The sequence below is a fragment of the Streptomyces sp. NPDC002588 genome (genome assembly GCF_040295925.1).
Taxonomy (GTDB): Bacteria; Actinomycetota; Actinomycetes; order Streptomycetales; family Streptomycetaceae; genus Streptomyces.
This window is the reverse complement of sequence record NZ_JBEOWF010000004.1, coordinates 1-57671: the sequence shown is the minus strand read 5'-3', so window position 1 is coordinate 57671 and position 57671 is coordinate 1. Positions and strand designations below refer to the sequence as shown.

The following is a 57671-nucleotide window of genomic DNA, read 5'->3' as shown; positions in this document are numbered from 1 at the left end:
AGGCGAGCGTCGGGGGCATGAGACCTTCAGGTCGGGGAGGAGACCGAGGGAGTGATCCTTTGGCCACGGCGTATGAACGGCCTGGGTCGATTCTGCCTCACCGGAGTGACCCCGTGCGCCCCGTTCAGCCCCTGAGGTCGACCAGCAGCGGCGGCCCGTGCTCGCCGTCGACGCTCGTCAGGGACAGCACCGCATGCCCCGGCGGCACCTCGTGCGCCAGCTGGGACGCCGACCACCGCTCCCGCTCCACCTGGCGCACGGTCACCGCGTCCGTGGTCACCGCCTTGCCCGTGACCAGCTTGCGCAGGGCGTGGATGGCGCGGGTCATCGGCTGGTCGGCGAAGACGGTGTGCTTGGCGACCTCCGTGGTCTCCACCCACTCGGTGCCCCAGGTCTGCGCGAACCGGCTGCCGTCCCAGGTGGTGATCCCGGAGAACGCCATCCGGCAGCCCACGGCCCCGTACAGCGGGCCGTGCAGCGCCTCCGGCACGTCCGCGACCGTGCGCAGGGCGAGCACCACCCCGGCGTTCTGCGAGCGCAGCCGCTGGATCCGGCGCATCGAGCCGGCGGTCACCGTGCCCGTCGCGTCGTCCAGCACCAGACAGGCGAAGTGGTCGCGCCGCCCCTCCCGGACGACCGTGTGGAACTGGGCGAGGACCAGCCGGGTGATCAGCCGGGCCGCCTCCTCGTGGCCCCGCTCGGGCAGGTCGACGCGGACCCGCAGCGGATGGTGGGCGACGGCGCGCAGCGAGAACGCCCGGTGCGAGTCGCCGCCCACGCCGAAGAACCCGTCGAACACCGGCCGGTTCAGCAGCGCGAGCCGGTCGGCGAGGACGCGGCCGGGGTCGCCCGGCGTGCCCGTCTGCCGGATCCGCGCCTCCAGCTCGCGGCGCATGACCTCGTCCCCGGCCACCGCCGCCCGCAGCGCGCCCAGCGCCTCCGGCTCACCCTCGAGCAGTTCCCGCAGCTCGGGCAGGGCCGGGAAGCGGTCGTGCGCGGCCCGGTAGGGGCCGAGGAGCTGGGCGAGCGCGGTGGCCGCGCCCTGCGCGCTCACCGTGTCGAGGTCGCCGGCGAGCGCCTCGGCGAGGATCGCGGCCGCCTCGTCGGGGTCCTCGGACTCGGCGTAGGGATCCAGGTCGTACACCGAGGACGGGTCGCCGATCCGGACGACCACGTCGAAGGAGGAGTCGGCGCCGAGCGGGGGGCCGCCGGGCGAGGACACCGCGACGACCGCGCAGCCGCCGGTCAGCGCCTGCAGGGCGAGCGCCTCCGTGAGCGGTTCGAGCAGCGTGCGGGTCTTGCCCGAGCCGGACGGGCCGACCGCGAGCAGCGAGGTGGCGAGGAGGTCCGGGCCGAGCGCGGCGCCCGCGTCGTGATGGGTGAGCGGGGTGCGCTCGGCGGCCACCCAGCGGCCGATGCGCACCTGCCCGGTGAGCAGGTCGTGCCGGGCGGTGCGCCGGGGCAGGTCGCGGGCGCCGGAGGGGTGGGTCCAGGCGGCGGCGCCCTGGCGCAGCACGGTCTCCCGGAAGTCGGGCAGGCCCACCGTCCACGCCCGGCGCACCCGGGCGCAGTCCACGTCGTTCATCCGTTCGGCGGCCACCTCCGCGGTCAGCAGCTCGGCGGCCTCGTACTGCCCGGCCTCCCGCAGCTCGGGCCACTCGGCGGGCGGCCGCGCGGCGGCGGGGGCGGCGGCGGCCGGGACCTTGCGGGCGGTGAGTCGCTCCTTCGTGTACCCCCACCAGTCGCCGGCCTTGGCGAAGGGCCACACCACCAGCGCGGTGACCACCGCGTACAGCGAGTCCGTGAACAGGACGGAGGCGAACAGCTCGTAGCTGCCGGAGATCAGGACGATCAGTGAGAACAGCGGGTCGACGACCGGCAGCGCGTCCCAGCCGACCCCGAAGGCGTCGGGGAAGACGAAGCTCAGGGCGGCCAGCGCGCACAGCAGGGCGAGCAGGGCGCGGGCGGGCTGCGGACGCCGGCCGACGAAGTGCCGCAGGGCGTCCGGCCAGCTGCCCAGCCGGCCCATGGCGTAGAGGAGGACCGCGAAGAAGACGCCGTCGTAGACCACCCGGGCCTCGGCGCCCTCCATGGTCTTAGGGGAGGCGATCGTGCCGCCCCACCACCAGCCGTCGGGGGTGAACAGCCGCAGCAGCGTGAACTGGTACGGCAGGCTGCCGCGCCGCCACAGCGACCACAGCACGAGCGCCACCACCAGCGGTACCAGCATCCCGACCACCGTGACCGGCGCGAGCCGCCCGTCCGGCCGGGCCCCCTTCGGCAGCCGGTAGCCGAAGCGCCAGATCCCGGGCTTCGCGGCGGGCCGGGGTTCGTTGAGCCAGCTGCCCACGGCCGACACGGGCGGGGCCGCGGGCCGTGGCGGCAGCTTCGGCGGCCCCGCCGGACGCGGCACAGGATCCGCATGCGTACCCCGCACGTCGTGCGTCCCGTCGCTGTCCATCGCCCTTGCCCCCTGACCAGCCGTTCCGTCCCACCGTCAGCGGTCAATCTAACCCGCCCGCAAGGGGAGTTCACCGCTTACGCGGCGGGCCTGCGAGGACCGGTCCGCGGACCGCTATGTCCACGGCGGACAAGCGGCCCGACGGACACCGCCCACATGGAGCATGCCGACCCTCCGTTCCCCGTCCTAGCCTGCGAGAAAAGAAGGAAAGCGTCCGCAGAACGCCGGAAAAGACCCAGGAGCCCGTCATGACCGCCCTTCCGCAGGAGCGCCGGATCGTCACCGCCATCCCCGGCCCGAAGTCGCAGGAGCTGCAGGCCCGCCGCACCGCCGCGGTCGCGCAGGGCGTGGGCTCCGTGCTGCCGGTGTTCACCGCGCGGGCGGGCGGCGGCATCATCGAGGACGTCGACGGCAACCGGCTGATCGACTTCGGCTCCGGCATCGCCGTGACCTCGGTCGGCGCCTCCGCGGAGGCCGTCGTCCGCCGGGCCTCCGCGCAGCTCGCCGACTTCACCCACACCTGTTTCATGGTCACCCCCTACGAGGGCTATGTGGAGGTCGCCGAGGCCCTCGCCGAGCTCACTCCGGGTGACCACGCCAAGAAGTCCGCGCTGTTCAACAGCGGCGCGGAGGCCGTCGAGAACGCGGTGAAGATCGCCCGCGCGTACACCAGGCGCCAGGCTGTCGTCGTCTTCGACCACGGCTACCACGGCCGTACGAACCTCACAATGGCGCTGACCTCGAAGAACATGCCGTACAAGCACGGCTTCGGGCCGTTCGCGCCCGAGGTCTACCGCATGCCCCTCGCCTACGGCTACCGCTGGCCGACCGGCCCGCAGAACGCCGGCCCGGAGGCCGCCGCGCAGGCCATCGACCAGATCACCAAGCAGGTCGGCCCGGACAACGTGGCCGCGATCATCATCGAGCCGGTGCTCGGCGAGGGCGGCTTCATCGAGCCGGCCAAGGGCTTCCTGCCCGCCCTGAGCAAGTTCGCCGCCGACCACGGCATCGTCTTCGTCGCCGACGAGATCCAGTCCGGCTTCTGCCGCACCGGCCAGTGGTTCGCCTGCGAGGACGAGGGCATCGTCCCGGACCTGATCACCACCGCCAAGGGCATCGCGGGCGGACTTCCGCTGGCCGCCGTCACCGGCCGTGCCGAGATCATGGACGCCGCCCACGCGGGCGGTCTGGGCGGTACCTACGGCGGCAACCCGGTGGCCTGCGCCGGCGCGCTCGGCTCGATCGAGACGATGAAGGAGCTCGACCTCAACGCGAGGGCGAAGAGCATCGAGGCGGTCATGAAGGCCCGGCTCACCGCCATGGCGGAGAAGTTCGAGGTCATCGGTGACGTGCGGGGCCGCGGCGCGATGATCGCCATCGAGCTGGTCAAGGACCGTACGACGAAGGAGCCGAACCCGGAGGCGACCGCCGCGCTCGCGAAGGCCTGCCACCAGGAGGGCCTGCTGGTCCTGACCTGTGGCACCTACGGCAACGTGCTGCGGTTCCTGCCGCCGCTGGTGATCGGCGAGGACCTGCTGAACGAGGGGCTCGACATCATCGAGCAGGCCTTCACAGGCATCTGACACACAGGTCTCTCCTACCTGAGGCAGGCCGTGTGAAGAAGGTGTGCGAGGTGCATGGCGGGACGCGATTCCGTCTGTCGCGCCGTCCGCGGCTGCCGTAGGTTCTTTCCAGATGAGAGATACACCCACCCACAGGGGACTGTGGGTGATCCCAGGCCGGGGCCTCCCCAGCTTCGACCTGGTCGTGCTTCGCGCACACAACCGGAACCCCAGGGATCCGGATCTCCTCACCGATCGGACGGTCGCCCGCCCCAAACCCCCCGGGGCGGCCGGCGTTCCGATCCGGACGGCCACCCCGGAACCACCCCCCCTGTTCCGGGGTGGCCGACCTCCTTGCTCGGCCTCGTGAATTTTCTTACTCGGCGTACAACCCCGGACCTGTGTCCGGGGTCTTTCTTTGTGCCCGAGCACCGGCGTGGCCGGAAATCAACCGAGGGAACGCAAGAGGAAGTTGAACTCTTTGTGAACTCGGTGAGAAAAGGGTAAGAATGGTGACAAGTTGTCATGAACCGTTCCTGGGGGGGAATTGGTGTCAAATCCAACCGTCACCGTCGTCATCGGCGCGTACAACGCGATGCCGTATCTGACCCGCTGTCTCGAGTCGGTCGTCCAGCAGGAGCCGGGCGCCCACACCTTCGAGTGCCTGGCCGTGGACGACGGCTCCACCGACGGCACCGGCGAGGAACTCGACCGCTTCGCCGCAGCGCATCCCGACCTGGTGCGCGTCGTCCACCAGCCCAATTCCGGCGGTCCGAGCGGGCCGCGCAACCGGGCGATCGGCCTGGCCCGGGGCCGCTACGTCTTCTTCCTCGACGCCGACGACCACCTCGGCCCCGGCGCCCTGCGCCGGATGACCGACATGGCCGAACGCAACGATTCCGACGTGGTGCTCGGCAAGTACGTCGGCGTGGACTGCGTCGTACCCCGGTCCATGTTCGACGCCAACCAGGAGGTCGTCGATCTGGCCACCTCCCGCGTCTGGTACGCCCTGACCCCGCACAAGCTCTTCCGTCGCTCGTTCCTGTTGGAGCGGAAGCTGCGCTTCGACGAGGACATCCGGGTCGGCGAGGACCGCCTCTTCGTCACCAAGGCCTACCTGCAGGCCTCCGTGATCTCCGTCGTCGCCGACGAGGACTGCTACTACAAGGTGGGCCGCGACGACAACGGCAACATCACCAGCAACTACACCGACGTGATGAAACGATTCGAGGTCGCCCGGCGCATCATGACCGCGATCGGTGAGCTCAGCGAACCCGGTCCCGTGCGCCAGGCCGCCTTGTCGCGGACGTTCCGCGGCGGCCTGCTGGACTCCTTCTCCTGGCGTTTCCCGCGGCTGACGGAGGACGAACAGCTCAAGGCCATGGCGATCGCCAAGAAGTACGTGGACGCCTGGCTCACTCCGGAGCTGGAGGCCGGGCTGAGCGCCCCGCTCCGCGTCTTCGCCCACTGCGCACGGCACGGACTGCGCCGCGAGCTGGTCGCCGTCATCGACTTCCTGACGGCGGAGCGCGACGGGCACCGGCCCCCGCACGACATCGTGGTGGACGCCGGCCGTGCCTACGCCGCCTACCCGTACTTCCGCGACGAGCGGGCCGGCATCCCCGACTCCTGCTACGACGTCACCGACGACCTGCGCCAGGACGACCGGCTGGACGCGGTGGAGTGGCGGCGGGCCGGGCGGCGCGGCGTGCTGCGACTGCGCGGACACGGTCTCATCGAGGGGGTTCCCCTGCGGGATCCGGCCACCGAGGTGGTGCTGATAGCCCGCTCCGGCGGCCGCGAGGTACGGGTCCCCGTGGCGCCGGCCGCCGCGCCGGGGCTGCCGAAGGGCGCTGGCTTCACCGCCGACATCGACATCACCAGGGCCCCGTACGGCGAACCGCTGACACCGGGGGTGTGGGACGTCTACCTCGACGTCCGCACCCGTGGCCTGAGCACCCGGCGCCGATACGGCGCCCGCAAGGCGGAGGGCATGGCCCCGGCCGTCGGAGGCGGCAGCGGGGGTCTGGAGGTCAAGCCGTACTTCACCGCGTACGGCAACCTCAGCCTGGAGATCACCTCCGTGGCGGAGGAACGGCGCCCGCGGGGCCTCGAGCGGCGCGTCCGCAGGAGGCTCAAGGGACTCGGCCGAAGGGTGACGTCGCGGCGGCTGCGCAGGATGGCCCGCCTCCGGTCCTCGTCCGCCGCGTCCCGCCGCCGCGGCAGCCGCGGCCCGCACGCCTGACCCGGCCGCCGGCCGTCCGCCCCGTCCGGTCGTGTCGCCCGGACGGGGGCGTCCGGTGCCGGGGAGCGGGCCGGGCCTGAGAGGCTGTGTCCCATGTCGACCAGCCCCGACCAGCGGTCCGAGCAGAGCAGCGAGAGCGGGCCGGGAGAGGGGGGACCCCTCGCGCCTGCCGTCCCCGGCGAGGCGCGGCCGCGGCCCCTTCCCCTCCCTCTTTCCTTCCTTTTCGGGCTGCCCGCGCTGCTCTTCGCGCTGATCACCTGGCAGGTCGCCGTCGACGGCCCCCTGCTGCGGCTGGACGACCGCCTCAGCCGCGCCCTGGTCCACCCCGACCGGCTCTCCGAGCTGCTGTCCGACCTGGGTGATGTGCAGGTCGCGGTGCCCGTGCTGGTGGTGGTCGCGGTGTTCGTGGCGCTCCGGGGCCAGGCGGCGTCCCGGCCGCGCTGGTGGCTGCCGCCCGTCGCCGCGTTCCTGCTGATGACACTGGTGCCGATGATCGTCGTACCCCTGAAGGAGTGGACCGACCGGCCCGGTACGCCCGTCGTGCCGCCCGCCACCGGCTACTACCCCTCAGGACACACCGCGACGGCGGCCGTCGCCTACGGCTCCGCCGCGCTGGTCCTGCTGCCGTGGCTCGGCACGGTCCTCGCCCGGCGGCTGGCCGTGGCCGCGGCGGGGGTCCTCGTCCTCGCCGTGTCGTACGGGCTGGTCCGGCGCGGCTACCACTGGCCGCTGGACGTGGCGGCCAGCTGGTGTCTGTGCGCCGTGCTGCTCGGCGGGCTGCGGCTGTTCCTGCGCAGAGCCGGCGCCGACCGCGCCGAATCGTAGTACCGGGGGCGTCCACCCGTACGACTCGGACAAACGTCCCCGTGCCGTCCCGCACCTACCGTGGACCACACAAGCCCCGCTCCGATTCGGAAGGCCGGTAAGCCCGACATGACCTCCACTCACGCCTTCTGGCTCGCCGGCCGCCAGGCCGCCGGCGAGGACAGCTTCGATGTCACCTCCCCGTGGGACGGGCGCCTCGTCGGCAAGGTCGGTGTGCCGACGGACGCGCAGGTCGAGGAGGCCGTGGCCGCCGCCTACGCGGTGCGCGAGGAGTTCGCCGCGACCCCGGCCCACGTCCGGGCCGCCGCCCTCGACCACGTCAGCAAGCGGCTCGCCGAGCGCACCGAGGAGATCGCCCGGCTGATCTCCGCCGAGAACGGCAAGCCGGTCAAGTGGGCGCGCGGCGAGGTCGGCCGGGCCGTCTCCGTCTTCCGTCTCGCCGCCGAGGAGGCCAGGCGGTTCAACGGCGGCGAGGTCCAGCGGCTCGACACCGACGCGGGCGGCCAGGGCCGCCTGGCGCTGACCCGTCGCTTCCCGAAGGGGGTCGTCCTCGGCATCGCGCCGTTCAACTTCCCGCTGAACCTGTGCGCCCACAAGATCGCTCCGGCGATCGCGGCGGGCGCGCCGATCATCCTCAAGCCGGCCCCCGCCACCCCGCTGTCCGGACTGATCATCGGCGACCTGCTGGCCGAGACGGACCTGCCGGCCGGTTCCTGGTCGATCCTGCCGGTCGCCAACGACCGCATGCCCGCCCTGGTCCAGGACGAGCGGCTGCCGGTCATCTCCTTCACCGGCTCCGAGAAGGTCGGCTACGCGATCATGGACTCGGTGCCGCGCAAGCACTGCACCCTGGAGCTGGGCGGCAACGGCGCGGCCGTCGTCCTGGGCGACTACGCGTCCGACGCCGACCTCGACTGGGCCGCCACCCGCATCGCCACCTTCTCCAACTACCAGGGCGGCCAGTCCTGCATCTCGGTGCAGCGGGTGATCGCGGACGCCTCGGTGTACGACCGTCTCCTGCCACGCATCGTCGCGGCCGTGGAGGCCCAGGTCACCGGCGATCCGTCCGACGACGAGACCGATGTCGGCCCGCTGGTCAGCGAGGACGCGGCCAAGCGGGTCGAGACCTGGGTGGACGAGGCCGTCGCGGCCGGGGCGCGGCTCCTCGCCGGCGGCAAGCGTGACGGCGCCTCCTACGCGCCGACCGTCCTCACCGGCGTACCGGCCGACACCAAGATCGCCTGCGAGGAGGTCTTCGGACCGGTCCTCACCGTGCAGCGCACGGAGGGCGAGGCCGAGGCCTTCGCGGCCGTCAACTCCTCCAAGTACGGCCTCCAGGCGGGCGTGTTCACCCATGACGTCCAGGTCGCCTTCCGCGCCCACCGCGCGCTGGAGGTCGGCGGCGTGGTCATCGGCGACGTGCCGTCCTACCGCGCCGACCAGATGCCGTACGGCGGCGCCAAGCAGTCGGGGGTCGGCCGGGAGGGCGTGAAGTTCGCGATGGACGACTACACGTACGAGCGGGTGCTGGTCCTGACCGGCCTCGCGCTCTAGTTGATGGTGACCATTTTCATCCAGCCTCCGAAGGGGCCCGGCACCGATGCCTTCCGGTGCCGGGCCCCTTCTCCGTGCGGCTTCTTCCGGACCCTCAACCGGAGAAGCCGACGTGCGCGAGCCGCAGCGGACCGCGCAGTCCGATGCGCAGATCGTGGACGCCGGCGGCGGTGAAAGGCGCGGCGACCTCGACGTAGTCGTACGGCCCTGCCGTGGGCGAGCCGACCGTCAGGGTGGCCGTGACCGGGCCGCCGCCCAGGGACAGTTCGACCGCGCCCGCGCCGGCCACCCGCACCGTCACACCTGTGGTGCCGGAGCCGAAGTCGCAGGCCCGGTAGACCAGTTCGCCCGAGTTCCCGGCGACGGGCGTCACCGCGTCGCCCGACACCTTCGTCCGGTCGACGATCTCCGTACCGCTCTGCTCGTCGTAGTCGGCCGGGGCCAGCCCGCTCCGGTGGGCCGGGCGCGCCACAGCCGGGCCGCCGTCGAGCACGACGGTCCCGCGCAGCCGGATGTCCTCGCTCGACCCGCCGATCAGCAGGTCGTACGGCCCCGGCTCCAGCCACCAGCCGCCCCGCGCCACGTCCCAGAACGCGAACGCGGACAGCGGAACCTCGAAGACGACGGCCGCCGTCTCGCCCGGTGCGAGTCCGAAGCGGCGGTGGTCGAGCAGCTCGCGGCGCGGACGCGTGACGGAGGGGTCCACGGCACGGGTGTAGAGCTGGACGACCTCGTCGGCGGCCGTGTCCCCGGTGTTGGTGACCGTGCAGGAGATCCGCGCCCGCTCGGCGCCGGTCTCCACCGTCAGGCCGGCGTACGAGAAGGAGGTGTACGACAGGCCGTGGCCGAAGGGGAACAGGGGCCGGCCCTCGAAGTACAGGTACGTCTGGCGGGCGCCGATCACGTCGTAGTCGAGCAGGTCGGGCAGATCGGCGTCGTCGGCGTACCAGGTCTGCGGGAGGCGCCCGGCCGGGGAGACGTCGCCGGCGAGGACGCGCGCGAGGGCCGTGCCCGCCGCCTGCCCGCCGTGGGCCGTCCACAGCACCGCGCCGAGCCGGCCCGGCTCGATCGCGTACGGGTACGCCGACACCAGCGCCAGCACCGTGCGCCGGCCCGAGGCCCGGGCCGCCGACAGGATCCGCTCCTGGTGGGCGGGCAGCCGCAGGGTCGTACGGTCCTCGGTCTCCCGGCCGTTGATGTGCGGGTCGTTGCCCGCCACGACCACGACCACGTCCGCCTCGGCCGTGACCCGGGCCACCGCGTCCTCGGCGCGTTCGACGACGATCGGCTGGAACACATCGGGTGCCTCGGGACCCTCCTCGGCAACCTTGACGCCGTCGGCGGCGACACAGACGGGACGCCCCGTTCCCAGGTGCCGTAGGAGGTGACCGTTCTGATGGGGTTCCAGGCGGAACGTCTCCTGGACCACCCAGCCGCCCGGCTGATCGGCCGAGGCGCGCAGGAAGCCGTCCTCGGCGACGGAGAGATAGCGGCCGTCCGGGGCGCGGAGGGTGAGCACTCCCTCGCCCCAGTCGACGAGCGCGAGCTCGGTGCCGGTGCTGTCCGTGGTCAGCGGCGGCAGGTCGGTGCGGCCCGCGAGCAGCGCCGGGTCGAGGGCGCCGGCGGCGCCGCGCGTCTCGTCGGGCGCCTCGGGGGCGGGCGGGACCTTCACGAAGGCTCCCGAGGACGTCTTCAGCAGGACGCGGTCCACCCCCTCCGCGAACTCCACCCGGTCCGCGCCGAACCGCTCGTACAGCCCCTCCAGGGGAGTGGAGCGATGGATCAGGGTGCCGCTGTACCAGTCGAGCTTGCACTCGTCGGCGAGCAGACCCACCACCGCGACGCGGGTGTCGGCGGCCAGCGGCAGCACTCCGTCGTTGCGCAGCAGCACGATCGCCTGCTCGGCGGCCTCCCCGGCGAGCACCCGGTGGGCCGGGGTGTCGAACTCGCCGGTGCCCGCGTGCGGGTCGTAGAGCGGGTCGAACTCGCCGAGACGGAAGCGGACCGAGAGCTGTCGGCGGACCGCCGCGTCGATGTCCGCCTCGGTCAGCAGACCCTGTTCCAAGGCGCCCTCGACCCGGGCGGTGATCTTCGAGCCGTCCGTGCCGTGGTCGGTGAAGCTGTCGACGCCGGCCTGGAGCGCGGCCGCCGTCGCCTCCTCGTGCGTGTCGAAGTAGTGCTCGGAGTCGACCAGGTTGGAGGGCGCCCCCGCGTCCGAACAGACCAGCAGCTCGTCCTCCGTCCAGGCCCGCAGGTGCTCGCGCAGATACGGGGAGACGTGGTTGGGGCGGCCGTTGACCAGGTTGTAGGCGGGCATCACCCCGGCCACCGCGCCCGCCTCGACGGTCTCGCGGAAGGCCCGCAGGTCGTACTCGTGCAGCACACGCGGCCGGACCGACGACGACGTGACGTCCCGGCCGGTCTCGTTGTTGTGCGCCAGCCAGTGCTTGAGGACGGGCGCGGTGCGCCAGTACGTCGGATGCTCGCCGCGCAGGCCCTGCGTGTACGCCGTGGCGATGGCGGAGGTCAGCTTCGGGTCCTCCGAGTAGCCCTCCTCGTTACGGCCCCACAGCGGGTGCCGCAACAGGTTCACCGTCGGCGACCAGACGTTCAGCCCCACCCGCTCGTCGCGGGCGTGCATCGCCCGGACCTCCTTGGACACCGCCTCGCCGACCCGCCGCACGAGCTCCGGGTTCCAGGTCGCGCCCAGCCCCACGGCCTGCGGGAACACCGTCGCCGGACCCATCCACGCGACGCCGTGCAGAGCCTCCTGGCCGGTGCGGAACGCGGCGATGCCGAGCCGCTCGACGGCCGGGGCGAACTGGTGCAGGAAGGAGACCTTCTCGTCCAGGGTCAGGCGCGACAGCAGATCGTCGATGCGCTTCGCGATCGGCAGATGCGGATCGCGGAAAGGCGGCGTGTGCGGCGTGGGTGCGGTCACGTGGGGATCCCTTTGCGATGGAGCGGGGGAACGCTTTCGAAGCGCTTCGATGCTCATTCGACGCGGGGGTGGGTGTCAAGGGAAGCTCACGGTTATTTCAAGCAGGGCATAAGAACAGGTCACCCCCCATACCTCGGAGGAATCTTGGAAGCGGCCCTTGTGCACCCCCGGGTGTTCACTTAACCTCGCAGCAACATCGAAGCGCTTCGACTGAGATCGACCGGAAAGTGTCGTGACACGGGTCCCTGACACGGGTCGGAGGGTCGGGGGATCGCTTCAGCTCAGCCAGTTCCACTCGAGACACCGCAGCCGACGGCCACCGCCGGGTGTCCTGGTGCGCCATGAAGGGTTGACGCAATGACGCCGAACGCCGCTTCCGCCTCCTCGGGCTCCTCCGGCCCCAGCCGGAGAAGCTTCCTCGCCTCCACGGCGGTCGCCACCGCAGCGGTGGCGGGAGGGATGCCGCTGCTCGCCGCCTGCGGCGGCACGGACAGCGGTTCGCGCGACGGCACCACCTCGGGCAAGGACGCCAAGAAGATCCTGCCGGCGTTCGTCGCCTCCAACGTGGTGACGCCCGACATCCCGTCGAAGAACGGCTCCCCGATCGGCTTCACCAGCAAGCTGAATCTGGCGACGCTGAAGACCTCGGTGCCGAAGAAGCTGGGCAAGGGCGGCAAGGTCACGATCATGTCGCCGTTCTGGGGCTCCCCGCCCAAGTCAGACAACGCCTACTACACGGGGATGAACGACCTCATCGGCGTCGACGTCGTCTGGCAGAACCAGGACGGCAACACCTACGACCAGAAGCTCGGCGCGGTCCTCGCCTCCAGCGACGTACCGGACGTGGTGGTCGTCCCGGGCTGGAACATGACCGGACGGATACCCAGCGCGATCATCAGCAAGTTCGCCGACCTGGGCCCCTACCTGTCCGGCGACGCCGTCAAGGAGTACCCGAACCTCGCCGCGATCCCCACCGACGCCTGGCAGCGCTCCATCTTCGGCGGCAAGCTGCGCGGCCTGCCGATGCCCCAGTCGTACGTGACCGGCATCGTGCCCCTCTACCGCAAGGACATCTTCGACAAGGAGGGGTACGAGACACCCCGCTCGGCGGACGAGTTCCTGGCCCTGGCCAAGGAGATCACCAACGCCAAGGCCAAGCGGTGGGCCTGCCTGGACATGAAGTGGACCGCCTGGCAGATGTTCGGCGTGCTCTCCGGCAGCGAGAAGCCGCTCGGCTGGAACCTCGTCGACGGCAAGCTCGTCAACCGCGTCGAGACCGACGAATACCTCGAGGCGCTGGAGTGGACCCGCAAGCTCTTCGCCGCCGGAGTGGTGCACCCCGACGGCAAGCTGGGCAAGACGGCCCCCGACCCCGGCCCCAAGTTCGCGGCGGGCGAGTTCCTGATCTACTCCAACAACATCAGCCAGTGGTGGAGCCGCACCGCCGAACAGGCCACCCAGAACCCCGAGTTCAAGATCTGGGGCATGGACGTCTACGGCCACGACGGCGGCGACCCGACCCTGTGGGCCGAACAGCCGGCCGGGATCTTCGCCTTCGTCAACAAGAAGGCGTCCGAGTCGGTCGTCCGTGACGTGCTGGCCGTCGCCAACGTCACCGCCGCGCCGTACGGCACCAAGGAGTACATGATGACCAACTACGGTGTGGAGGGCACCCACTACACCGTCAAGGACGGCGTCCCGGTCAAGACCGACCAGGGCAACAACGAGGTGCTGAACGCGTACGTCATGGTCGCGAGCCCCGCCGCCACCCTTGCGCACCCCGACTTCCCGGAGGTCGCCAAGGCGCAGGTCGAGTGGCAGCAGCGGATGGGCTCCTTCACCAAGAAGTCCTCCTTCTACGGCATGCAGATCACCGAGCCGGCCCGCTGGACCAACCTCTCCGACAATTTCGAGCAGCTCGAGGACGACATCACCCGGGGCCGCAAGAAGATCAGCGACATGCAGCAGGCCGTGTCCGACTGGAAGAGCAAGGGCGGCGACAAGCTGCGCGACTGGTACCAGAAGCTGCTCGACGACAACGGCACGGCGGCGAGCTGACCGGCGGCGAGGCAAGGAGAACGGCCGTGTCCCACAGCACGGTGCCTCGCAGCGGGGCGGAGACGACAGCCGAGCCGGCGAAGACCCCGGTGGCGTCCGGCGGCGCCACCGGCTCCCGGGAGGAGAAGCCCGCCGGGAAGGTGGGCCTGCGGATCCGGTTCAGACGGGACCGGGTCCTGCTCCTCATGACCCTGCCGGCCGTCGTGCTGCTCCTGGTCTTCAACTACCTGCCGATCCTGGGCAACATCGTCGCGTTCCAGGACTACGACCCGTACATCAGCGACAACGGCATCGTCTCGATGCTGCACAGCCCCTGGGTGGGCCTGGAGAACTTCCAGCGCATCTTCGCGGACTCGGCGTTCTGGGGCGCGGTGCGGAACACGCTGGTCCTGTTCTTCCTCCAGCTGCTGCTGTACTTCCCGATCCCCATCGCGCTCGCCCTGGTGATCAACAGCGTGGTCAGACCGAGGGTGCGGGCACTCTCCCAGGCGATCCTGTACCTGCCGCACTTCTTTTCCTGGGTGCTGGTCATCGCGGTCTTCCAGCAGTTGTTCGGCGGCGCGGGCATCCTGTCGCAGCTCCTGCGCCAGCACGGCTACGACGGCCTCGACATCATGACCGACCCGGGAACCTTCAAGTTCCTGGTGACCGCGGAGAGCGTGTGGAAGGACGCCGGCTGGGGGATCATCGTCTTCCTCGCCGCGCTGTCCTCCGTCCCCACGGACCTGTACGAGGCCGCGGCGATGGACGGGGCCGGGCGCCTGCGCCGCATGTGGCATGTGACGCTTCCCGCCCTGCGGCCGGTGATCGCGCTCCTGCTGGTGCTGCGGGTCGGGGACGCGCTGACGGTCGGCTTCGAACAGATCCTGCTGCAACGCGACGCCGTGGGACCCGGCGCGGCGGAGGTCCTCGACACCTTCGTCTGGTGGAACGGCGTGCGCAACCAGGACTTCGGATACGCGGCCGCCGCCGGTCTGATCAAGGGCGTCGTCAGCCTCGGGCTGGTCCTCGCCGCGAACAAGGTGGCCCATCTGATGGGCGAGCAGGGGGTGTACAAGAAGTGAGTACGGTCCTCGACAAGGTGGCGCCCGAAAGGCCCGGCCGCTGGTCGGCTCCTCCCCGGTCGGCCTGGGAGGAGGAGCCCGGCAAGGCCGGTCTCGCCGGCAAGGGTCTCGTCCTCTCCCTGGCCTGCCTCGGCATCCTCTTCCCCATCTGGATCGTCGTCGTCACCAGCCTCTCCTCGCGGCGGACCATCGACCGGGCGGGCGGTCTGGTGATGATCCCCAAGGGCATCACCTTCGTCGCCTACAAGGAGTTGCTGAGCGGCGGACAGGTGACGCGGGCGGCGGTGATCAGCGTGCTGATCACCCTCGTCGGCACGCTCTTCTCGATGAGCGTGTCCGTCCTGTGCGCCTACGGCCTCTCCCGCACGGGTTCGCTCGGGCACCGCTGGATCCTGCTGGTCCTGCTGGCGACGATGTTCTTCAGCGCGGGCCTGATCCCGACCTACCTGCTGGTGCAGTCGCTCGGCCTGACGGACACGTACCTCGCCCTGATCCTCCCCAGCGCGATCAGCGTGTTCAACATCCTGGTGCTGCGCGGCTTCTTCATGGACATCTCGCAGGAACTGACAGACAGCGCGCGGATCGACGGGGCGGGCGACTTCCGGATCCTGTGGCAGATCGTGATGCCCCTGTCGAGGGCGGTGCTCGCCGTCATCACGCTGTTCTACGCCGTCGGCTACTGGAGCGCATGGTTCAACGCGTCGCTGTACCTCAACGACCAGGACATGATGCCGCTGCAGAACGTCATGATCCAACTGGTCCAGAAGCAGGAGGCCCCGGTCGGCCTGGGCCAGGCCATCAAGACGGGCCAACTGTCGGGCCTGGCGGTGCAGATGGCGGTCATGGTGATGGCGTTGCTGCCGGTGGCCGTGCTGTCCCCGTTCGTCCAGAAGCACTTCAAGAAGGGGATGCTGACGGGGGCGGTGAAGGGGTAGCCGACGCCCATTCCCCTCCGTAGCTGCGGGCAGTCGTGCCTCCCCCAGTGCCTCAAGGGCCTGGGGGGACCCCCAGGGCAGCACGGGTGGGCGCAGCGGCACCCGCCGGCGCGGCGAGCGATACCCCACCCCCCCCGCCCAGCCCCCCCACGTCCACTTTCCACGACCCCCGAGGTACCCCATGCACGTCACCCGCCGCACCGTCCTCGCCGGCACCGCGGCAGCCGCCGCGCTCACCGCCCTCCCCGCCGCGCAGGCAACCGCAGCCACCGCCGACGGCACCCCCGCCTACCGCTGGCGCAACGCCGTCATCGGCGGCACCGGCTTCGTCACCGGCGTCCTCTTCCACCCCGCCGTCCGCGGCCTCGCCTACGCCCGCACCGACATCGGCGGCGCCTACCGCTGGGACGACAGAGCCGCGAGATGGACCCCCCTCACCGACCACCTCGGCTGGGACGACTGGAATCTCCTCGGCGTGGAGGCCCTCGCCGTCGACCCCGCGCACCCGGACCGCCTCTACCTGGCCCTCGGCACCTACGCCCAGTCCTGGGCCGGCAACGGCGCGGTCCTGCGCTCCGAGGACCGCGGCGCCACCTGGGCCCGCACCGACCTCACCGTGAAGCTCGGCGGCAACGAGGACGGCCGGGGCACGGGCGAGCGCCTCCTCGTCGACCCGAGGGACAGCGACACGCTGTGGCTGGGGACGCGGCACGACGGGCTCCTCAAGTCGACCGACCGGGGCGCCACCTGGGCGGCCGCCGACGGCTTCCCGGGCACCCCCACCGCATCCGGCCAGGGCGTCACGCTCCTCGTCGCCGCCGGCCGCACCCTCTACGCCGGCTGGGGAGACTCCGACGGCACGGCGGGATCCCCGAACCTCTACCGGACCACCGACGGCACCACCTGGGAAGCCGTACCCGGGCAGCCCACCGGCGCCTCCGCCAAGGTCCCGGTCCGCGCGGCCCACGACCGCCACACGCGCGAGCTGTACGTGACGTACGCCGACGCACCCGGTCCCAACGGGCAGTCCGACGGCAGTGTGCACCGGCTGGCTACCACCAGCGGCAAGTGGACCGACGTGACCCCGGTCCGGCCCGCCGGCGGTGACACCTTCGGCTACGGCGGCGTCGCCGTGGACGCCTGCCGCCCCGGCACCGTCGTCGTCTCCACCAACAACCGCTGGTCGGCGGTCGACACCCTGTACCGGACCACGAACGGCGGCCGCACCTGGACGTCGCTGAAGGACTCGGCGGTCCTCGACGTGTCCGAGACCCCGTTCCTCACCTTCGGCGGCGACCAGCCCAAGTTCGGCTGGTGGATCCAGGCCGTCGCCGTCGACCCGTACGACTCGCAGCACGTCGTGTACGGCACCGGCGCCACCCTCTACGGCACCCGCGACCTGAAGCACTGGGCGCCGCAGATCCGCGGCCTGGAGGAGACCTCCGTACGTCAGCTGATCTCGCCCCCGACCGGGCAGGCGCACCTGATCAGCGGACTCGGGGACGTCGGCGTGATGTACCACGAGCGGTTCACGGCCTCGCCGTCCCGCGGCATGGCGACGAACCCGGTGTTCGGGACGGCGACGGGTCTCGCCCAGGCGGCGGCCAGACCGTCGTACGTCGTGCGCACCGGCTGGGGCGACCACGGCAACGGCGCCTACTCCCACGACGGCGGCAAGAGCTGGGCGCCCTTCGCGGCGCAGCCCGCCCTCGCCAAGGACGCCCCGGGGCCGATCGCCGTCAACACCGACGGCAGTGTGCTGCTGTGGACCTTCGTGCACTGGGACGGCACCAAGTACCCCGCCCAGCGCTCCACGGACAACGGCGCGACCTGGTCCGAGGTCGCCTCCTTCCCCAAGGGCGCCACCCCGCTCGCCGACCCGGCCGACCCGACCCGCTTCTACGCGTACGACACCGACACCGGAACCCTGTACGCCAGCACCGACGGTGGTCTCACCTTCACCGGCCGCGCGAGCGGACTGCCCGCCGGCGACAGCCAGTTCCAGCTGGCCGCGGCCCCGGGACGCTCCGGCGACCTGTGGCTGAGCACCAAGTGGAACGGCCTGTACCGGTCCACCGACGGCGGGGCGACCTTCACCAAGCTGACCAGTTGCTGGGCGTCGTACACCCTCGCCTTCGGCAGGGCCGCCGACGGCGCCGACTACCCGGCGGTCTACCAGGTCGGCTCGACGGAGGCGATCACCGCCGTGTACCGCTCCGACGACGGTGCGAAGAGCTGGGTGCGGATCAACGACGACCGGCACCAGTGGGGCTGGATCGGCGCGACCATCGCCGCCGACCCGCGCCGCTACGGCCGCGTCTACATCGCCACCAACGGCCGGGGCATCCAGTACGGGGAGCCTGTGTAATGCCGAACCTGGGGGACGCCACCCGCGGCCGCATCCTGTTCGGCGGCGACTACAACCCCGAACAGTGGCCCGAGGAGACCTGGCACGAGGACGTCCGGCTGATGCGCGACGCCGGCGTCAACTCCGTCACCCTCGGCGTCTTCTCCTGGTCGAAACTCGAACCCCGGCCCGGGGCACGGGAGTTCGGCTGGCTGGACCGGCTGATGGACCTGATGCACCAGAACGGCATCGGGGTGGTCCTCGCCACCCCCACCTCCTCCCCGCCACCCTGGCTCGGCCGTCTCCACCCCGACTCCCTGCCCCGCACCGAGGACGGCCGGATCGAGTGGTGGGGCGGCCGCCAGCACTTCTCCCACTCCAGCTCCGCCTACCGCAGCCACGCCGCCGTCATCACCGAGGAACTGGCCGGCCGTTACGCCGGGCACCCCGCCCTCACCATGTGGCACATCAACAACGAGTACTGCACGGCCGACCACGGGGACGAGGCGGCCGCCCGCTTCCGACGCTGGCTGCGCGCGAGGTACGGCACCCTCGACGCCCTCAACTCCGCCTGGGGAACCGCGTTCTGGAGCCAGGGCTACGACAGCTGGGACACCGTCCTCCCGCCACGCACCCCGCACTACCTGCGCAACCCCACCCAGCTGCTGGACTTCCGGCGCTTCACCTCCGACATGCTCCTGGAGTGCTACACCGCCGAGCGGGACATCGTCGCCCGGCACACCCCGCACATCCCGGTCACCACCAACTTCATGCCACTGTTCTTCGGCCAGGACGCCTGGCGCTGGGCCGAGGAGGAGGACGTCGTCTCCGTCGACCTCTACCCCGATCCGCGCGACCCCCTCGGCCCCCAGCACGGCGCTCTGGTCCAGGACCTGACCCGCTCCCAGGCGCGCGGCCCCTGGATGCTGATGGAGCAGGCCGCCGGTCCCGTCAACTGGCGCGGCGTGAACCACGCCAAGCCCCGTGGACTCAATCGCCTCTGGTCCCTCCAGGCCGTCGCCCGCGGCGCGGACGCCGTCTGCTACTTCCAGTGGCGCCAGTCCCGCCAGGGCGCCGAGAAGTTCCACTCCGGGATGGTCGGCCACGCGGGAGAGCGGGGGCGTACCTTCCAGGAGGTCAAGCAACTGGGTGCCGAACTCGTCGCCATCGGCGGTGAAGTGACGGGCACTCATATCCAGGCGGACATCGCGGTCCTGCACGACTGGCACGCCTGGTGGGCCGGCGCCCAGGACGGCCGCCCCTCCGCGCACGTCGACCACCCGGCCGTGCTCCACTCCTGGCACCGCGCCCTCTGGGAAGCCCACCTCACCACCGACTTCGCGCACCCGGAGCACGACCTCACCCGCTACGGACTGGTCGTCGTCCCGCAGTTGTACGCGATGACGGACGCCGCGATCGACAACCTCGTCGCCTACGTGAGCGCGGGCGGCACCCTCGTCTCCGGCTTCCTCACCGGCATCGCCGACGAGGACGACCGCGTCCGCCCCGGCGGCATGGATCCGCGCCTGCGCGAGCTGTTCGGCATCGACGTGCTGCACGAGTGGTGGCCGCTGGAGGCGGGGGAGACCGTCGAGGCCGACGGCCTGCGCGGGACCCTCTGGTCGGAGGAGATCGAGCCGGCCGAGGGGGCCACGGTCGAGGCCGCCTACCGGGGCGGCGAACTCGACGGGCTGCCCGCCGTGCTGCGCCGGGACCGCGCCTGGTACGTCTCGACGCTCCCCGAACCCGACGCCCTGCGCGCCCTGCTCGCCCGCGTCGCGGCGGACGCCGGCGCACGGCCCGTCCTCGAAGACCTCCCGCGGACGGTCGAGGCCGTACGGCGGGGCGAACTGCTCTTCCTCCTGCACCACGGCCGCGAGCCGGTGACCGTGGACGTGCCGGGCACCCACACCGACCTGCTCACCGGCGACAAGATCACCGGCCGGGTCACCCTCGGCCGCCACGGCGTGGTGGTGTTGCGCCCATGAACACCATCCACGGCACCTGGGAACCCCGCCCCGCCACCCGCTGGGAGGACGCCTTCCTCAGCGGCAACGGCCGGCACGGCACCCTCGCGTTCGGCGATCCGAACGACGACCGTGTCATCGTCACCCACCACACCCTGGTCCGTCCCAACGGCTCCGAGCACGCCCGCCCGCCGCGACTCGCCGCCGGACTCCGCTCCCTCCAGGACCGGTTGCTGGCCGGAGAGCCCACCGCCGCCGAGGACTTCACAGACCACCGCCCCCTCCAGTGGGTCCAGCCCTTCCACCCGGCCTTCCAGACACGACTGCGCAGCACGCCGCCCGCCGAGCCGGCGCACGGCTACCGCCGCTGCGTCGACTTCACCACCGGCGAGACCACCGCCTGCCGCACCGACTGGACCAGCCGGGTCTTCGTCTCCCGCGCCGACGACGTGATCGTCCAGCAGGTCACCACCCCCGACCTGGACATCTCCCTGGACCACCGGCTCCCCGGCGCACCCGCCGGCCTCGCCGTCGGCCACGGCGCCGTCCTCACCCCGCACGGCGCCCTGCTCACCCTGCGCGCCCGCTACCCCGACAGCGACCGCGCGTACACCGGCGTCACCCTCGTCGTGGTCACCGGCGGCCGGACGGAGCTCAGCCTCCCCGGTGTACGGATCACCGGCGCACGGTCCGTGCTCCTGCTCACCCGGGTCCGCCGCCACACCGGCGAACTCGACGTGGCCGAGGAGCAGCGCGCCCTCACCGACCTGCCGCACCGCTACGACGACCTCCTCGACCGCCACCTCGCCCTCCACCGCACCGCCTACGACCGCGTCACCCTCGACCTCCACGCCGACCCCGCCGAACGCGCCCTCCCCGGCTCGGAGTTGCTCGAGCGGCCCCGCAGCGCGGCCCTCCTGGAACGCCTCTTCGCCGCCGGCCGCTACCACCTGCTCTCCTCCGCCGGCCTCAACCCGCCCCGGCTGACCGGCCTGTGGACCGGCGACTGGGACACCGCCTGGTCCGGCGCGTTCACCAACGACGCCAACGTCAACCTCCAGACCGCCTCCGCCACGGCCGCCGCCCTGCCCGAGGCGACCGACGCCCTCGCATCCCTGATCCACCGTCAGCTCGACGACTGGCGGGAGAACGCCAGTGCGGTCTTCGGCGCCCGGGGCGTGGTCGCGCCCGCGCACACCGACGGCGAGTCCGGGCTGACGTACCACTTCAGCCGCGAATACCCGCTGCACCTGTGGACCGCCGGAGCCGACTGGCTGCTGAAGCCCCTCGTCGACCACGACGAGGCCCGCGGCGCCCGCGACCCGCGCACCACCGCCGCCCTCGCCGAAGTCGCCCTGTTCTACGAGGACTTCCTCACCCGCACGGACGCGGACGGCCACCTGGTCGTCGTCCCCTCCTACTCGCCGGAGAACCGCCCCGCGAACGCCGGGTGGGGCACCCTCAACGCGGCCATGGACCTCTCGGCCGCCCGGCACGCCCTGCGCACGGCGGCCGACTACCACCCGGGCCCGGACGCCGACCGCTGGCGCGCCCTCGCCGACCGCCTCCCGCCGCACCGGATCAACGCCGACGGCGCCCTCGCCGAATGGGCCTGGCCCGGCCTCGAGGACACCTACGACCACCGCCACCTGAGCCACCTCTACGGCGTCTGGCCGCTCGACGAGATCAACCCCCACGACACCCCGGCCCTCGCCGCCGCCGCCCACCAGGCCCTCGAACTGCGCGGCGCAGAGAACGACTCCGCGCACGGCCACCTCCACCACGCCCTCATCGCGGCCCGGCTGCGGGACGGCGACCGCGTCGCCCACGCCCTCTCCCAGGTCCTCGACGGGGACTTCTTCCACGCCTCCCTGATGAGCGCCCACTACCCCCACCGCGACGTCTACAACGCGGACGCCGCCCACACCCTGCCGGCCGTGCTGATCGAGGCGCTCGTCCACTCCACGCCCGGCCGGCTGGTGCTGTTCCCCGCACTCCCGCCCGCGCTGCCGGCGGGTGAACTGCGGGGCATCCGCACCCGGTTCGGCGCCGGAATCGACCTCGCCTGGGGCCCCGAAGGCGCCACGGCGGTCATCCGGCCCACCCGCACCCACCGCATCGAACTCCGGACTTCCGCCGGCGACGCGGAGCCGCTCGACCTCGTCGCCGGAGAAGACCGCGTCCTCACCCTGGGGCCGCGGTAGCCCGACCACCTCCCCCCCACCCATGGAAGGGACACCATGGCAACACGCACGCTCAGCAGGGTCGGCAAGGCCCTGCTCGCCCCCGCCCTCGCGCTCGGCGCCACCGTCGGCCTCGCCGCCGCCCCCGCCTCGGCGGCCGTCTGGAGCTCCTGCGAGCAGTACGGCAACACCAGCCTGAACGGCTACACCCTCTACAACAACATCTGGGGCTCCGGCGCCGGAACCCAGTGCTTCTGGGCCAACTCCGGTACCAACTGGGGCGTCTGGGCCAACCACCCCAACACCGGCGGCATCAAGTCCTACCCCAACTCCAAGAAGGTGATCAACAAGACGATCACCTCGCTCGGTTCGCTGACCGGCAGCTACAACGTCACCGTCCCGTCCTCCGGCGCGTACAACACGTCGTACGACATCTGGGACACCGACTACGACTACGAGATCATGCTCTGGGTCAACAAGACCGGAGCCGTCGGCCCCCTCGGCACCTCGCAGGGGAACCTGACGCTCGGCGGTCACACCTGGACCGTCTACAAGGGCAACAACGGCGCCAACGACGTCTTCTCCTTCGTGCGCACCTCGAACTCCACCTCCGGCACCGTGGACATCCTCCCGATCCTGAAGTGGATCAAGGACACGAAGGGCTGGTTCGGCAACGAGACCATCGGAGACGTGCAGTTCGGCTTCGAGATCACCTCGTCGTCCGGCGGCCTCGACTTCCAGACCAACAGCGAGACGGTGAGCAGCAGCTGACGTCCGGGCCGAGGCCGGCCGGTGCGCCTACGCGCGGTCGACCTCGGCCCGCAACGCGTTGTAGTCGGCGAAAGCCGTGTCGACGTCCGAGCGGGTCAGGCCGTAACGGGCCAGGTCGTAGCGGTGCGGCCGGGTGCCCTTGGGGCGGGAGGCCACCTCGGGGAGCCGGGCCGCGTCGGCGTCGGTCCAGCGGGCGCCGACGGCGGCGTAGAGCTTGGGGGCGCCGGACGCCGGGTCGGAGCCGAGCCAGGAGTACGGGACGTCGATCAGCGCCTCCGGGGGGATCCAGGCGCGGGCGGCGAGGCCCCGCGTCATGGACCGGCTCAGCAGCTCCAGCCAGGTGGCGCCGAGCTCGTGGAGGTCCAGCGGGCGCAGGGTGATGGCCATGCCGTGCTCGATCAGGCTGCAGAACGACGGCACGACGGCGGCCGGATCGCGGTGCGTCCACACGATCGTCGCGTCGGGGAAGACGGAGAGCAGCGCCTCGAGGTTCTCGGTGTGCAGCGGGGACTTCAGCACCCAGCGGCGGCGCGGGCGGCCGTACTGCAGGACCTGGTAGATCTGCTTCAGATAGGCGTAGTCGGCGGTGAAGTCCCGTGCGTAGTGCCGCGCCTGGTACTCGGGGATGCGGGCCTGGGACAGCGGCATGATCGTGTGCGGGAGGGCGAAGGTGCACTCGTCGGGGCCCTCCGCCGTCATCGGGTGGATGTCGCGGTAGCGCGGGGAGAACAGGTTGATCGCGCCGACCATCGTCCGCGCGGCCGTGACCGCCTTCTTCCGCTGCTCGGGCGTCCCCTCCAGGTCCGGCGTCAGCAGTTCCCACAAGCGGGGACATCGGTGCTGCTCGGACAGGGACAGCACACCGTGGGTGAGGGTGGTGGCGGTGCGCGGGAGACCGACGACGAACACCGGCCGCTCGACGGGCTCCCGGACGATCTCCGGGTGCTCGGCGATCAGCCGCCGGATCCGGGCGCGGTTGGCCAGGTGCCGGCGCACATGGCCCTGCGCCGACCACCAGCCGACCGGGGTGAGGCGCTCGTCCCGGGCCCAGTGGCGGAGCAGGAACCGGAACTCGGCGGTGAACTCGGCGTCCGCCGGTCCCGCTTGTGCGGCCAGGCGGTCGAAGGCGCGGTCGGGGGTGCGGCGGGACCCGAATCCGGGCCTGAGCAGGAGATTGGCCAGCGTGAGGGGGAGGGGGCCGGAAGCCACGGTGGCAGTCCTTTCACGAGCGGACGGGGCAGGGTTAGTGCCCCCTCAACTGCCCCTCCATGCAGCGGAGTTGATTCATTTACCGCTCGGTAACCGGTCCGACCCCTCCCGCCGCCGCTATTCGGCCACGGGCAGCCGCGCGTCGTCCCGCAGGAACAGCGGGATCCGCTCCAGGGGGGCGTCGACCGTCACGCTCGTACCGCCCTCGTACGTCTCACCCGTCCACGCGTCCGTCCAGGTCGCGCCCGCCGGGAGGTGGGCCGTCCGGGTCGTGGCACCCGCCGTGAGCACCGGGGCGACCAGCAGGTCCCGGCCGAACAGGTAGGCGTCGTCGACCGACCAGGCCGCCGGGTCGTCGGGGAACTCCAGGAACAGCGGCCGCATCGGCGGCAGCCCCTCCTCGTGGGCCTCCCGCATGACCTGGAGGACGTACGGCTTCAGCCGCTCGCGCAGCCGCAGGTACTTCTCCAGGACCGCGCCCGCCTCCTCCCCGTACGACCACACCTCGTTGGGGCCGCCGGTCATCTCCGGGCCCAGCGGCATGCCCGGGTCACGGAAGCCGTGCAGGCGCATCAGCGGGGACAGGGCGCCGAACTGGAACCACCGGACCATGACCTCCCGGTACGCCGGGTCCTCCGGGTCGCCGCCGTGGAAGCCGCCGATGTCCGTGTTCCACCAGGGGATGCCGGAGAGGGCCGTGTTGAGGCCGGCCGCGATCTGCCGGCGCAGGGTCGGGAAGTCGGTGCCGATGTCACCCGACCACAGGGCGGCGCCGTAGCGCTGACTGCCCGCCCACGCCGAGCGGTTGAGGGTGACGACCTCCTCGCCCTCGGCGCGCAGGCCCTCGTGGAAGGTACGGGAGTTGTCGGCCGGGTAGAGGTTGCCGACCTCCAGGCCCGGCCCCGCCCAGTAGCGCAGGTTCTCCTGGAAGCCGGGCTTCAGCTCCGGCTCGCAGGCGTCCAGCCAGAAGGCCGTGATCCCGTACGGGACGAGGTAGTTGTCCCGGATCTTCGACCACACGAACTCCCGGGCCTCCGGGTTCGTCGCGTCGTAGAAGGCCACCTGGACCGTCGACGCGACCCCCTTGTCCGGCCAGTCCGCGTGCGCCATCGGGCCGTACTGCGTGCCGATGAAGTAGCCGCGCTGTTCCATCACCGGGTGGTTCTCGCTCAGCGGTGACACCGACGGCCAGACGCTGACCACCAACTTGATGCCCAGCTCGTCCAGTTCACGGACCATCGCCGCAGGGTCCGGCCACTCCTCGAGGTCGAACTTCCACTCGCCCAGGTGCGTCCAGTGGAAGAAGTCGCAGACGATCGCCGAGATCGGCAGCCCGCGGCGCTTGTACTCCCGTGCCACGGAGAGGAGTTCGTCCTGTGTGCGGTAGCGCAGCTTGCACTGCCAGAAGCCCGCGGCCCACTCCGGCAGCATGGGCGTGCGGCCGGTCACCGCGCTGTAGCGGCGCTGGCCGTCGGCCGGGCTGCCCGCGGTGATCCAGTAGTCGATCTGGCGGGCGGAGTCGGCGACCCAGCGCGTGCCGTTGTGCGCGAGCTCGACCCGGCCGATCGCGGGGTTGTTCCACAGCAGGGTGTAGCCGCGGCTGGAGGAGAGCACCGGGATGCCGACCTCGGCGTTGCGCTGGACCAGGTCCAGCACCAGGCCCTTCTGGTCGAACCGCCCGTGCTGGTGCTGGCCGAGGCCGAACAGCTTCTCGTCCTCGTAGGCGGCGAACCGCTGCTCCAGCCGGTGGTGGCCGCCTCCGACGGCGGTGTAGAGGCGGGAGCCCGGCCACCAGAAGTGGGCGCGCTCCTCGGCGAGCACCTCGCTGCCGTCGTCCGTGCGCAGAAAGCGGATCAGGCCCTCGGCGCCGACCTCGACGGTCAGCCCGCCGACGGTCAGCCGCCCCTGCCCGTCCTCGATCTTGACCGTGTACGGCGTCGGCGGGGCGTCGTCGAGGAGCGCGCCCGGGAGCCCGTCGAGCACGGGGCCGCCGAGCCGGGCCCGCACCCGGACCGCGTCCGGGCCCCAGGGCTCGATGCGCAGTGTCTCCTGTCGGCCGCTCCACTCCAGCGCGCCGCCGCGCTCACGGAAGGTGCCGACGGTGGGCGACGACTGCGCGAGGCTGACCGTGCCGTGACTGGGCTGGTTTTCGGCAGGCTGATTCACGTGGGGTGCTCCCGAAAGGACGTGAGGGTGCCCGAAGGGCGTGGGAAAGCTGGGTCAGGAGGTGCCGGACGGCGCCGGACCCGAACTCGTCCGGACCGTCAACTCCGGTGCGATCAGCACGACTTCGTCCTCGCCCCGGCCGTCGAGCTTGGCGACCAGATGCTCCACGGCGTGCCGGCCCATCTCCTGCGCGGGGATGGCGACCGACGTCAGCCGCACCGAGGCCTGGACGGCGACCTGGTCGGGGCAGATCGCGACCACCGACACGTCCTCGGGCACGGCACGGCCCTGCTGGCGCAGCAGCGCGAGCAGCGGCTCGACCGCCGACTCGTTCTGGACGACGAACCCCGTGGTGTCCGGGCGCTCGTCGAGGATGCGGGCGAGCGTGGCGGCCATCGCGTCGTACCCGCCCTCGCACGGCCGGTGCAGCAGCCGTACACCCAACTCCCTCGACCGGGAACGGAGTCCGTCGAGCGTGCGCTCGGCGAAGCCGGTGTGCCGTTCGTAGACCGCGGGGGCCTCGCCGATGACAGCGATGTCGCGGTGGCCGAGCTTCGCCAGATGCTCCACGCACAGCGCGCCGGTCGCCGTGAAGTCGAGGTCGACGCAGGTGAGGCCGGAGGTGTCGGCGGGCAGGCCGATCAGGACCGAGGGCTGGTCGGTCGCCCGCAGCAACGGCAGCCGCCCGTCGTCGAGTTGGACGTCCATCAGGATCATGGCGTCGGCGAGCCCGCTGCCGGTGACCCGGCGCACCGCGTCGGGCCCCTCCTCGCCGGTGAGCAGCAGGACGTCGTAGCCGTGGGTGCGGGCGGTGGTGGCCACCGCGATGGCGATCTCCATCATCACCGGCACGTACATGTCGGTGCGCAGCGGGATCATCAGCGCGATGATGTTCGACCTGCTGCTGGCCAGCGCCCGCGCTCCCGCGTTCGGGTGGTAGCCGAGTTCGCGGATGCTCTCTTCGACCCGCTGCCGGGTGGTCGTGGAGATGGACCGCTTGCCGCTGAGGACATAGCTCACCGTGCTCGCCGAGACTCCGGCGTGCTGGGCGACCTCGGCGAGGGTGACCATCCAGCTCTCCAAGCTTTTGTGAAGCGCTTCGACAGTGCGCATTGCGAACACGGGCGGGTGAGGGTGGTTCGACAGTAGCCTCAGCGAAGGTGGGTGTCCATAGCCTGTCGAAGCGCTTCGACAACGAGTTGTGGCGGAATCGTGGAGAACGGTGCGCCCTGAGTATCACGGGCAAGCGCTCACCGGGGAGAGCCGAGGAGGACGGCAACCTTTTCCGCCCCGGCGGCCACTTGGGTGACGTCAGCACCGTCCGTCCCGGAAGGACCCCGATGCAGCACCGCCGCCCCCGTCTGTCGAAGAAGACGAAGACCCTGACCGCCGCCGCCGTGGCCCTCGCGGCCGCCGCCGGCGTCACCGTCGCCCAGGCGGGTGAGTCGAGCAAGAAGTGCACGGCCTTCGACACGATCACGCTCGGCAAGTACTACGTCAACAACAACCTCTGGGGCCAGGACAAGGGCACCGGCAGCCAGTGCGTCTGGGACAACTCCGCGAGCGGCGGCACCATCTCCTGGGGGACCGGTTACACCTGGGCCAACAGCAGCAAGGGCACCGACTCGGACGTGAAGTCGTACGCCTCCTCCGTCCTCGGCTGGCACTGGGGCTGGAAGGTCGACAAGGCGAAGACCGGGCTGCCGATCAGGGTCGGCGACCGCAAGAAGGTCACCGCGAGCTGGGAGTTCTCCCTCCCCGCCGACCCCGGCACCATGAACGTCTCCTACGACCTGTGGCTGCACGCCAAGAACACCGCGGACTGGCAGGACCAGCCCACCGACGAGATCATGATCTGGCTCAACCGCCAGGGCGGCGCCGGCCCGCTGGGCACCAAGTACGGCAGTGTCAGCCTGGGCGGCGCGATGTGGGACATCTACCAGGGCGACATCGGCTGGAAGGTGTACTCCTTCGTACGCCGCGCCAACACCACGAAGGCCACTCTCGACCTCGACGACTTCACCCAGGCACTCGTCCGGCGCAAGCTCCTCGGCAACGACAAGTACGTCTCCGGCATCGAGTCCGGAACCGAGGTCTTCAAGGGAACCGGCCGCCTGGACACCAGGTCGTACTCGGTCACCATCGGCTGAGGCGGCGCCGGTCGGGCGCGCGAAGGGTGGCGGGGTCATCCCGGATCGGGTACCAACGATCGAGTAGCACCCATCGGTAACCAATGTGGCCCGAGATCCCGATTCGCGGCGAGGTGAGCCTCATGTCCGCACCACCCCTCAAAAAACCCACCGTCACCGAGCGTGAGGCACGCCAGGTGGCGGAGGCCGCCCGGGAGCAGGACTGGCGCAAGCCGAGCTTCGCCAAGGAACTGTTCCTGGGCCGATTCCGCCTCGACCTCATCCACCCCCACCCGCTCCCCACCGACGAGGCCGTCCGGCGCGGCGAGCAGTTCCTGACCAAGCTCCGCGCGTTCTGCGAGACGAAGATCGACGGCGCGCTGATCGAGCGCGAGGCCCGGATCCCCGACGAGGTGATCAACGGGCTCAGGGAGCTCGGCGCCCTCGGCATGAAGATCGACCCCAAGTACGGCGGGCTCGGTCTCACCCAGGTGTACTACAACAAGGCGCTGGCCCTGGTCGGCTCGGCGAGCCCCGCGGTCGGGGTGCTGCTGTCGGCGCACCAGTCGATCGGCGTACCGCAGCCGCTGAAGATGTTCGGCACCCCCGAGCAGAAGCAGGCCTTCCTGCCGCGCTGCGCCACCACCGCCGTCAGCGCCTTCCTCCTCACCGAGCCGGACGTCGGCTCCGACCCGGCCCGCCTCGCCACCAGCGCGGTGCCCGACGGGGACGACTACGTCCTCGACGGGGTGAAGCTGTGGACGACGAACGGCGTCGTCGCCGACCTGCTGGTCGTGATGGCCCGTGTCCCGAAGAGCGAGGGGCACAAGGGCGGCATCACCGCCTTCGTCGTGGAGAGCGACTCGCCCGGCATCACCGTCGAGAACCGCAACGCCTTCATGGGCCTGCGCGGCATCGAGAACGGCGTCACCCGCCTGCACCGGGTCCGGGTCCCCGCCGCGAACCGCATCGGCCCCGAGGGCGCCGGACTGAAGATCGCCCTCACCACCCTCAACACCGGCCGGCTCTCGCTGCCCGCGTCCTGCGTCGCGGCCGGCAAGTGGTGCCTGAAGATCGCCCGCGAGTGGTCCACGGCCCGCGAGCAGTGGGGCAAGCCGATCGCCGACCACGAGGCGGTCGGCGCGAAGATCAGCTTCATCGCGGCCACCACCTTCGCCCTGGAGGCGGTGCTCGACCTGTCCTCGCAGATGGCCGACGAGGACCGCAACGACATCCGCATCGAGGGCGCCCTGGCCAAGCTGTTCGCCTCCGAGATGGGCTGGCGGATGGCCGACGAACTGGTCCAGATCCGCGGCGGCCGCGGCTTCGAGACGGCCGCCTCCCTGGCCGCCCGCGGCGAGAAGGCGGTCCCCGCCGAACAACTCCTGCGCGACCTGCGCATCAACCGCATCTTCGAGGGCTCCACGGAGATCATGCACCTCCTCATCGCCCGCGAGGCCGTCGACGCCCACCTCTCCGTCGCCGGCGACCTCATCGACCCCGACAAGTCCCTCCAGGACAAGGCGAAGGCGGGCGCGAACGCGGGCCTCTTCTACGCCAGGTGGCTGCCGAAGCTCGTCGCCGGACCGGGCCAGCTCCCGTCCTCCTACGGCGAGTTCAAGCACACCGGCGTGGACCTCTCGGCGCACCTGCGGCACGTCGAACGGCATGCCCGCAAGCTCGCCCGGTCCACCTTCTACGCCATGTCCCGCTGGCAGGGCCGGATGGAGACCAAGCAGGCCTTCCTCGGCCGGATCGTCGACATCGGAGCGGAGCTGTTCGCGATGAGCGCGGCCTGCGTCCGCGCCGAGCTGCTGCGCTCGCGCGGCGAGAACGGCGCCGAGGCCTACCGTCTCGCCGACGTCTTCTGCCGCCAGTCCCGGCTGCGCGTCGACGAACTCTTCACCCGCCTGTGGGCCAACACCGACGACGTGGACCGCAAGGTCGTCGAGGGCGTCCTCGCGGGCACCTACGAGTGGCTGGAACAGGGCATCATCGACCCCTCGGGCGAGGGCCCGTGGATCGCCGACACGACCCCCGGCCCCAGTGAACGGGAGAACGTCCACCGCCCGATCAGGTGATCCGTAGAACCCGGCACCCACGATGACGGGGTGTCCTCCTCGGGGGACACCCTGTCCCGCCGCACACCCGGTGCGGCCACAATGGGGGGATGAGCGACAGTCCAGCCCCCTCACGGCACGCCGCTGCCCTGGCCGACCCGCACCTCGTCTACGACCCCGTCGCGGGCGACGGTCCCAAGGACGTGGTGGTCCTCGGTTCCACCGGATCGATCGGCACCCAGGCCGTCGACCTCGTGCTGCGCAACCCCGACCGCTTCCGCGTCACCGGCCTGTCCGCCAACGGCGGCCGCGTCGCCCTCCTCGCCGAGCAGGCCCGCCGGCTGCGGGTGCGGACCGTCGCGGTCGCCCGCGAGGACGTCGTCCCGGCCCTGCGCGAGGCACTGCGCGCCGAGTACGGCGACGCGGAGCCGCTCCCCGAGATCCTCGCGGGACCGGACGCGGCCACCCACCTCGCCGCCTCCGACTGCCACACCGTCCTCAACGGCATCACGGGCTCCATCGGCCTCGCCCCCACCCTCGCCGCCCTGGAGGCGGGCCGCACCCTCGCGCTCGCCAACAAGGAGTCGCTCATCGTCGGCGGCCCGCTGGTGAAGGCGCTCGCCAAGCCCGGCCAGATCATCCCGGTGGACTCCGAGCACGCCGCCCTCTTCCAGTCCCTCGCCGCCGGCACCCGCGCCGACGTCCGCAAGCTGGTCGTCACGGCCTCCGGCGGACCGTTCCGCGGCCGTACGAAGGCACAGCTGGCGGACGTCTCGGTCGAGGACGCCCTCGCCCACCCCACCTGGTCCATGGGCCCGGTGATCACGATCAACTCCGCGACCCTCGTCAACAAAGGGCTGGAAGTCATCGAGGCGCACCTCCTCTACGACATTCCCTTCTCGCGGATTGAGGTGGTCGTGCACCCTCAGTCGTATGTCCACTCGATGGTTGAGTTCACGGACGGATCGACACTGGCCCAGGCGACGCCCCCCGACATGCGCGGGCCCATCGCCATCGGCATCGGCTGGCCGCAGCGCGTCCCCGACGCGGCGCCCGCCTTCGACTGGAGCACGGCGTCGACGTGGGAGTTCTTCCCGCTCGACAACGAGGCCTTCCCCTCGGTGAACCTCGCCCGCCACGTGGGCGAGCTCGCGGGGACGGCACCGGCGGTGTTCAATGCCGCCAACGAGGAGTGCGTGGAGGCGTTCCGCACCGGCGCCCTGCCGTTCAACGGGATCATGGAGACCGTGACGAGGGTCGTCGAGGAACACGGCACCCCGGCCACGGGAACTTCACTGACCGTGTCGGACGTCCTCGAAGCGGAGACCTGGGCGCGCGCCCGGGCACAGGAACTGACGGCGAAGACGGCGGAGGCCCGTGCATGACGACCCTGATGTTCATCGTGGGGATACTGGTCTTCTTCGTCGGCCTGCTCTTCTCGATCGCCTGGCACGAGCTGGGCCACCTCTCCACGGCGAAGCTCTTCGGCATCCGTGTGCCCCAGTACATGGTCGGCTTCGGCCCGACCATCTGGTCGCGGAAGAGGGGCGACACCGAGTACGGCGTCAAGGCGATCCCGCTCGGCGGCTACATCCGCATGATCGGCATGTTCCCGCCCGGTGAGGACGGCCGGATCACGGCCCGTTCCACCTCGCCCTGGCGCGGCATGATCGAGGACGCCCGCTCGGCCGCGTTCGAGGAGCTCCAGCCCGGCGACGAGACCCGCATGTTCTACACGCGCAAGCCGTGGAAACGGGTCATCGTCATGTTCGCCGGCCCGTTCATGAACCTGATCCTCGCGGTCGGCCTGTTCCTCACCGTGCTGATGGGCTTCGGCATCCAGCAGGAGACGACCACCGTCGGCTCGGTCTCCCCGTGCGTCATCTCGCAGAGCGAGAACCGCGACAGCTGCAAGTCGACCGACAAGGCCTCCCCGGCCGAGGCCGCGGGCCTGAAGAAGGGCGACAAGATCGTCTCCTTCGGCGGTGTCCGCACCGACCAGTGGGACACGCTGTCCGACCTCATCCGCGACAGCGCGGGCAAGGACGTGGCGATCGTCGTCGACCGCGGCGGCAAGGACGTCACCCTGCACGCCACCATCGCCACCAACCAGGTCGCGAAGAAGGACAGCTCCGGCGCCTACGTCCAGGGCGAGTACGTCAAGGCCGGCTTCCTCGGCTTCAGCGCGGCCACCGGCGTGGTCCAGCAGGACTTCGGCCAGTCCGTGGAGTGGATGACCGACCACGTCGGCCAGGCCGTCGACTCCCTCGTCGCCCTGCCCGGCAAGATCCCCGCCCTGTGGGACGCCGCCTTCGGCGACGGCCCGCGCGAACCGGACTCCCCGATGGGCATCGTCGGCGCCGCCCGGGTGACCGGCGAGATCGCGACCCTCGACATCCCCGCCTCCCAGCAGGTGGCGATGTTCGTGTTCGTCCTCGCGGGCTTCAACCTCTCCCTGTTCCTCTTCAACATGCTCCCCCTCCTCCCGCTCGACGGCGGCCACATCGCGGGCGCCCTGTGGGAGTCGCTCCGCCGCAACCTCGCGCGCGTCCTGCGCCGCCCGGACCCGGGCCCGTTCGACGTGGCGAAGCTGATGCCGGTGGCGTACGTGGTGGCGGGCATCTTCGTCTGCTTCACGGTCCTGGTCCTGATCGCGGACGTGGTCAACCCGGTGAAGATCTCCTAGCCGTACGGCGTCGAAGGCGGCCCGGCATCACCGATGCCGGGCCGCCTTCCATTGGGTGGTTCGAGGGTGGGGGAGTGCTCGCGCCCGGGCCGGTGCCGTAATCTCGAAGCCTGGAACCCGCCATCGACGGGACCTGGGCCTTGATCCACGACTTGGGGTTGCACAGCAGATGACTGCGATTTCTCTCGGCATGCCGTCCGTTCCGACCAGGGTTGCCGAGCGCCGTAAGAGCCGGCGGATCCAGGTCGGCTCGGTGCCGGTGGGCGGTGACGCGCCGGTCTCGGTCCAGTCGATGACGACGACCCGTACGTCCGACGTGGGCGCCACCCTCCAGCAGATCGCCGAGCTGACCGCCTCCGGCTGCCAGATCGTCCGCGTCGCCTGCCCCACCCAGGACGACGCCGACGCGCTCTCCACGATTGCCCGCAAGTCGCAGATCCCGGTCATCGCGGACATCCATTTCCAGCCGAAGTACGTCTTCGCCGCGATCGAGGCCGGCTGTGCGGCCGTCCGCGTCAACCCCGGCAACATCAAGCAGTTCGACGACAAGGTCAAGGAGATCGCGCGCGCCGCGAAGGACCACGGCACCCCGATCCGCATCGGCGTCAACGCCGGATCCCTGGACCGCCGGCTGCTCCAGAAGTACGGCAAGGCGACCCCCGAGGCGCTCGTCGAGTCCGCCCTCTGGGAGGCGTCCCTCTTCGAGGAGCACGACTTCCGCGACATCAAGATCTCGGTCAAGCACAACGACCCGGTCGTGATGATCGAGGCCTACCGCCAGCTCGCCGCCCAGAGCGACTACCCGCTCCACCTCGGCGTCACGGAGGCGGGACCGGCCTTCCAGGGCACGATCAAGTCGGCGGTCGCCTTCGGCGCGCTCCTCTCCCAGGGCATCGGCGACACGATCCGCGTCTCGCTGAGCGCTCCCCCCGTCGAAGAGGTCAAGGTCGGCAACCAGATCCTGGAGTCCCTGAACCTCAAGCAGCGCGGCCTGGAGATCGTCTCCTGCCCGTCCTGCGGCCGCGCCCAGGTCGACGTGTACAAGCTGGCCGAGGAGGTCACCGCGGGCCTCACCGGCATGGAGGTCCCTCTCCGCGTCGCCGTGATGGGCTGCGTCGTCAACGGCCCCGGCGAGGCCCGCGAGGCCGACCTCGGCGTCGCCTCCGGCAACGGCAAGGGCCAGATCTTCGTCAAGGGCGAGGTCATCAAGACCGTCCCGGAATCCAAGATCGTGGAGACCCTCATCGAGGAGGCCATGAAGCTGGCCGAAAAGATGGAGGCGGAGGGCGCCGCGTCCGGCGAGCCGACGGTCGCGGTGGCGGGCTGAGGGGCAGCCTTTCCCGGATGTTCAGGCCGGTCCGATGCATCAGCATGAGGGGGCTCGCTTTCAGACGCCGGTCCGATGCATCCAGCCCGTCCGGCGTTTGAGGACGAGGCCCGGCCAGGGCCGAAGCGGGGGTCTGGGGGCGGCAGCCCCCAGGGCGGGACCACAGCCGACGGCCACTTCGAACACCGGGGGCGGCACCGCTCAGCTTCCGCGGGTACAGTGCGGGGACCAGCAGCCCTGAGTGTGAGGCCCCGCAGTTGTTGACCCAGACCACCTCCCGGGTCCTCGAACCGAGCGACCTGGACGCCGCGCTCGCCGTCCTCGACCGCGAGCCGGTGGCCAACGCCTTCGTCACCTCCCGCGTCCAGGTCGCGGGCCTCGACCCCTGGCGGCTCGGCGGCGAGATGTGGGGCTGGTACGAGGACGGCATGCTGACGTCCCTCTGCTACGCGGGCGCCAACCTCGTCCCCATCTGCGCCACCCCCCGCGCCGTACGCGCCTTCGCGGACCGCGCGCGCAGGGCCGGCCGCCGCTGCTCCTCCATCGTCGGCCCCGCCGAAGCCACCGCCCAGCTCTGGCGCCTCCTCGAACCCCACTGGGGCCCCGCCCGCGAGGTCCGCGGCCAGCAGCCCCTGATGGTCACCGACCGCATGCCCGCCGACATCGCCCCGGATCCGTACGTCCGCCGCATCCGCAAGGACGAGATGGACACGATCATGCCGGCCTGCGTGGCGATGTTCACCGAGGAGGTCGGCGTCTCCCCGATGGCCGGCGACGGCGGCCTGCTCTACCAGGCCAGGGTCGCCGAACTGGTCGGCTCCGGCCGCTCCTTCGCCCGCATCGACGACGAGGGCAAGGTCGTCTTCAAGGCGGAGATCGGCGCGGCCACCCCGCAGGCCTGCCAGATCCAGGGCGTGTGGGTGGCCCCCGAGTACCGGGGGAGGGGCGTCGCGGCCCCCGGCATGGCCGCCGTGCTGCGCTACGCCCTCGACGACGTGGCCCCGGTGGTCAGCCTCTACGTCAACGACTTCAACACCCCCGCGAGGAAGACGTACCGGAGAGTGGGCTTCCAGGAGGTCGGCGCTTTCATGAGCATCCTCTTTTAGCTCACCTGTAGGCTCCCCGCCATGGATCTCGTCATCGGTCCCCTGGACCTCCCCGCCCACGTGGACGAGGCCCTCGCGGTCCAGGCGGTCGCCTTCGGACTGGGCCCGGACGAGGTGGCGGTCCGCAGACAGATCGTCCTGCGCCACATGACGACCCCGGGAGCGCGGGCGTTCGGCGCCACCACCGCCGACGGCCGCCTGGTCGGATTCGTCTACGGCCTGCCCAACGACCGCGCCCACTGGTGGTCCACCGTCGTCGAGCCCTACCTCCGCGCCCAGGGCAACGACTTCTGGCTCGACGACTCCTTCGTCATCACCGAACTCCACGTCCACCCCGCTTACCAGAACCGCGGTGCGGGCCGGGCCCTGATCACCACGATCACCGACACGGCCACCGAACCCCGCTCGATCCTCTCCGCGATCGACACCGACAGCCCCGCCCGCGCCCTGTACCACTCCCTCGGCTACCAGGACCTGGCCCGCCGCGTCCTCTTCCCCAGCGCCCCCCGCCCGTATGCCGTGATGGGCGCCCCGCTGCCGCTGCCGCGCGGATAACGGATTTCCGGCGACCCCGCGCTCCCGGCTAACCTCCTAGCCATCACCCTTACCCGGCAGGAGTACGAGAACCATGGCGAACGCACCGGTCCAGCGCATGTCCCAGTTGATGGCGAAGACCCTGCGCGACGACCCCGCGGATGCCGAGGTCCTCAGCCACAAGCTCCTCGTCCGCGCCGGCTACGTCCGCCGCACGGCGGCCGGCATCTGGTCGTGGCTGCCCCTCGGCAAGAAGGTCCTCGCCAACGTCGAGCGGATCGTCCGTGAGGAGATGGACGCGATCGGCGCCCAGGAGGTGCTGCTCCCCGCCCTGCTGCCGAGGGAGCCGTACGAGGCGACCGGCCGCTGGGAGGAGTACGGCGCCGAGCTGTTCCGCCTGAACGACCGCAAGGGGGGCGACTACCTCCTCGGCCCGACCCACGAGGAGATCTTCACCCTCCTCGTCAAGGACCAGTGCACGTCCTACAAGGACCTGCCGGTCATCCTCTACCAGATCCAGACCAAGTTCCGGGACGAGGCCCGCCCCCGGGCCGGCATCCTGCGCGGCCGCGAGTTCCTGATGAAGGACTCGTACTCCTTCGACCTCGAGGACGAGGGCCTCGCCCAGTCGTACGCCCTGCACCGCCAGGCCTACCAGCGCGTCTTCGAGCGTCTCGGCCTCGACTACCGCATCTGCGCGGCCACCGCCGGTGCGATGGGCGGCTCGAAGTCCGAGGAGTTCCTCGCCCCGGCCGAGGCCGGCGAGGACACCTTCGCCGACTGCCCGAACTGCGACTTCGCGGCCAACACCGAGGCGATCACGTACGAGCTCCAGGAGCAGGACGCCTCCGCCGTACCGGCGCTGGAGGAGATCCCGACCCCGGACACCCCGACCATCGAGACCCTCGCCGCCCACCTCGGCGTCCCGGCCTCCGCCACCCTGAAGAACCTCCTGGTGAAGGTCGACGGCGAGATCGTCGCCGTGGGGGTGCCCGGTGACCGTGAGGTCGACATGGGCAAGGTCGAGGCGCACTTCGCCCCCGCCGCCGTCGAACTGGTGACGGCGGAGGACTTCACCGGCCGCCCGGACCTGGTCCGCGGCTATGTCGGCCCGCAGGGCCTGGGCGAGAAGGTGAAGTACATCGCCGACCCGCGGGTGGCGCCGGGCACGTCCTGGATCACGGGTGCCAACAAGGAGAGCACGCACGCGAAGAACGTCGTCGCGGGCCGTGACTTCGAGGTCGACGCGTACGTCGACGTCGTGGTCGTCAAGGAGGGCGACCCCTGCCCGAAGTGCGGCACCGGCCTGAAGCTGGACCGCGCCATCGAGATCGGCCACATCTTCCAGCTGGGCCGCAAGTACGCCGACGCCCTCAAGCTCGACGTCCTCGGCCAGAACGGCAAGCCGGTCCGCGTCACCATGGGCTCCTACGGCATCGGTGTCTCCCGCGCGGTCGCGGCTCTCGCCGAGCAGTCCGCCGACGACAAGGGCCTGTGCTGGCCCGCCGAGGTCGCCCCGGCCGACGTCCATGTGGTCGCCGCGGGCAAGGCCCTCCAGACCGAACTGGCCCTCGAGGTATCCGAGAAGCTGCGGGCGGCGGGTCTGCGCGTCCTGGTCGACGACCGGGCCGGGGTCTCGCCGGGCGTGAAGTTCACCGACTCCGAGCTGATCGGTGTCCCGAAGATCCTGGTCGCGGGCCGTCGCTCGGCCGAGGGTGTCCTCGAACTGAAGGACCGCAGGACCGGCGAGCGCGAGGAGCTGACGGTGGACGAGGCGATCGCCCGCCTCAGCGCCTAGCCAGTCGTTGAAGACTCAACTTATTTAAGGATCCTCTCAGAGACTTCTGTCGAGGCGTATGGGCGCCTCACAGACTTCTCTCAGGCCGTTCCCCGAACGTAGGGCGTGACAGAACGTCACTACGGAGGGGAACGGTCATGGCGACCAGGGAAGAGGAGCGGGGGGCCGCGGCGGCGGTCCGCAGGGGAGCACGACGGACGGCGGCCCTCGCCGCCGCCCTTACGCTGGCCGGGGCGGCGGGTGTCTTCGCCCTCATCGGCACCATGCAGGCGGACGCCGGCACCACGGCGAGCGGCAGTGAGGGAACGAGCTCCAGCTCCAGCACGAGCAGCGGCACCGACAGCTCGTCCAGCTCGACCACGGACAACTCCGGCAGCTCGTCGTCCGACTCCTCGGCGAGCGGCTCCTCCTCGGACGACTCGTCATCGGGCGGCTCGGACGGTTCGAGCAGCTCCAGCGGTCTCACCTCCTCCTCCGGCGGCTCCGCCGACTCCACCTCGGGGGCGTCGTGATGACCACGCCTCTGAAGTCCGAGCCCCGTACGACCGCCGCCACCGACTGGCGTGCCCTCGGCACCACCGTCCGACTGGTCGTCACCGACCCGGCCCTGCTGGAGTCCTGCAACCTGCTCCTCGCCCGGCACCTCGCCGAGGTCGACGCGGCCTGCAGCCGCTTCCGCCCCGACTCCGAACTCGCCGCCCTCGACACCACCGCGGGCCGCCCGGTCCGGGTCAGTCCCCTGCTCGCCGAGGCCCTCGACGTGGCCCTGCGCGCCGCCGGCACGACCGACGGGGCCGTGGACCCGACCGTCGGCTCCGCGATGGACGCGATCGGCTACGACCGCGACTTCACCCTCGTGCAGGAGGACGACCGCCCGGTCCGCCTCACCCTGCGCCGCACCCCCGGCTGGCGCACCGTGCGCCTCGACCGCGCCACCGGCACGGTCACCGTCCCCGAGGGAGTCCGCCTCGACCTCGGCGCCACCGCCAAGGCGTGGGCCGCCGACCGGGCCGCGCGGATGCTGGCCGGCACGGCCGGCTGCGGGGTCCTGGTGAGCCTGGGCGGCGACACGGCCGTCGCGGGCGAGGCACCGGCGGGCGGCTGGCAGATCCGCGTCCAGGACGTCACCGGACCCGTCGACGAGATGCCGGCCGGGGGACCGCACGCCACCGTAGGTATGCGCGGCGGCGGCCTGGCCACCTCCGGCACCACCGCCCGGCGCTGGCGGCGCGGCGGCCACGACCTGCACCACATCGTCGACCCGCGCACCGGCCTGCCCGTCCGCTCCCCCTGGCGCACGGTCTCCGTGGCCGCGTCCACCTGCGCCGACGCCAACGCGGCGAGCACGGCGGCCCTGGTGAAGGGCGCGGGCGCGGAGAAGTGGCTGACCCGCCTGGGCCTGCCGGCCCGGCTGGTGACCCAGAACGGCACCGTCGTCACCACACCGGGCTGGCCCACCGCCCCCGTGGAGGCCGCCGCATGACCTCCGAGACCCTCTGGTACGCCAACCGCGCCACCGGTGCCGTCTGCCTCGCACTCTTCACCGCGGTCGTCCTGCTGGGCATCGCCGTCCGGCTGAGAACCCGGCTCCCCGGCCTTCCCCGCTTCGGTACGGTCTCCCTCCACCGCACCCTCTCCCTCTCGGCGACGGCCTTCCTGGCTCTGCACATCGTGTTCGCGGTGATCGACGGCTATGTCGACATCACCGTCGTCGACGTCCTCGTCCCCTTCGTCTCCGACTACCAGCCCCTGTGGCTCGGCCTCGGCACGGTCGCCCTGGACCTGACACTGGCGGTCCTCGTCACCAGCCTGCTCCGCCCCCGGATCGGGCACCGCACCTGGCGGGCCGTCCACTGGCTGGCGTACGCCTCCTGGCCGGTCGCCCTGGTGCACGGCATCGGCATCGGCACGGACACCGGCACCGACTGGATGACCTGGCTGACCGTCGCCTGCGTCGCCACCGTGATCGCCGCCTTCGCCACCCGCCTCGCCCACGCGGCCCGCGCCGCCCGGCGCACCCCCGCCGCCCTCCTGCGCACCGCCGAAGGAGTCCGCTCGTGACCGCCACCTTCCCCGACCTCTACATGCCCCCGCGCCTCCTCGCCCCCGGAGCGGCCCCGGCCGACCTCCCCACCCACCACCAGCGCTACGGCCCCCTGCCCTACGGCGACCCCGAGGACGTCCTGCGCGCGGTGGCCGAATCCGGCCTCACCGGCCGCGGCGGAGCCGCCTTCCCCACCTACCGCAAGCTCGTCTCCGTGGCCGAGGCGGGCCGCCGTACCGGCCAGGCCCCCGTGGTCGTGGCCAACGGCGCGGAGGGCGAACCCGCCAGCCGCAAGGACAGGACCCTGCTGCACCTCTCGCCCCACCTGGTCCTCGACGGCCTGCAGACCGCGGCCCACGCGGTCGGCGCGCAGGAGGCGTACATCGGTGTGGAGGACGGCGCGACCTGGCTGGAGTCCGCCCTCGCCCGGCGCACCGGCGACCGGCTGCCCGTCACGGTCGTCCGGCTGCCGAAGTCCTTCCTCTCCGGCCAGGCCTCCGCCCTCGCCCGGTTCGTCTCCGGCGGCCCCGCCCTGCCCGCCCACCAGCGCCCGCCGGTCCGCGAGCGGGGCGTGCGCCGCGCCCCCACCCTCGTCCAGAACGTGGAGACGCTCGCCCACCTCGCCCTCGTCGCCCGCTACGGCGGCGACTGGTACCGCAGCGCGGGCACCCCCGACCAGCCGGGCAGCGCCCTGTGCACGGTCCACGTCGCGGGACACGAACCCCGGGTGGTCGAGGCGCCGTTCGGCATGCCGCTCACCCGTCTGCTGCCCCTGGAGGGCGCCTCGGCGGTCCTCGTCGGCGGCTACCACGGCACCTGGATCCCGGCCCGCGAGGCGGCCCGACTCTCCCTCGACGCAGCCCACTTGGGCGCCGGAGTACTGGCGGCCCTGCCCGCCTCGCGCTGCGGCCTCGCCGAGACGGCCCGCGTCCTGCGCTACCTCGCCCTGCAGTCCGCCGGCCAGTGCGGCCCCTGCCTCAACGGCCTGCCCCGCATCGCCACCGCCTTCCGCACCCTGGCCACGCCCGGCCCCCAGGGCACCGTCCGCACCGACCTCGCCCGCTGGTCCGGCCTCGTCGAAGGCCGCGGCGCCTGCCACCACCCCGACGGCACGGTCCGCCTGGTCCGCAGCGCCCTGACCACCTTCGCCGCCGAGGCCGACGCCCACGCCCACGGCCGCTGCACGGCCACCGACCGTACCCCGCTGCTGCCCGTCCCGCAGGAGGCCTGACATGGACCAGCACCTGGCCATAGACATCGACTGGACGTCCTGCCAGGCCCACGGCCTGTGCGCGGAACTCCTCCCGGACCACATCACGTCGGACGAATGGGGCTACCCGCTCGTGAACGGCACCCCGGTTCCGTCGAGAACGGTGAAGCGGGCCCGCAGAGCGGCGGCGGACTGCCCGGTCCTGGCCTTGAAACTGACGGCGAGGTGACCCGCCTCTACAGCCACCCGGCGAACTCCAGCAACGACTCGGCATCCCGGGCCCGCCCCACCCGCCGCGCCCTGACCCCCGACTCCACGGCCCGGAACAGCGTCCACCCCCGCACCCGCTCCTGATCCAGCTCCAGCGACTCGGCCAGCTTCCTGACCCGCCGCCGAGTGGTCGCCGCCCCCGACGGCGAGGCGATCAGGTCCTCCACCCGGTCCCGCACCAGCCGCGCCAGATCGAACGCGCACTCGCCGACCACCGGATCCGGCCCCACGGCCAGCCACGGCACCCGCTCACCCGCCAGCACCTTGCTCTGCCGGAACGTCCCGTGCAGCAACCGCCGTTCAGGCGGCGCGACGAGCAGCTCCTCCCGGGCCACGAGAGCCGCGTCCACCAGGGCGCGAACCTCCGGGTCCGCGCTCGCCCGCATCGCCTCCGCCTGCCGGCCGGTCCGCTCGGCGACCGTCTCGAAGACGTACGGGCCGGGTGGCTCCACCCACAGCCGCCGCAAGGCCCCCGCCGCCTCCAGCAGCGCCTTGGCCTCCGGCAGCGACCGTACCGAGACATCGGGATGCAGCCGTTCGAGGAGCAGCACCCCCTCCGTCGCCGGCCCCTCCCGCAGCTGTACGGCGCCCAGTCCGCCCCAGCGCGTCAGCGCCGCCCGCTCGGCCTCGGGCCGGAACCGGGGCGGGGCCAGCTTCAGCACGGCGGGCGTCCCGTCCGCGTGGCGCACCAGCACGACCAGACTGCTCCGGCCACCCGGAACCTGGACCCGCTCGACGGTCAACTCGCGTAGAACGACGGCCTGTTGGACCGCCTCCGGCAGCTTCTCCAACCAGCCGTCACCGCTCGGTGCCGTCTCACCGAGCGCCCGCACCAGCCGCTGCGGCGGTTCGAAAGCCATGCGCGAGTCGTTCCCTTCCGTCTCCCCGTCACGCCGTGGGCGTCACCGACGCCCCTGAAGGGGCCGAATCCGTACCGGCCCGCTCCGCGAGCCCAGGGAAGGCTACGCTCCCGCCCCGCCAGCGCACGGCGCGCACCGCCGCCTCCCGCAGCGCCCCGGCGGCCTCGCGCCGCCGCTCGTCCCCGGCTGCCCGCACCAGGTCGGAGTACACCCCGGCCACCCGGTCCTCCAGCTCGGCGGCGAGCCGCACCGCCGCCGCCGAGTCCGGCACCGCGAACGGCAGCGCGTAGGCGGCGCTCGCCGCGACCGGATCGGCGCCGAGATCGCGCACCTCGCGCGCCAGCGCGTCCCTGCGCGCCCGGTGCGCGTCGTACGCCGCCCGCGCGTCCGTGCGCCGCTCGGCGGCGATACGTCCGCCGACCACGCCGTACCCGTAGACCGCCGCGTGCTCCGCGGCGAGCGCCGCCTGCAGCGCGGTCAGCTCCGCGCTCGTCGTCCCGCCCACCTCCTGCGCCGCCTGCGCCTCCGTCATCGGGGCCCCTCCGTCAGCAGATAGGCGTGGGCGGCGCCGGCCGCCGCCACCGAGGCCAGCAGCCGGGCCAGTTCGCCCGGCACCTCCATCAGCGCCGCGGCCCTGCTGTCGGCCAGCCGCCGTTCGGCGTCGGCCAGCCCGGAGAGCGCCTCCTTCTCCGCCGCCGGTGAGGGCGAGGCGGCGGCGGACGGCGACGCCGAAGCCGTGGAAGGCGACGGTGAAGCGGAGGGCGACGGTGAGGCGGAGGTCTGCCCGGAACCGCCGAACGCCTCCACATGCCGCACGACCTCCGCCCGCAGCGGCGCCAGCCGCGCCGTCAGCGCCGGATGCGCGGCCAGCACCGTGTCGTACCGCGCCACCAGCCCCGCGCTCTCCCGTGCGGCACGCGCGCGTGCCACCTCGGTGACCGACGGGGAGGCGGCGACGCTCTCCCCGCCCTTCCCGGAGTCCCCGCCGGACGAGCAGCCCACGAGCAGCGCGGCCCCGGCGGTCGACGCGAGCAGGGTTCTTCTGCGCAACCCGGAGGGGGTGCGCGGAGGTGGCGGGAACGGCACGGCAGACGTCCTCGGGGAACTCGTGCGAACGAGAGAGCAACAAGGGAACAAGCTGGTGATCACCGTACCCGCGCAGTCGTCGGCGAGAGGTCTTCGCCACCCTCCGTGCACGCTCCGTCCACAGGGTGGACGGCAACACTCCCCGCGACCGGATACCCTTTGACCAGACACGCGACCCATCCCACAACAGCACACGCGGCCGAGGAGTCACCCGGATGAGCACCACCCAGAGCGAGAGGCTGCGAGAGCTCCTGGAACCGCTCGTCACCTCCCAGGGCCTGGATCTCGAAGAGATCGCCGTGGACTCCGTGGGTCGCAAGCGCGTGCTGCGCGTCGTCGTCGACTCCGACACCGGAGCGGACCTGGACCAGATCGCCGATGTGAGCCGCGCGCTCTCGGCGAAGCTCGACGAGACGGACGCGATGGGCGAGGGCGAGTACACCCTCGAGGTCGGCACCCCGGGCGCGGAGCGCGCCCTCACCGAACACCGCCACTACGTGCGCGCCACGGGCCGGCTGGTGAGATTCCAGCTGACCGACGGCGGCGGCGAACTGGTCGCGCGGATCCTCAAGGCCGACGACGACGGCCTCGACCTCGAAGTGCCCGGCGTGAAGGGCCGCAAGGCCACGACCCGCAGAGTCGCCTTCCCGGAGATCGAGAAGGCGCGCGTGCAGGTCGAGTTCAACCGCAAGGACAGCGACAAGGACGAGAAGGAAGAGGAGGCGTAGCCGTGGACATCGACATGAGTGCCCTGCGGGGCTTGGTACGGGAGAAGGAGATCTCCTTCGACCTGCTGGTCGAGGCGATCGAGTCGGCCCTCCTCATCGCCTACCACCGCACCGAGGGAAGCCGCCGACACGCGCGCGTGGAGCTCAACCGGGAGACCGGGCATGTGACCGTGTGGGCGAAGGAGGACCCCGAGGACCTCGAGGAGGGCCAGGAGGCCCGCGAGTTCGACGACACCCCGTCCGGCTTCGGCCGTATCGCCGCCACCACCGCCAAGCAGGTGATCCTGCAGCGGCTGCGCGACGCCGAGGACGACGCGACGCTCGGCGAGTACGCCGGACGCGAGGGCGACATCGTCACCGGAGTGGTCCAGCAGGGCCGCGACCCGAAGAACGTGCTCGTGGACATCGGCAGGCTGGAGGCCATCCTGCCGGTGCAGGAGCAGGTCCCAGGAGAGACGTATCCGCACGGCATGCGGCTTCGGTCGTACGTCGTTCGGGTGGCGAAGGGGGTGCGCGGTCCCTCGGTCACACTTTCGCGTACCCACCCCAATCTGGTGAAGAAGCTCTTCGCGCTGGAGGTGCCGGAGATCGCCGACGGATCCGTCGAGATCGCCGCCATCGCCCGCGAGGCCGGCCACCGCACGAAGATCGCGGTCCGCTCCACCCGTTCGGGTCTGAACGCCAAGGGCGCCTGTATCGGCCCGATGGGCGGCCGGGTGCGCAGCGTGATGGGCGAGCTGAACGGTGAGAAGATCGACATCGTCGACTGGTCGGACGACCCGGCCGAGATGGTGGCGAACGCGCTGTCCCCGGCACGGGTCTCGAAGGTCGAGGTCGTGGACCTGGCGGCCCGCTCCGCGCGCGTGACGGTGCCGGACTACCAGCTGTCCCTGGCGATCGGCAAGGAAGGGCAGAACGCCCGGCTGGCCGCCCGCCTGACCGGCTGGCGGATCGACATCCGCCCGGACACCGAGCAGCCGTCGGAGTGACCCCCGGGCGGGCCGGGGAATAGATCCAAGCCGCGGCCCGCTTAGATCACGTCAGTTATATCGCGGCAACTGTTCGAATCCTGCCCCAAAGGGGTGAGGTGGCCGCGGGGAGGTAGACTTAAGAGTGTCTGGCCGGACGCACGCCGGAGCATGCCCTGAACGCACCTGTGTGGGGTGCCGGGAGCGAGCGGCCAAGACGGATCTGCTGCGCATCGTGGCGATCAAGGGCGCGTGCGTCCCCGATCCTCGCGGTACGCTGCCCGGCCGGGGTGCGTACGTTCACCCCGCACTGGTCTGTTTCGACCAGGCGGTGCGCCGCCGGGCGTTCACGCGGGCGTTGCGCGCCGCGGGAGCGCTCGACACAAAGGCGTTGCGCCAGTACGTCGAGCAGACGACAGTTGCCGATCAGGCGACACCGTAAGAAGCGTCGCGCGGAGCGTCCGCGCGGCTCAGGTACCCCGCGAGTTGGAAGTAGGTCGAGATTGCGATGAGCACTCGATGAGCACGCGATGAGTACGCCCATGAAGTAGCGACGGTCCGGACGCAACCCGGACCTAAAAGGAGCGAAGTGGCTAAGGTCCGGGTATACGAACTCGCCAAGGAGTTCGGCGTGGAGAGCAAGGTCGTCATGGCCAAGCTCCAAGAACTCGGTGAATTCGTCCGTTCGGCGTCTTCGACCATCGAAGCGCCCGTAGTCCGCAAACTGACTGACGCCTTCCAGGGCGGCGGCAAGTCCGCCAAGCCCGCCCCGCGCAAGGCAGCCCCCAAGCCCGGCGCGCCCTCCCCGGCGCAGTCGGCCCGTCCGGCCGCCCCGCGTCCGGCCGCCCCCAGGCCCGCGGCGCCCCAGCCGCCGGCGGCTCCGGCCGCCCCGGCCCCGGCTCCGGCCGCCTCGTCGGCCCCCGCGCCGACGGCTCCCGGCCCGCGTCCGGGCCCCAGGCCCGCGCCGCGTCCGGCTCCGGCCGCCCCGGAGTTCACCGCTCCGCCGGCGCCCCCGGCAGCCCCGTCCGCGCCGCGTCCGGCCGCCCAGGGTCCGCGTCCCGGCGCGCCCCGTCCCGGTGCCCGCCCCGGCGGTCCCGGTCAGGGTCAGCAGGACCGTGGCCAGGGTCAGCGTCCGGCAGGCCAGGGGCAGCGACCCGGTGGCGGTTCCCCGCGTCCGGGTGCCCGTCCGGCCGGTCCGCGTCCGGGCAACAACCCCTTCACGTCCGGCGGCAACGCCGGCATGGCCCGTCCGCAGGCCCCTCGTCCGCAGGGCGCTCCGCGTCCCGGCGGTCCGGGTGCTCCCGGCGGCGGTCCCCGTCCCCAGGCCCCCGGCGGCCAGGGCGGCGGTCCTCGTCCGCAGGCTCCCGGTGGCGCGCGTCCCTCTCCGGGCGGCATGCCCCGTCCGCAGGGTGCGGGCCCCGGCGGTCCGCGTCCCGGCGGTCCGCGTCCCAACCCCGGCATGATGCCGCAGCGTCCCGCTGCCGGCCCGCGTCCCGGCGGTGGCCCCGGCGGCGGTCGTGGTCCGGCCGGAGCCGGTAGGCCCGGCGGCGGCGGTCGTCCGGGTGGCGGCGGTTTCGCCGGCCGTCCGGCCGGTCCCGGTGGCGGCGCCCGTCCGGGTGGCGGCGGCGGTTTCGCCGGCCGTCCCGGTGGCGGCGGTCCCGGTGGCGGCGGCTTCGGCGGTGGCGGCGGTGGCCGTCCCGGCTTCGGCGGTCGTCCCGGCGGTCCCGGCGGCCGTGGTGGCACGCAGGGTGCCTTCGGCCGTCCCGGCGGTCCGGCGCGTCGTGGCCGCAAGTCGAAGCGTCAGCGTCGCCAGGAGTACGAGGCCATGCAGGCCCCGTCGGTCGGCGGTGTGATGCTGCCGCGCGGCAACGGCGAGACGATCCGTCTCTCCCGCGGCGCGTCGCTCACCGACTTCGCGGAGAAGATCAACGCCAACCCGGCGTCGCTCGTCGCGGTCATGATGAACCTCGGCGAGATGGTCACCGCGACCCAGTCCGTCTCCGACGAGACCCTCCACCTGCTCGCGGGCGAGATGAACTACCAGGTTCAGGTCGTCAGCCCGGAGGAGGAGGACCGCGAGCTGCTCGAGTCCTTCGACATCGAGTTCGGCGAGGACGAGGGCGACGAGGACGACCTCGTGGTCCGTCCCCCGGTCGTCACCGTCATGGGTCACGTCGACCACGGCAAGACCCGCCTGCTCGACGCCATCCGCAAGACGAACGTCATCGCGGGCGAGGCCGGCGGCATCACCCAGCACATCGGTGCCTACCAGGTCGCCACCGAGGTCAACGACGAAGAGCGCAAGATCACCTTCATCGACACCCCGGGTCACGAGGCGTTCACCGCCATGCGTGCGCGTGGTGCGAAGTCGACCGACATCGCGATCCTGGTCGTCGCGGCCAACGACGGCGTCATGCCGCAGACGGTCGAGGCGCTCAACCACGCCAAGGCGGCCGACGTCCCGATCGTCGTCGCGGTCAACAAGATCGACGTCGAGGGCGCCGACCCGACCAAGGTGCGCGGTCAGCTGACCGAGTACGGCCTCGTGGCCGAGGAGTACGGCGGCGACACCATGTTCGTCGACATCTCCGCCAAGCAGGGTCTGCACATCGACGACCTGCTGGAAGCGGTCGTCCTGACCGCGGACGCCTCGCTCGACCTGCGGGCCAACCCGAACCAGGACGCGCAGGGCATCTCGATCGAGTCCCGCCTCGACCGCGGCCGCGGTGCCGTGGCGACGGTCCTCGTCCAGCGAGGCACCCTGCGGGTCGGCGACACGATGGTGGTGGGCGACGCCTACGGCCGAGTCCGCGCCATGCTCGACGACAACGGCAACAACGTGGCCGAGGCCGGCCCGTCGACGCCGGTCCAGGTCCTGGGCCTGACCAACGTCCCGGGCGCCGGCGACAACTTCCTCGTGGTCGAGGAGGACCGTACGGCCCGCCAGATCGCCGAGAAGCGTGCGGCCCGCGAGCGCAACGCGGCCTTCGCCAAGCGCACGCGCAGGTTCTCCCTGGAGAACCTGGACGCCGCGCTGAAGGCCGGCGAGGTCCAGCAGCTGAACCTGATCATCAAGGGCGACGCGTCCGGATCGGTCGAGGCCCTGGAATCCTCCCTCCTCCAGCTGGACGTCGGCGAAGAGGTCGACATCCGCGTCCTGCACCGCGGTGTCGGTGCGGTCACGGAGTCCGACATCGACCTGGCCATGGGCTCGGACGCGATCGTCATCGGCTTCAACGTCCGGGCAGCCGGGCGTGCGCAGCAGATGGCGGAGCGCGAAGGCGTGGACGTCCGGTACTACTCGGTCATCTACCAGGCGATCGAGGAGATCGAGGCGGCCCTGAAGGGTCTGCTCAAGCCGGAGTACGAGGAGTTCGAGCTCGGTACGGCGGAGATCCGCGAGGTCTTCAAGTCGTCCAAGCTGGGCAACATCGCCGGTGTCCTCATCCGCTCGGGCGAGGTCAAGCGCAACACCAAGGCGCGCCTCATCCGCGACGGCAAGGTGATCGCGGAGAGCCTCAACATCGAGGGCCTGCGTCGCTTCAAGGACGACGTCACCGAGATCCGCGAAGGGTTCGAGGGCGGTATCAACCTCGGCAACTTCAACGACATCAAGATCGACGACGTCATCGCGACGTACGAGATGCGCGAGAAGCCGCGGGTGTAACACCCTGGCTCGGGTGCCGGTCCGCAGGGAACATCCGTTCCCTGCGGACCGGCACCGTGCCGTGTCCCGGGGCTGCCGCCAGGCAGGCATCCCCCGCGCGGTAAACCCCGTCGAGTCGGCGGCGTGATCGGGGTACCGTTCGACATGCCCCTGTCCCACCCGGCCGACAGGGCCATCGATCCCGTACCGGCGGGTGAACCGGCTGCACATGTACGTGGGGACTCTGTCCTTCGACCTCCTCCTCGGTGACGTACGGTCGCTGAAGGAGAAGCGCTCCGTCGTCCGCCCCATCGTCGCCGAGCTCCAGCGCAAGTACGCGGTGAGCGCGGCCGAGGTGGACCACCAGGACCTCCACCGCAGGGCCCGTATCGGCCTCGCCGTGGTCTCCGGGGACGCGGAGCACCTGACCGACGTACTGGACCGGTGCGAACGGCTCGTCGCCGCCCGCCCGGAGGTGGAACTGCTGTCGGTCAGACGCCGCCTCCACGGGGAAGACGACTGACCACAGAACGTACAGACACGAAGCAAGGAAGAACGGGAGACGGACCAGTGGCCGACAACGCGCGCGCCAAGAGGCTGGCGGACCTCATCCGAGAGGTGGTGGCGCAGAAGCTGCAGCGCGGGATCAAGGACCCGCGGCTCGGCTCCCACGTCACCATCACGGACACCAGGGTCACAGGTGACCTCAGGGAGGCGACCGTCTTCTACACCGTGTACGGCGACGACGAGGACCGCGCGGCCGCGGCCGCCGGACTGGAGAGCGCCAAGGGCATCCTGCGCTCCGAGGTCGGCCGAGCGGCGGGCGTGAAGTTCACGCCGACGCTGGCCTTCGTGGCCGACGCCCTCCCGGACAACGCCCGCACCATCGACGACCTGCTCGACAAGGCGCGTGCCGCCGACGAGAAGGTCCGCGAGGCGTCCGCGGGCGCCGGGTACGCAGGCGAGGCCGACCCGTACCGCAAGCCCGGTGACGACGAGACGGACGACACCACCGCATGAACCGGAAGACCACCGCGCCCGACGGCCTTGTCATCGTCGACAAGCCGTCGGGCTTCACCTCGCACGACGTCGTGGCCAAGATGCGGGGCATCGCGAAGACCCGCCGCGTCGGCCACGCCGGCACGCTCGACCCGATGGCGACCGGTGTCCTCGTGCTCGGCGTGGAGAAGGCGACCAAGCTCCTCGGGCACCTCGCCCTCACGGAGAAGGAGTACCTCGGCACCATCCGCCTCGGCCAGACGACCCTGACGGACGACGCCGAGGGCGAGATCACCGCCGCCACCGACGCCTCCGAGGTCACCCGGGACGCGATCGACGCCGGAATCGCGAAGCTCAGCGGCGCCATCATGCAGGTGCCGTCCAAGGTCAGCGCCATCAAGATCGACGGTGTCCGCTCCTACAAGCGGGCCCGCGACGGCGAGGACTTCGAGATCCCGGCCCGCCCGGTCACCATCTCCTCCTTCTCGGTGTACGACGTCCGGGACGCGGTCGCCGAGGACGGCACCCCCGTGCTGGACCTGGTGGTCTCCGTCGTCTGCTCCTCCGGCACCTACATCCGCGCCCTCGCCCGCGACCTGGGCGCCGGCCTCGGTGTCGGCGGCCACCTCACCGCCCTGCGCCGCACCCGCGTCGGCCCCTACAAGCTGGACTCGGCGAAGACGCTGGACCAGCTCCAGCAGGAGCTGAGCGTGATGCCGATCGCCGAGGCCGCCGCGGCCGCCTTCCCCCGCTGGGACGTGGACGCCAAGCGGGCCCGGCTGCTCACCAACGGCGTCCGGCTGGAGATGCCCGAGGAGTACGCGGGCGCGGGGCCCGTCGCCGTGTTCGACCCGGAGGGCGGCTTCCTGGCCCTCGTGGAAGAGCAGAAGGGCAAGGCCAAGAGCCTGGCCGTGCTCAGCTGAGACGGCCGGTGGGCCGCTCTGCCCGCTCTGCCCGTGGAGCGGCGGACACAGGGTCGTCCTTCGCCCCGCCGCTCCACGGTCCCCCCTCGGTTCCCCCACCCCTAGGGTGTATCCAACGCCCCCCGTTCATTCACCCGTCCGGGCAGGCGCTCGGAGTGAACCGAGGGAGCGCAGGGGGGCGCGTTCGTCCCGGCATCTGTCCCCTTGATCACCGCACGCCTACCGTCGAACAGAGGGCACGCGGGCAAGGCGGGGAGGCAGGACGATGGCGGACCGGGGAGCGACCGAACCGACCGGTCCCGGGGACGCCGCCCTCGCCTCCCTCGTCCGCATCCACGACCTCGCCGGCCGCCCGCGCGGCACCGGCTTCGTCGCCGACCACCACGGCACGGTCATCACCAGCCACGAGGCCGTCGAGGGCCTGCCCCGCCTCGTCCTCCACGGTGCCGGCGACCGCGGCTGCACCGTGACCGCCGACGCGGTCACCCCGCTGCCCGAACTGGACCTGGCCGTCGTACGCACCGAGGGTCTCGCCGCCGAGCCGCTCCCGGTGAGCCTGCGGGACGGGGTCGGCACCGGGACGTACGTCCGGCTGGCCGCGGGCTGCTGGCGCGAGGCGCGGGTGCTGGGCCGGGCGCGGGTGACGTACCCGGCCACGGACCGCTTCCACCTCCTCGACGACGCCCTGGAGCTGGCGATCGGCACGGCGGGCCGGGACGCGCTGCGGCCGGGCGGCGGCGCGGCCGGCGGACCGGTGCTCGACGCCGCCACCGGCGCCGTCGTCGCCGTCCTGGGCACCGCCCTGCGCTCCGGCGACCGCGACGCCGGCTTCGCGGTCCCGCTGCGCCCCGCCCCCGCCCCACTGGCCGAACTGCTCGCGCGCAACGCGGCGACGGTTCCCGCGTACGGCGCCGACCTCAACCTGGCGGGCGTCCTCGAACTCACCGCCACCTCGGTGGGCTCGGACGCCCCGACCGGTCCCGCAGGACCCGGGGGCGGATCCGTGCCGCCGGTCGAACGCGCCGGACCGGCCCGGGAGTTCGCCGCCTTCGAGGCGGGCCCGGCGACCGTCCTCGGCCTGGTCGGCGCCCCGGGCAGCGGCCGCACGACGGAACTCGCGGCCCTCGCCGCCCGCCGCGGCCGCGGCCCGCATCCCGCCCCCACCCTGTGGCTGCGCGGCGCCGACCTGAGGGACGAGGACGACTCGATCGCCGACGCGGCCCGCCGGGCACTCACCCACGCGGCCCGGATCGTGGCGGCCTCGACCGGCACGAGCCCCGCCGCCCTCGGCGACCTCACCCCCGAGCGTCTCGCCCGCCTCGCCCACGCCGCCGGCCGCCCCCTGCTCCTCCTGCTCGACAGCCCCGAGGAGATGCCGCTCCTCCTCGCCCACCGCCTGCCCGACTGGACCGACGGCACCGCGCGATGGCTGCGGGAGGCCGGGGCCCGGCTGGTCGTGGCCTGCCGCGAGGAGTACTGGGAGCGGGCCGGGGCGGAGTTCCCCCCGCAGACGCTGCACGGGGCGGCGCGGCCCGAGGACGCAACACCCCGGACCACGCCACCGGACGGGACCGCCGGGGGCGCCGCGCCGTACGGGGCCGCCCGGGCGGCGGTGCCTCCTCCCGGTGTCCCGCTCGGGGACCTCACCGCCGACGAGGCCCGGGCGGCCCGTGCCCGCTACGGCGTTCCCCGCACCGCGCTCACCGGCCCCGCCGCCCGTCACCCCCTCACCCTCCGGCTCCTCTCCGAGATCCGCGCCGCCCTGCCCGACGCCCCGCCCGCGCCCCCCGTCGACCGGGACGACGTCCTGGCGGCCCATCTCGACCTCATGTGCCTGCGCGTCGCCGTCCGCCTCGCCGCCGAGAACGGACTGCGCGGCACGGCCGTACGGCGCCTCGCGGCGAAGGTCTCCGGCCAGGTGCACGAGGCGGCGCGCCGCAGTCTCGGGCCGGGACAGGGCGAACTCGACCGGGCGACGTTCGAGGAGGTGTTCCCCTGGGGGCCGGCGCCCGCCCGGCTCGGCGGCGGCACCGGCTGGGCGTCGGCCGTCCTCACCGAGGGACTGCTCGTCCCGGCCGGCGGCGGCCACCGCTTCGCCCACGAGGAACTCGCCGACTGGATCCAGGGCGTCCACCTCGACCTGGACGAGGCCCTGCGTGTCCTGGTCCACCGCCCCCGCACCCCCGACGACGCCCACCCCCTCCCCGTCGCGCACCACCGCATCGGCCCCGTCGTGCAGGCCCTGATCCTCCTCGCCCGCCAGCACGGCACCCACCAACTCCTCTGCAGGCTCGAGGAGTTGACCCGAGCCCTGGACACCGACCCGGACTCCTGGTGGGCCGCCAGGCTGCTCGCCGAGACCCTGCTGCGCGTCCCGGACGCGGCCCCCTACGCCGCCGTCCTGCGGCTGCTCGCCGACCGGATCGCGGCCGGCGGTGAGCGCGCGCTCCGGCGCCCGGAGTTCGGCCCCGGCTTCTGGACCCGCCTCACCCTCCCGCCCGAGACCCGCCTCGACCTCCTGCGCCGCCTGGTGCTCACCGACGGCGCCCCCCGGCACCACGCGGACACCCCCCGGTACCTCGACGCGGTCGCGCGACTGCTCGCCGCCGACGCCAGAGCCGTACAGCCGGCTCTCACCCGCTGGTTCGACGACGAGCGGCCGCTGCCCGCGACCCCGCACGCCACCGTGGCGACGGCCGCTCAGGCGCTGCTGCACACCCACCGGCACCAGGCGCTCGACGACCTCACGGAGGTCCTCGTCGGCCGGGACCACCGGCGGGCCGACGAACTGCTCGCCGTCCTGGCGGAGGACGAGCCGTCGGCGCTGTGCCGGGCCGCCGACCGGTGGGCGCACGACGAGCGGCCGGCCCGACGGGCCGCCGCGGCCGCCCACGGGCTGCGCGCCGCGCCGCACGTGACGACGGACGCCGACCGCGCCCTGCTGCGCCACGCGGCCCTCACCCTGCTCGCCCGCCCCGCCGACGGCGCCCTGCACGGCGGCGCGCTCGCCCTCCTCGTCCGGGACCCCGAGACCCGCGCCCGGCACCTCCCGGCCGCGCTGGAGCGGTTCGCGGCGGGCGATCCCCAGCTGCCGGCGAGCGCGCTGCTCGCCGCGCTGAGCACCCATCCAGACCCGGTCCTGGACGCCGTCCGCGCCCGGCTGGGCCGCCCCGGCGGGGGATCCGTGCTGCGCGCGCTCGCCGACGTCACCCCGCCCGCCCTCGCCCGCCGGGTCGCCGCCCTGGCCGGGGAGGCGGTGCGACGGCGGCCCGGCACCGCCGGGGACGTCGCCGCGTACGTCGACCGCCGCCTGGACCAGGGCCCCGCAGCCCACGCCGTCCTCTTCCCGCTGGTCACAAGCCTGCTGAACGGCAGCGGACCGGAGCCGGTGCGGGTCGCGCTGGCCGGCGTCCTGCTCGCCCCCGGTACCCCGCACTCGCGTCCCCTCCGGCGCGAGCTGCTGGAGTTCCTGCTGGACCACGAGCAGGCGCCGGCCGTCCTGGAGGCCGTACTGCACGCGGCCACCCAGCGGACCGGGGACGAACTGCGCGCGCTCGTCCATCGCACCGGGCTGCTCCTGGCCCGCACCCCCGAGGGCGCGAGCCGCTTCGACCACGGCCTGGTCGACCTGGGGCGGCACCTCCCGGGCTTCGCCGCGCAGGTGGCGGGGTGGCTCACCGAGGCGCCGGGGGAGTGGACCGCGGTGGTCGGCCCCGGCGCCCGCCGTGTGCTGGAGGACCTGGCGGGAGTACGGGTACCCGCCTGACCCACGTGGGCAGGGTCACAGCGCCCATGCCGATGCGGGCCGGAAGCACCCGGCATGGCACCCTTAGACCTGCGCAACAGGCAACGGAAACATACGGACACGGGTTCGAGGAGCGGTCACAGTGCAGCGCTGGCGTGGCTTGGAGGACATCCCCGAGGACTGGGGACGCAGCGTCGTCACCATCGGCTCCTACGACGGAGTCCACCGCGGGCACCAGCTGATCATCAAGCACGCCGTGGACCGCGCCCGCGAGCTGGGCCTGCCCTCCGTCGTCGTCACCTTCGACCCGCACCCCAGCGAGGTCGTCCGCCCCGGCAGCCACCCGCCGCTGCTCGCCCCGCACCACCGCCGTGCCGAGCTGATGGCCGAGCTGGGCGTGGACGCCGTCCTCATCCTGCCCTTCACGACCGAGTTCTCGAAGCTGTCGCCGGCCGAGTTCGTGGTCAAGGCCCTGGTCGACAAGCTGCACGCCAAGGCCGTCGTCGAAGGCCCGAACTTCCGCTTCGGCCACAAGGCCGCCGGGAACGTCGAGTTCCTGACGGAACAGGGCAAGGTCTACGACTTCGAGGTCGAGGTCGTCGACCTGTTCGTGCGCGGCGAGGCGGGCGGCGGCGAGCCGTTCTCCTCGACGCTCACCCGGCGCCTGGTCGCCGAGGGCGACGTCGAGGGCGCGGCCGAGATCCTGGGCCGCCCGCACCGCGTCGAGGGCGTGGTCGTGCGCGGCGCCCAGCGGGGCCGGGAGCTCGGCTTCCCGACCGCCAACGTCGAGACCCTGCCGCACACCGCGATCCCGGCCGACGGCGTCTACGCGGGCTGGCTGCACGTGGGCGACGAGGCGATGCCGGCCGCGATCTCCGTCGGCACGAACCCGCAGTTCGACGGCACCGAGCGCACGGTGGAGGCGTACGCCATCGACCGCGTCGGCCTCGATCTGTACGGGCTGCACGTCGCCGTCGACTTCCTCGCCTTCGTGCGCGGCCAGGCGAAGTTCGACTCGCTCGAAGGGCTGCTGGAGCAGATGGCGCGGGACGTGAAGCGCTGCGGGGAGCTGGTGGCGGCCGCGCGCTAACGTCCCGCCCGGTCCGTCGACCCGTGGTACGGCCGAAGGGCGGCCGGTGTCCTGGCACAGTCCCAGGACACCGGCCGCCCTTCGCCGTTCACTGCTGCTGCGGGGGCGGCGGGGGCGGAGGAGTCTGGCCGCCACCACCGTCCGGCTGGGGCGGGACAGGAGCCTGCGGGTGCTGCGGGTGCTGCGGGTATCCGTAGCCCGCCGGCGGCTGGGGCTGCTGGGGGTAGGGCTGACCCTGCGGCGGCGGGTACGGCCGGTCCTGCCCCGGCTGCGGGTACGGCTGCGGCTGCGGCTGCTGGGCGTAGGGCTGCCCCGGGTGCTGCGGCGGGTACGGCGGGCCCGCGTAGGGCTGCTGCCCGGGGTACGGCTGACCCTGCTGCGGCGGATAGGGCTGGCCGGGGGCCTGCCCGCCCGGCATGGGCGGGGCGGCGACCGGAGGCGGGTTGCCGTCGCTGGTCCACAGGCCGTGCATCTGCTGATGGCGTACGAAGTCCTCCGCGACCATCGCCGAGAGGTTGAAGTACGCCTCCCGCACCTTCGGCCGCATCATGTCGAGATCGACCTCGGCACCGGCGGCGAGATGCTCGTCGAACGGGACGACGATCACCCCGCGGCAACGTGTCTCGAAGTGCGACACGATGTCCTCGACCTTGATCATCTTGCCGGTCTCGCGCACCCCCGAGATGACCGTGAGGGACCGGGAGACCAACTCCGCGTACCCGTGCGCGGACAGCCAGTCCAGGGTCGTACTGGCGCTGCTCGCCCCGTCCACCGACGGGGTCGAGACGATGATCAGCTGGTCGGCGAGGTCGAGCACCCCGCGCATGGCGCTGTAGAGCAGACCCGTGCCGGAGTCGGTCAGGATGACCGGGTACTGCCTGCCGAGCACGTCGATCGCGCGCCGGTAGTCCTCGTCGTTGAAGGTCGTGGACACGGCCGGGTCGACGTCGTTGGCGATGATCTCCAGGCCGGACGGCGCCTGCGAGGTGAACCGCCGGATGTCCATGTACGAGTTGAGGTACGGGATCGCCTGGACGAGGTCACGGATGGTGGCCCCGGTCTCGCGGCGCACCCGGCGGCCGAGCGTCCCGGCATCCGGGTTGGCGTCGATCGCGAGGATCTTGTCCTGCCGCTCGATGGCGAGGGTGGAGCCGAGCGCGGTGGTCGTGGTCGTCTTGCCGACACCGCCCTTGAGACTGATGACGGCGATGCGGTAGCAGGACAGCACCGGCGTACGGATCAGCTCCAGCTTGCGCTGCCGCTCGGCCTCCTCCTTCTTGCCGCCGAGCTTGAAGCGGGACGACGCCGCGTTCGGGCGGCCGCTCTTCGCCTTCTGCCGCTTGTTGTTGAGCAGCCGGTCCGACGACAGCTCCACAGCAGCGGTGTAACCCAGCGGCGCGGCACCGGGGTTGACCGGCTGCCGCTGGTCGTGCTGGATCGCCTGCGGCCAGGCGGAACCGGTACGGGGGTCGACCGGCGGCGGCACCTGACCGGCATCGGGGGCGTGCGGACCGCCCCCCTGCGGCTGCCCGGGGTAGCCCTGTGGGGGCGTCTGCGGGGGAACACCGAGGTGCGGCGGCTGAGGCTGCGACTGCGGGGCCTGCGGCACCTGGGGCGGCTGCGGCGCGGAGGGGGCCGGAGGCTGGGGGAAGCCGTAGCCGCCGGGGGTGTCGGGGGCGGCGGGCGGCTGCGGGAAGCCGTAGCCGGGCTGGGGGCCGGGCGGGGGCTGCGGGAAGCCGTACCCGGCGGGGGGCTGGGCTTCGGCCGGGGGCGGCGGGGCCTGGGGCGGCTGCGGCGGCAACGGCGCGGAGGGGGCCGGAGGCTGGGGGAAGCCGTAGCCGGCGGGAGGTTGGGCTTCGGCCGGGGGCGGCGGGGCCTGGGGCGGCTGCGGCGCGGAGGGGGCCGGAGGCTGGGGGAAGCCGTAGCCGCCCGGGGTGTCGGGGGCGGCGGGCGGCTGCGGGAAGCCGTAGCCGGGCTGAGGGTCGGCCTGGGCGGCCACCGCGGGGTCCGGCTGCTGCTGCTGCGGCAGCGGCTGGGCGGGCCACTGCGCCGCCGGTGCGGGGGCCGCGGGCTGGTACGACGGCGGCAGCGGAGGCACCCCGCCCTGCGGAACCGGCGGAGGAGCCCAGGCGGGCGGGGCCGCGGTGGCGGGGGCGGCGGGGCCGTCCGTCGCC

At 72.3% G+C, this 57671-nt stretch carries 43 protein-coding genes (1 of these 43 running past the window's edge); 33 read left to right on the top strand and 10 right to left on the bottom strand.

Going from position 1 to position 57671, the window contains the following annotated elements; all coding sequences use genetic code 11:
- Both ABT057_RS06165 and ABT057_RS06160 read right to left on the bottom strand, forming a co-directional pair.
- Positions 1-19, bottom strand: the start of a protein-coding gene (locus ABT057_RS06165; protein WP_352341273.1) for a PucR family transcriptional regulator. It extends 1601 nt beyond the left edge of the window; 19 of the gene's 1620 nt are visible here — the first part of the coding sequence; it begins with the start codon at positions 17-19; its stop codon lies beyond the left edge, outside the window.
- A 105-nt stretch (positions 20-124) separates the two neighbouring features.
- Positions 125-2461: an ATP/GTP-binding protein gene (locus ABT057_RS06160; protein WP_352341272.1), complete on the bottom strand. Its 2337-nt coding sequence runs from the start codon at positions 2459-2461 to the stop codon at positions 125-127.
- A 248-nt stretch (positions 2462-2709) separates the two neighbouring features.
- On the opposite strand from ABT057_RS06160, the gene gabT reads away from it, so the two are divergent.
- The 4 genes from gabT (at position 2710) to ABT057_RS06135 (ending at position 8647) form a co-directional block, all read left to right on the top strand.
- Positions 2710-4044 carry a 4-aminobutyrate--2-oxoglutarate transaminase gene (gene gabT / locus ABT057_RS06155; protein WP_352341271.1) on the top strand — a complete coding sequence of 445 codons (1335 nt, stop codon included), beginning with the start codon at positions 2710-2712 and terminating at the stop codon, positions 4042-4044.
- Between the two features lie 529 nt (positions 4045-4573).
- Positions 4574-6268 (top strand): glycosyltransferase family 2 protein, encoded by a 1695-nt coding sequence (locus ABT057_RS06145; protein ID WP_352341270.1) that lies wholly within the window; start codon positions 4574-4576, stop codon positions 6266-6268.
- Between the two features lie 93 nt (positions 6269-6361).
- Positions 6362-7093 carry a phosphatase PAP2 family protein gene (locus ABT057_RS06140; protein WP_352341269.1) on the top strand — a complete coding sequence of 244 codons (732 nt, stop codon included), beginning with the start codon at positions 6362-6364 and terminating at the stop codon, positions 7091-7093.
- Positions 7094-7201: 108 nt separating this feature from the next.
- Positions 7202-8647: an aldehyde dehydrogenase family protein gene (locus tag ABT057_RS06135; RefSeq protein WP_352341268.1), complete on the top strand. Its 1446-nt coding sequence runs from the start codon at positions 7202-7204 to the stop codon at positions 8645-8647.
- Between the two features lie 94 nt (positions 8648-8741).
- Here ABT057_RS06135 and ABT057_RS06130 read toward each other — a convergent pair whose 3' ends face one another.
- Positions 8742-11588: a glycoside hydrolase family 3 C-terminal domain-containing protein gene (locus ABT057_RS06130; protein ID WP_352341267.1), complete on the bottom strand. Its 2847-nt coding sequence runs from the start codon at positions 11586-11588 to the stop codon at positions 8742-8744.
- 357 nt (positions 11589-11945) lie between these two features.
- On the opposite strand from ABT057_RS06130, the gene ABT057_RS06125 reads away from it, so the two are divergent.
- From ABT057_RS06125 to ABT057_RS06095, 7 genes are all read left to right on the top strand, one after another.
- Positions 11946-13646: an extracellular solute-binding protein gene (locus tag ABT057_RS06125; protein ID WP_352341266.1), complete on the top strand. Its 1701-nt coding sequence runs from the start codon at positions 11946-11948 to the stop codon at positions 13644-13646.
- 26 nt (positions 13647-13672) lie between these two features.
- Entirely contained in the window at positions 13673-14710 is a 1038-nt protein-coding gene (locus tag ABT057_RS06120; protein ID WP_352341265.1) for an ABC transporter permease, read from the top strand.
- Positions 14707-15645 (top strand): carbohydrate ABC transporter permease, encoded by a 939-nt coding sequence (locus ABT057_RS06115; protein WP_352341264.1) that lies wholly within the window; start codon positions 14707-14709, stop codon positions 15643-15645. The genes ABT057_RS06120 and ABT057_RS06115 overlap by 4 nt, the downstream gene beginning before the upstream one ends.
- 181 nt (positions 15646-15826) lie before the next feature.
- On the top strand, positions 15827-18013 hold the full coding sequence (locus ABT057_RS06110) for a WD40/YVTN/BNR-like repeat-containing protein (protein WP_352341263.1): 2187 nt from the start codon (positions 15827-15829) through the stop codon (positions 18011-18013).
- A complete protein-coding gene (locus ABT057_RS06105) occupies positions 18013-19980 on the top strand; it encodes a beta-galactosidase (protein ID WP_352341262.1) in 1968 nt (655 codons plus the stop codon). Before ABT057_RS06110 ends, ABT057_RS06105 begins: the two co-directional genes overlap by 1 nt.
- On the top strand, positions 19977-22163 hold the full coding sequence (locus ABT057_RS06100) for a glycosyl hydrolase family 95 catalytic domain-containing protein (protein WP_352341261.1): 2187 nt from the start codon (positions 19977-19979) through the stop codon (positions 22161-22163). The genes ABT057_RS06105 and ABT057_RS06100 overlap by 4 nt, the downstream gene beginning before the upstream one ends.
- A 36-nt stretch (positions 22164-22199) precedes the next feature.
- Positions 22200-22913: a glycoside hydrolase family 12 protein gene (locus tag ABT057_RS06095; RefSeq protein WP_352341260.1), complete on the top strand. Its 714-nt coding sequence runs from the start codon at positions 22200-22202 to the stop codon at positions 22911-22913.
- Between the two features lie 27 nt (positions 22914-22940).
- Here ABT057_RS06095 and ABT057_RS06090 read toward each other — a convergent pair whose 3' ends face one another.
- The 3 genes from ABT057_RS06090 to ABT057_RS06080 all read right to left on the bottom strand — a co-directional run bounded on the left by ABT057_RS06090 (position 22941) and on the right by ABT057_RS06080 (position 27359).
- Entirely contained in the window at positions 22941-24122 is a 1182-nt protein-coding gene (locus ABT057_RS06090) for a sulfotransferase family protein (RefSeq protein ID WP_352341259.1), read from the bottom strand.
- A gap of 117 nt (positions 24123-24239) precedes the next feature.
- On the bottom strand, positions 24240-26288 hold the full coding sequence (locus ABT057_RS06085; protein WP_352341258.1) for a glycoside hydrolase family 31 protein: 2049 nt from the start codon (positions 26286-26288) through the stop codon (positions 24240-24242).
- A gap of 54 nt (positions 26289-26342) precedes the next feature.
- Positions 26343-27359 carry a LacI family DNA-binding transcriptional regulator gene (locus ABT057_RS06080; protein ID WP_352341257.1) on the bottom strand — a complete coding sequence of 339 codons (1017 nt, stop codon included), beginning with the start codon at positions 27357-27359 and terminating at the stop codon, positions 26343-26345.
- A 269-nt stretch (positions 27360-27628) separates the two neighbouring features.
- Between ABT057_RS06080 and ABT057_RS06075 the strand changes: the two genes are divergently transcribed.
- From ABT057_RS06075 to ABT057_RS06015, 13 genes are all read left to right on the top strand, one after another.
- A complete protein-coding gene (locus tag ABT057_RS06075) occupies positions 27629-28438 on the top strand; it encodes a GH12 family glycosyl hydrolase domain-containing protein (protein ID WP_352341256.1) in 810 nt (269 codons plus the stop codon).
- A 122-nt stretch (positions 28439-28560) separates the two neighbouring features.
- On the top strand, positions 28561-30498 hold the full coding sequence (locus ABT057_RS06070) for an acyl-CoA dehydrogenase family protein (protein WP_352341255.1): 1938 nt from the start codon (positions 28561-28563) through the stop codon (positions 30496-30498).
- A gap of 89 nt (positions 30499-30587) precedes the next feature.
- Positions 30588-31862 (top strand): 1-deoxy-D-xylulose-5-phosphate reductoisomerase, encoded by a 1275-nt coding sequence (gene dxr / locus ABT057_RS06065; protein ID WP_352341254.1) that lies wholly within the window; start codon positions 30588-30590, stop codon positions 31860-31862.
- Positions 31859-33163 carry a M50 family metallopeptidase gene (locus tag ABT057_RS06060; protein ID WP_352341253.1) on the top strand — a complete coding sequence of 435 codons (1305 nt, stop codon included), beginning with the start codon at positions 31859-31861 and terminating at the stop codon, positions 33161-33163. Before dxr ends, ABT057_RS06060 begins: the two co-directional genes overlap by 4 nt.
- A gap of 169 nt (positions 33164-33332) precedes the next feature.
- Positions 33333-34490, top strand: a complete 1158-nt coding sequence (gene ispG / locus ABT057_RS06055; RefSeq protein WP_352341252.1) for a flavodoxin-dependent (E)-4-hydroxy-3-methylbut-2-enyl-diphosphate synthase — start codon at positions 33333-33335, stop codon at positions 34488-34490.
- Positions 34491-34747: 257 nt separating this feature from the next.
- Positions 34748-35596 carry a GNAT family N-acetyltransferase gene (locus ABT057_RS06050; RefSeq protein ID WP_352341251.1) on the top strand — a complete coding sequence of 283 codons (849 nt, stop codon included), beginning with the start codon at positions 34748-34750 and terminating at the stop codon, positions 35594-35596.
- Positions 35597-35617: 21 nt separating this feature from the next.
- A complete protein-coding gene (locus tag ABT057_RS06045; protein ID WP_352341250.1) occupies positions 35618-36151 on the top strand; it encodes a GNAT family N-acetyltransferase in 534 nt (177 codons plus the stop codon).
- A 73-nt stretch (positions 36152-36224) separates the two neighbouring features.
- Positions 36225-37928, top strand: a complete 1704-nt coding sequence (locus tag ABT057_RS06040) for a proline--tRNA ligase (protein ID WP_352341249.1) — start codon at positions 36225-36227, stop codon at positions 37926-37928.
- Positions 37929-38065: 137 nt separating this feature from the next.
- Positions 38066-38440: a hypothetical protein gene (locus ABT057_RS06035; protein WP_352341248.1), complete on the top strand. Its 375-nt coding sequence runs from the start codon at positions 38066-38068 to the stop codon at positions 38438-38440.
- On the top strand, positions 38440-39411 hold the full coding sequence (locus tag ABT057_RS06030) for an FAD:protein FMN transferase (RefSeq protein ID WP_352341247.1): 972 nt from the start codon (positions 38440-38442) through the stop codon (positions 39409-39411). The genes ABT057_RS06035 and ABT057_RS06030 overlap by 1 nt, the downstream gene beginning before the upstream one ends.
- Complete coding sequence (locus ABT057_RS06025) at positions 39408-39989, top strand: ferric reductase-like transmembrane domain-containing protein (protein WP_352341246.1); 582 nt, start codon at positions 39408-39410, stop codon at positions 39987-39989. The genes ABT057_RS06030 and ABT057_RS06025 overlap by 4 nt, the downstream gene beginning before the upstream one ends.
- Entirely contained in the window at positions 39986-41203 is a 1218-nt protein-coding gene (locus tag ABT057_RS06020) for an NADH-ubiquinone oxidoreductase-F iron-sulfur binding region domain-containing protein (RefSeq protein ID WP_352341245.1), read from the top strand. The genes ABT057_RS06025 and ABT057_RS06020 overlap by 4 nt, the downstream gene beginning before the upstream one ends.
- Position 41204: 1 nt before the next feature.
- Positions 41205-41411 carry a ferredoxin gene (locus tag ABT057_RS06015; RefSeq protein ID WP_352341244.1) on the top strand — a complete coding sequence of 69 codons (207 nt, stop codon included), beginning with the start codon at positions 41205-41207 and terminating at the stop codon, positions 41409-41411.
- 7 nt (positions 41412-41418) lie between these two features.
- On the opposite strand, the gene ABT057_RS06010 is transcribed toward ABT057_RS06015, so the two are convergent.
- The 3 genes from ABT057_RS06010 to ABT057_RS06000 are packed head-to-tail and all read right to left on the bottom strand — an operon-like array spanning position 41419 to position 43398.
- Entirely contained in the window at positions 41419-42312 is an 894-nt protein-coding gene (locus tag ABT057_RS06010; RefSeq protein ID WP_352341243.1) for an aminoglycoside phosphotransferase family protein, read from the bottom strand.
- A 28-nt stretch (positions 42313-42340) separates the two neighbouring features.
- Positions 42341-42844, bottom strand: a complete 504-nt coding sequence (locus ABT057_RS06005) for a ferritin-like domain-containing protein (RefSeq protein ID WP_352341242.1) — start codon at positions 42842-42844, stop codon at positions 42341-42343.
- On the bottom strand, positions 42841-43398 hold the full coding sequence (locus ABT057_RS06000) for a hypothetical protein (protein ID WP_352341241.1): 558 nt from the start codon (positions 43396-43398) through the stop codon (positions 42841-42843). The genes ABT057_RS06005 and ABT057_RS06000 overlap by 4 nt, the downstream gene beginning before the upstream one ends.
- A 215-nt stretch (positions 43399-43613) precedes the next feature.
- On the opposite strand from ABT057_RS06000, the gene rimP reads away from it, so the two are divergent.
- The 9 genes from rimP (at position 43614) to ABT057_RS05955 (ending at position 55497) form a co-directional block, all read left to right on the top strand.
- Complete coding sequence (gene rimP / locus ABT057_RS05995) at positions 43614-44126, top strand: ribosome maturation factor RimP (protein ID WP_352341240.1); 513 nt, start codon at positions 43614-43616, stop codon at positions 44124-44126.
- A 2-nt stretch (positions 44127-44128) separates the two neighbouring features.
- Complete coding sequence (gene nusA, locus ABT057_RS05990; protein ID WP_352341239.1) at positions 44129-45115, top strand: transcription termination factor NusA; 987 nt, start codon at positions 44129-44131, stop codon at positions 45113-45115.
- Positions 45116-45239: 124 nt separating this feature from the next.
- On the top strand, positions 45240-45536 hold the full coding sequence (locus ABT057_RS05985; protein ID WP_352341238.1) for a YlxR family protein: 297 nt from the start codon (positions 45240-45242) through the stop codon (positions 45534-45536).
- Between the two features lie 147 nt (positions 45537-45683).
- On the top strand, positions 45684-48761 hold the full coding sequence (infB, locus tag ABT057_RS05980) for a translation initiation factor IF-2 (RefSeq protein WP_352341237.1): 3078 nt from the start codon (positions 45684-45686) through the stop codon (positions 48759-48761).
- A 208-nt stretch (positions 48762-48969) separates the two neighbouring features.
- On the top strand, positions 48970-49263 hold the full coding sequence (locus ABT057_RS05975; RefSeq protein WP_352341236.1) for a DUF503 domain-containing protein: 294 nt from the start codon (positions 48970-48972) through the stop codon (positions 49261-49263).
- Positions 49264-49310: 47 nt separating this feature from the next.
- A complete protein-coding gene (gene rbfA / locus ABT057_RS05970; protein ID WP_352341235.1) occupies positions 49311-49760 on the top strand; it encodes a 30S ribosome-binding factor RbfA in 450 nt (149 codons plus the stop codon).
- Positions 49757-50662, top strand: coding sequence for a tRNA pseudouridine(55) synthase TruB (gene truB, locus ABT057_RS05965; RefSeq protein ID WP_352341234.1), 906 nt, complete (start codon positions 49757-49759; stop codon positions 50660-50662). The genes rbfA and truB overlap by 4 nt, the downstream gene beginning before the upstream one ends.
- Before the next feature lie 265 nt (positions 50663-50927).
- The gene (locus ABT057_RS05960; RefSeq protein WP_352341233.1) at positions 50928-54428 is read left to right on the top strand and encodes a trypsin-like peptidase domain-containing protein; all 3501 of its coding nucleotides are present in this window, start codon (positions 50928-50930) and stop codon (positions 54426-54428) included.
- Between the two features lie 121 nt (positions 54429-54549).
- Positions 54550-55497: a bifunctional riboflavin kinase/FAD synthetase gene (locus tag ABT057_RS05955; RefSeq protein WP_352341232.1), complete on the top strand. Its 948-nt coding sequence runs from the start codon at positions 54550-54552 to the stop codon at positions 55495-55497.
- A gap of 88 nt (positions 55498-55585) precedes the next feature.
- On the opposite strand, the gene ABT057_RS05950 is transcribed toward ABT057_RS05955, so the two are convergent.
- A partial coding sequence (locus ABT057_RS05950; protein ID WP_352341231.1) for a MinD/ParA family ATP-binding protein occupies positions 55586-57671 on the bottom strand: 2086 nt, incomplete at its 5' end.

Coding starts and splice junctions, on each gene's coding strand:
- ABT057_RS06160 (WP_352341272.1), bottom strand. CDS start 2,461: ATGGACAGCGACGGGACGCACGACGTGCGGGGTACGCATGCGGATCCT.
- gabT (WP_352341271.1), top strand. CDS start 2,710: ATGACCGCCCTTCCGCAGGAGCGCCGGATCGTCACCGCCATCCCCGGC.
- ABT057_RS06140 (WP_352341269.1), top strand. CDS start 6,362: ATGTCGACCAGCCCCGACCAGCGGTCCGAGCAGAGCAGCGAGAGCGGG.
- ABT057_RS06135 (WP_352341268.1), top strand. CDS start 7,202: ATGACCTCCACTCACGCCTTCTGGCTCGCCGGCCGCCAGGCCGCCGGC.
- ABT057_RS06125 (WP_352341266.1), top strand. CDS start 11,946: ATGACGCCGAACGCCGCTTCCGCCTCCTCGGGCTCCTCCGGCCCCAGC.
- ABT057_RS06110 (WP_352341263.1), top strand. CDS start 15,827: ATGCACGTCACCCGCCGCACCGTCCTCGCCGGCACCGCGGCAGCCGCC.
- ABT057_RS06105 (WP_352341262.1), top strand. CDS start 18,013: ATGCCGAACCTGGGGGACGCCACCCGCGGCCGCATCCTGTTCGGCGGC.
- ABT057_RS06100 (WP_352341261.1), top strand. CDS start 19,977: ATGAACACCATCCACGGCACCTGGGAACCCCGCCCCGCCACCCGCTGG.
- ABT057_RS06095 (WP_352341260.1), top strand. CDS start 22,200: ATGGCAACACGCACGCTCAGCAGGGTCGGCAAGGCCCTGCTCGCCCCC.
- ABT057_RS06080 (WP_352341257.1), bottom strand. CDS start 27,359: ATGGTCACCCTCGCCGAGGTCGCCCAGCACGCCGGAGTCTCGGCGAGC.
- ABT057_RS06075 (WP_352341256.1), top strand. CDS start 27,629: ATGCAGCACCGCCGCCCCCGTCTGTCGAAGAAGACGAAGACCCTGACC.
- ABT057_RS06070 (WP_352341255.1), top strand. CDS start 28,561: ATGTCCGCACCACCCCTCAAAAAACCCACCGTCACCGAGCGTGAGGCA.
- dxr (WP_352341254.1), top strand. CDS start 30,588: ATGAGCGACAGTCCAGCCCCCTCACGGCACGCCGCTGCCCTGGCCGAC.
- ABT057_RS06060 (WP_352341253.1), top strand. CDS start 31,859: ATGACGACCCTGATGTTCATCGTGGGGATACTGGTCTTCTTCGTCGGC.
- ispG (WP_352341252.1), top strand. CDS start 33,333: ATGACTGCGATTTCTCTCGGCATGCCGTCCGTTCCGACCAGGGTTGCC.
- ABT057_RS06045 (WP_352341250.1), top strand. CDS start 35,618: ATGGATCTCGTCATCGGTCCCCTGGACCTCCCCGCCCACGTGGACGAG.
- ABT057_RS06040 (WP_352341249.1), top strand. CDS start 36,225: ATGGCGAACGCACCGGTCCAGCGCATGTCCCAGTTGATGGCGAAGACC.
- ABT057_RS06035 (WP_352341248.1), top strand. CDS start 38,066: ATGGCGACCAGGGAAGAGGAGCGGGGGGCCGCGGCGGCGGTCCGCAGG.
- ABT057_RS06030 (WP_352341247.1), top strand. CDS start 38,440: ATGACCACGCCTCTGAAGTCCGAGCCCCGTACGACCGCCGCCACCGAC.
- ABT057_RS06025 (WP_352341246.1), top strand. CDS start 39,408: ATGACCTCCGAGACCCTCTGGTACGCCAACCGCGCCACCGGTGCCGTC.
- ABT057_RS06015 (WP_352341244.1), top strand. CDS start 41,205: ATGGACCAGCACCTGGCCATAGACATCGACTGGACGTCCTGCCAGGCC.
- ABT057_RS06010 (WP_352341243.1), bottom strand. CDS start 42,312: ATGGCTTTCGAACCGCCGCAGCGGCTGGTGCGGGCGCTCGGTGAGACG.
- ABT057_RS06005 (WP_352341242.1), bottom strand. CDS start 42,844: ATGACGGAGGCGCAGGCGGCGCAGGAGGTGGGCGGGACGACGAGCGCG.
- rimP (WP_352341240.1), top strand. CDS start 43,614: ATGAGCACCACCCAGAGCGAGAGGCTGCGAGAGCTCCTGGAACCGCTC.
- ABT057_RS05975 (WP_352341236.1), top strand. CDS start 48,970: ATGTACGTGGGGACTCTGTCCTTCGACCTCCTCCTCGGTGACGTACGG.
- truB (WP_352341234.1), top strand. CDS start 49,757: ATGAACCGGAAGACCACCGCGCCCGACGGCCTTGTCATCGTCGACAAG.
- ABT057_RS05960 (WP_352341233.1), top strand. CDS start 50,928: ATGGCGGACCGGGGAGCGACCGAACCGACCGGTCCCGGGGACGCCGCC.